We start from the raw sequence: 57671 nt of genomic DNA, 5'->3' as shown, positions 1-57671 counted from the left end.
CCGCAGCACCGCGATGCCGCTGACATCGATATCGGTCACCGCCTCGGCATTGAACAGCACCACCTCGGGCTGGCTCTCGCGCTGCACGGTGTCGAGCAGGCGCATCTTGAAGTAGTCGGCGTTGAAGAACAGGATCGCGTCGTCGAAGCGATACACCACCAGGCCGGGCACGGTGTGGGCTTGCGGGTACTGGCGGATGTCCACCTGGCCTTCGATGCCCGGCATCCAGCCCAGCACCGCGTCGGTGGGTTGGTAGATGCTGTACAGCAGGCGCAGGATGGCCAGGGTCACGGCGAAGATGATGCCCGGCAGCACGCCCAGGCCCAGCACGCTGACGGTGGTCAGCAGGCACAGCCAGAACTCGAAGCGGCTCAGGCGGTAGATTTGCTTCAGGGACTTGACGTCGAGCAAGCCCCAGCCCGCCATCAACAGCACCGCGCCCAGGGCCGGCTGCGGAATCCACGCCATGGGCGCGGTGAAAAACAGCAGAATCAGCGCAATCGCCAGGGCGGCGATGATGCCCACCAACTGGCTCTTGCCTCCGGCCATGTCATTGACCGCGGTACGCGAATCCGCGCCGCTGATGGCAAAGCCCTGGGAGGCTCCGGCCGCCAGGTTGCTCAGGCCCAGGGCGATGAATTCATGGTTGGCGTTGATCGCGTAGCCATGGCGCGCGGCGAAGCTGCGGGCAGTGAGCATGGCGCTGCAAAAACTCACGGTGGCGATGCCCAGCGCGTCGCGCAGCAGGCTCTTGCTTTCCTCCAGGCTGGTCTTGGGCCAGGACAACTCGGGAATCCCGGCCGGCACAGGGCCGAGGATCGCCACCCCGAGGCGGTCGAAGCCCAATAGCCCGGCCAGCAAGGTGAACAGCGCCACCGTCAGCAGCGCTGCCGGCAGCCGCGGGTAGCGTCGCGGCAGCCAGATCAAAAGGCCCAGGCTGGCCAGGCCAACGGCCAAGGTCAGGCCATGGATCTCCCCCAGCCGCTGGAGAAAGTCCGCCAATCCCAGAATGAAGCCGTCGCCTTCGATCTTGAAGCCCACCACCTTGCCCATTTGCCCGGCGATCAGGCTCAAACCGATGCCGTTGAGGTAGCCGATGAGGATCGGCCGCGAGAAGAAGCTGGCGATAAAACCCGCTCGGGCGATCCCGGCGGCGATCAGCATCAGGCCCACCAGCACGGTGACGATCATCGACAATTCGACGGTACGCTGCAGGTCGCCCATGGCCAAAGGCGCCACGGCCCCGCCGAGCATGGCGCAAGTGGCGGCATCGGGGCCGACCATCAGTTGCCGCGAGCTGCCGATCAAGGCATAGACAATCATCGGCAGCACACAGGCGTAGAGCCCGTACTGTGGCGGCAGGCCGACAATCTGCGCATAGGCGATGGCGATCGGGATCTGGATAGCCGCCACGGACAACCCGGCCCGCAGGTCGGCGCGAAACCATTCGCGGCGGTAGTGCAACAAGTTGGACAGGCCAGATAGACAGCGCGATAACGACATGCCGAGTCCTTTCGAAGTATTGCGTTCTTGTGTTTGGTTGCGCTCCGGCGGCCCTCTTGTTTGGCCAGGCGATGCGGGCGCGTATTCAAGCGAATCGGGCCACTGGGCGCCATGAGCTGGAGCAGCTTTTGCGTCGTTCGAAAGGGTTATGCACTTTCACAAGTAATTTCAGCAACCCCTAGGTATGCTCCGCTTTTTATTGCTGATCACTGATACCGGGATGCCAGCCCAAGCCTCTGCTGCGCAGGCGCAGCTCATGGAGCCGTATCCTCAAGGATGTTTGAACGATGAGTACCCCCGCGCTGGATATCGCCAGCCTCACGCCACTGCCTTACCACCAGCAGGTGGTCGACTACCTGAAAACCAGTGAACCTGCGGTGTGGGCTTGGGCCTCGTCGCTGGGCGTTCAGCAGGAACACGCCCAGGATGTGCGCGCCCAATTGCTGCGAGACACCTATCGCCTGAGCCCGGAAACTCACTCGCAGGCCTATCAGGCCTGTGAGACGGCGTTGCAACGCCTGCAGATCGAGGCCCCCGCGACCCTCTACCAGGCCGGCGATGGCACCATGAATGCCAGCCTGTATTACCTGGCCGGTGAGGTGCATGTGGTGTTCTACGGGCCGATCCTTGAACGGCTCGATGCTCAGGAGCTGCTGGCGTTGCTGGGGCATGAACTGGCGCATTACCGCTTGTGGTCGGAGCACGAGGGCGACTACCTCACCGCCGAGCGGATTCTCAATCACGCGATGGCCGATGTGTATACGCCTGCGAGCCTGGAACAGACCGCACGTTTATATAGCCTGCACACCGAAATCTACGCCGACCGCGGGGCGGCGCTGGCGGCTGGCTGTGCGCAAGCCTCCATCACCTCGCTGGTCAAGGTCCACACCGGGATTCTCAGCGTCGATGCCGCCAGCTATCTGCAGCAGGCCCGTGAACTGGATGGCAAGGATGCGCCGTTGTCCCAGGGCGTTTCCCATCCGGAGACTTTTCTGCGCTCCCAAGCGGTGGAAAGCTGGTGGCGACAGCTCCCGGATACCGACGCCTGGCTGCACCGCCGATTGCGCGGGCCCTTGTCGCTCAACCGTCTGGACGTGACCGACCAGGTCGAGTTGACCGCCCTCACCCGCGGCTTCATCGCCCGCTTCATCGGCAACACGGTGTTGCAGTCCGAGGCGGTGCTCAATCAGGTGCGCGGCTTCTTTCCCGACTGGAAGGCGCCTGAAACACCGCTGGACCTCGGCACGCTGAATGCCGAGCGCATCGACGCGAGCATTCACGAATACCTGCACTACATCATGCTCGACCTGTGCCTGGTCGACCGTGACCTGCGGGATGAAGCCTTGCTGCATGCCGCGCGCACGGCGAAAAAACTCGGCAGCGCCGACGACTTCATCAACGTGCTCAAGCGCGATATCAAATTCCCCAAACGTGAGCTCGACCCGATTGTTCGTGCGCTCAAGGCGGAGGTCGACACATGGACCCAATAACTCAACCGCTGAACTTCGCTCAATTGCTGCAGAGCCACGATGGCGCCGCCGTGCCCATCGACGATGTGCTGTTCCTGGCGCTGCCGCTGCTGCGCCAGGTGGCGCAATTGCATGAGCGGGGGCATGTCGCCCAGCTCAGTTACCTGGATGTGGTGCTAGGCCCGGAACGCACCCTGCAACTGCGCCACCCCGACGGCCAGTCGCCGCGCCTGGCGCTGGAGGCGATCAGGCAGGTGCAGCCCAATCCAGAGTCGGCGCTGAATATCGTCGGCAAGGTCCGCCTGACCCGGGATTCGGAAACCGGCGTGGCCATTACCGACCTGCAAGTCCAGGAAGACCCGCAGCAGCCCATCAACCATCCGGTGTTCCTCACGGACTTGCACAGTTGGGAACATCGGCTCGGGCATCACGACGAAATCACCGATATTTTCCAGCTCGGTCAGTTGCTCGCGTGCCTGGCCTGCGGCTTGGATTTTGCCGACATCAACGACCTCAAGTCGTTTGCCGCGCACCGGCGCAACCTGTTCCAGCTCAATGGCCGGCTCAACCCGGTGCTGGCCAACTTGATCGTCGAGATGACCGAGCTCAACCGCCATGAGCGCGCCACTGATGTGGGCTCGCTGGCACGCCGCTTGGAGTCCTGGCGCGAACAGCCGGCCAGCCTGGATGTCGAGCGTGTGTTGGCCCAGGCCGAAGGCCCGGCTTCGCGACGCACTGTGGTGCTGGAACACCTGCGCAACCGCTTGTTTGACCTTTCGCGTCGCAATCGCCTGCTGTATTTCCGGCCGACCCAGACCAGCGTCAACTTGACCGTGGCCAGCGTTCCGTTGGTGATGCGCATTGAAAGTATCCGGCCCGAAGCGCTGTGTACCTGGCAACCCACCTTCGGCGGATTCTGCGAACAAGTGCTGGGCGGCAAACCTGTCGGCCTGCAGCAATGGCTACGGTTCGAAGACCAGACCTGGCTGCAGGCGTCGCTGGAGCGCATCATCCAGGAAACCCGTCGCGACCGCGCCGAATTCGGCTTCAGCAACCTTCGCCTGGTGGTGGCGTTCATGCGCTGGCACAACCTCAAGGACACGCCGGAAGAACGCATCGTCACCCCGCTGCTGTGGTTGCCGGTAGAGTTGAGTCGCAAAAAAGGGGTGCGTGACCAGTTCGTGTTGCAGTGCGACGAAACCGAGGCCGAATTCAACCCGGTACTGCGTCATCAATTGCGTCAGCTCTACGACATCCAGTTGCCGGAAACCGTCGACCTGCAAAAGACTTCGGTGGAAGACATCCACGCCGATATTGCGCGCCAGATCAAACTGACCGAACCCGGCGTCGAGTTACACCTGCAAAGCAAACCGCAAATCGAACTGATCCACCAAAAAGCCGTGCAGCATCTGCACCACTTCCAGCGCCGTCGTGCCCGCCAGCGCATGTCGACGCCTTTGGTGAAGCCGGATTTCAGCTACGACCGCGAAGATTTCCGTCCGCTGGGTCTGCAGTTGTTCCAGCAAAAGGTGCTGCCCAGCGAGTTGCCGCTGCGCCTGGCCATAGGCGCCAAGCCCGTTCTGCGCAACCAACACCCTCAGATGGTTGCCAGCAGCGCCGAAAACAGCACCTTCGCCATGCCCGAGAACCAGGGGCATCGCTACGCCTGGGACATAGACCTGACCCAGGTGACCCTGGCCAACTTCAATTATCGAAAGATGTCGCTGGTGCGTGACTATGCGCAGTTGATCGACGAACCGGCGCAGAACGAAGCCTTTGACCGGATGTTCTCCATCGAGCCTCGGGACGTCGAGGTCCAATCCCCCGAGCCGACCCCGTTGTCCGAGCAGTGGAACGTGGTGGCGGGCGACGCCACGCAGAATGCTGCCGTCAGCCTGGCCCGTACCGGGCGTAACTTCATCATCCAGGGACCGCCAGGCACCGGCAAATCCCAGACCATCACCAACCTGATCGCGGACTACGCCGCTCGTGGCCTGCGCGTGCTGTTTGTCTGTGAAAAGCGTGCAGCGCTGGACGTTGTGTTCCATCGCCTGCAACAAAGTCAACTGGGTGAGTTGTGCTGCCTGATCCACGATTCCCAGACCGACAAGAAGGCCTTCGTGAGCAACCTGCGCGAGTGCTATGAGCGCTGGATCGCCGGTGATGCGCAGTCGTCGCAGTTGCAAGCCCGGCGCGACGCCTTGCTGGCTGGCCTGAGTCAACAGCTGGGGTTGATCGAGCGTTTTGAACAGGCAATGCGTGGGGCGCCGGAGTCCTTGGCATGTTCGGTACGCGAGCTGGTACGGCATCTGATCGAACTGCCGCCCGTTGCTGCCAAGCTGCCCCCCGAAGCCTTGGAACGTTTACCCGAATGGCGTCAGTGGCAGGCACAAAGCGAGCTGACGGGGCGCGTGTATCAGGCGATCAAAGAACGTTTCGGCCTCGACAGCTTCGCACGTCATCCTTTCAGCCATTTGGCCTCAAGCCTGATTACCCACGAACATGCCTACGGCCAACTCAAGGCGTTCCTGGATGAAGCCAGTGGGCTGATGGACAGCGTCGAGCAGTTTCTGGAGTCATCGTCGAGCCTGTTGTCCGGGGACACCCGCCTGGCGGATGCGTGCGTGCTGACCCAGGCCGCCGAACAATTGACCAGCGCCAACCTGGCAGCGCACCTCGACCTGCTGGAACCGGGCTCATCCGGCGCCCAAGCGCTGCACGCCGAGCAGGCCGCGCTGCACGCACTGGCCGTACAGCAACACAACGCCCGTGAATCCACCCACCACTGGCGTGAAAAACTCGCGCCCCAGGACACCCAGGCTGCCATCGATCTGGTACAGCGGCTGGAAGGCTCGCTGCTGCGTTGGCTGCAACCCGCCTGGTGGCGGCTGCGCGGTGAATTGCAACGACGCTACGACTTCAGTCAGCACGCGATTCGACCCAGTTTCGGGAGCGTGCTAGACAACCTGGCCCGCGAGCATCGCGTCACTGCCGAGCTGCACGCCGAGCAGCAACGCTTGCAAGGGCGTTACGGCATCCCGGATGTCGACCTGTTCCTGCACAACCTGCAAGCCTTGCTCCAGCAACTGAGCGCATCACCGCTGTTGCGCCAATGGGTTGAGGGCCTGCGGGGTGATCCCGACGCTCTGTCCGGTGTACGCCAGGAAGCCAGCCTGCGCCAGCCGGTGGCGCGCTTGGCCGAGCTGGTCGCGCAACATTGTGTGTTCGACCCGGCGCTGAGCCTGGTCGAGTTGGCCGAGTACCTGCGCGATCTGCGTGAAGAACTCGACGAGCTGCCCGACACCCTGCCCCTGCTCAATGAGCTGCACCAAGCCGATCCTGTCTGCCTGGCGGTCGTGCAACAGTACGCCTTGGCGCAACGCGCACTGGACGGTTTGATTGCCCAGGAAAACCTGACCCGCCTGTACCGCGCCAATCCGCAGCTGGCGCGCTTCGATGGCCCGGCCTTGAGTCTGGCCGCGCGCGAGGTCAGCCAGGCTGAATGCAACCTGCTCAAAAGCAACGCACAGGTGCTTAGCGCCACGTTGCACCAGCGTTTTCTGGAGCATGTGAAGCAATCGGCGATGTCGGTGACTCAACTCGACGCCCAGGCCCGGGAGTTCAAGAAAGCCTACGCCAAAGGCCGACGTGAACTGGAACATGAACTGGGCAAGACCATGCGCTATCGCTCCATTCGCGAAATGGCGAGTGGCGACAGTGGCCGCGTGATCAACGACCTCAAGCCCATCTGGTTGATGAGCCCGCTGTCGGTGTCCGACACCCTGCCTTTGACCCCGGACCTGTTTGACGTGGTGATTTTCGACGAAGCCAGTCAGATCCCCAGCGAAGAAGCCGTGCCGGCACTGAGCCGTGCGCAGCAGGTGATTGTGGTCGGTGACGAGATGCAATTGCCACCGACCAACTTCTTCTCCAGTGCCGGCGACCAGGACGACAACGAACTGATTGCCATGGAGGATGGTGAGCAGATCGCAATCAACCTTGATGCCGACAGCCTGCTGAGCCAAGCCGCGCGAAACTTGCCGGCAACCCTCCTGGCCTGGCACTACCGCAGCCGCCACGAAGCCTTGATCAGCTTTTCTAACGCGGCGTTCTACGAAGGCCGGCTGATCACCATTCCCGACCGTCGTATCGAGCGCCCTGCCCCGGCCCAAACCGCACTGGACTCCACGGACGCCCAGGCCGTCATCCGCGGCGCCGACGCGTTGCTCGACAGCCCGATCAGCTTCTTGAAGATGACCGATGGTGTCTACCTCAGCCGCAGCAACCTGGCCGAAGCGCGGTACATCGCCAACCTGGTACGGGAGCTGCTGCAACGGGAAACGGGTCTGAGCCTGGGTATCGTGGCCTTTTCCGAGGCCCAGCAAGGCGCCATCGAGCAGGCCCTGGAAGACTTGGCCAGCGGCGACTCGGCCTTTGCCACACGGCTTGAGCGCGAGTACGTGCGTGAAGATGCCGGGCAATTCAATGGCCTGTTCGTCAAGAACCTGGAAAACGTCCAGGGGGATGAGCGTGATGTGATCATCCTGAGCATCTGTTACGCGCCAGGACCGAACGGCAAGATGCTGATGAACTTCGGCCCGATCAACCAGCGTGGTGGGGAAAAACGCCTCAATGTGATCTTCAGTCGCGCCCGCAAGCGCATGGCGATTGTCTCCAGCATTGAGTCCGAAGCCATCACCAACACCCACAACGATGGTGCCGCCGCACTGCGCGCGTTCCTGCAGTTCGCCCAGGCCAGCGCCAGCGGGGATGCGCCGCGCTCCCAGGGTATCCTCGCCAACCTCAATCCAGGCGCCAAGCAGTCCTTTGCCGTCAGCCTGCCCAAGGATCACCTGCGCGGTGCCCTCGCTGCCGCGTTGCGAAAGCGCGGGCATTCGGTTCAGGAATATGTCGGACGTTCGCAGTTCCGTTGCGACCTCGCGATCAGTGACGCCAGTGGTGAACACTTCAGCCTCGGCGTACTGCTGGACAGTGATACCGCGGCCGCCCCTGACGTACGTGAGCGCTACATTTTCCGCCCGACGGTGCTGCGCAGCTTTGGTTGGAAGATCATCGACGTGCTCAGTAATGACTGGCTGCGCGACCAAGAAGAGGTGCTCAATCGCATCGAAGCGTTACTCAGGGGCGAGGAAGCCGTTGCACTTCCAGAACCGCAACAGCCAGAGGAAACCATCGAGACCCAAGCCCATCCGCCAGTCACCGCTGAAGCGACACCCTTGATGCGCGAGTTCACCTTTGGTGAGGGCAATTCCAACAAGTTCTGGCGTATCGGCGTCGCCGAGGCTGAGGTGACGGTGAATTTCGGCCGTATCGGCACCAAGGGCCAGACCCTGATCAAGTCCCTCGACAGTCCCGAACGCGCTTTGCGTGAAGCAGAAAAGCTGATCGCGGAGAAACTGCGCAAAGGCTATCAAGAGCAGGCAGGTTCCATCACCCAGGGGGGAGCTGCGTCGGTCTAGCACGAATGAGACAAGCGCATTCAATCTGCACGCGCTGCAGCGGCCCGAAAAAAGCGCCCCGAAAAGGGGCGGCCCCATAGGGAGCTGAATGCTCATGAACATCAATTCATGAGCATTCAGCTCCACAGTTTGAGCAAGGCGCCGGACGCTGCGCTATTTCATCACCCCCAGGGCGCAAATCAAAAGTGCTTGCCCGCCTTATTCAATGGATCAGACATGCTTAGAGTGATTGGTGAAGAGCAAGATATCCGTTCAGCGATCAACAGCTTCAATTCCTCCTACCATGAGGACTTCTTTCGGGTTAGGGAGGTCTCCAAGGCCTACCTGGCGACACTTACACCGCATAACGCCGAATTATTAGCCGACGAGCTTCGAAATGCTTTGTTGAACTGGGGCGCAGGCTCGCGCAAAGCCCCAATACTGCATCTGCCGGCTGAAGCCGCAGCCGGGCTTTGCAATCCTAACCTGCACGCCAAGCTTGTCCGTTTTGACACTCACCCACTGGGGGCATTCGCGCTGTCATCCGAAGATCGACGGATCTTCACCACCGAGGGGATGTATCCGTCAGCGGTTCACTTTGATGTAGAGCTGCTCGGGGTCTTGAGGATGTTGGCAGACGCGCTGTTCGCTAATAACACCAACGTCACCTACCCCATGAAAGCATTACTCCTCATAACGGGATTCATGCCAGCACTGGATAGCCAGGTCAGGAATGGATTGAAGCACGCGGGCTTTCGAGGATTCAGTAGCACTCAGTACCTGCTCCCCAGCGACACCCTCAAAGCTGCCGGTCAAAAGCTCTGCAGACTGCCCTTCTCGCTTGGCCACTGTTGGGGGCAAAACAAGGAGTTATTGATCAAGGCCGTTCAGAAGAGCGATCACCCTGCCCTTCAAGTCGAACCGGGTCGGGTTTTCGACATCCTGCTCTTCATGCAGCAAGACCCGAGCAGGAAGCTAATCGCCCTCTGAAGTGTAAAGGCGTACTTCAGCCGCACGCCTTGGATTCGACACTGCCATCAGCACCACCGCACCTGCCGCAGTATAGTGCGGATGACTGCGGTGTCGCCCCGAAGGGCGAACTCGGCGGGCTTAGCCCTTGGCTATGCAGCATGAGTTGACGAACGTTGCGGTGTGCTGCAGGGACTGACGTATATCCGGCTTGGTGATTCCATGGCTGTTGGCAAACTGCTCGACCGCCGCCGTATCAAAACGAGTGGTCTGGATAAAGTCCAAGGCTTCGGGTTTTGTATTCATAAACCGGGCAACGGGAGGAATGCTCAGTAGCCACTTCAGCAGTCGGAGCGAAACGTGATGCTTGGGAGACTTCAAGCCCAAAGGTTGTGCCACCTGCACCAACATTTCTCGCAAGTTGGGCGTTTGCGCATCCAGCGCCAGCAGTTCCTGGCCCGCCATGGCCGGATCAAAAGCACTCGCCGTCATCAGCTCCACCAGGTAGTCCACGGTGACCAGTGGCAGCCAGTGCCTGGCGGTACCGGGCACGGCCGTGAGCTTTCCCTGCACCAGGTTGCGTATCAGCGCCACCAGCGGCTGGCCGTCGAGAATATGCCCCGTGCGGCTGTGGCCACACACTGTCGCGGGGTGGACAACGGTCAGCTCTCCGCCCTTGGCGGAGATGAGCTCCAGGGTCGCAAAATGCGCCTCCAGCTTGCTCGCCTCGTAACCGCCGACACGCCGGTAGACGGCAGGCCAATGGGTCTGCTGCGCAGAACGAGGATCAATTCCGATGCGTTGCAGATGTTCATGGTTTTTCAGCATGTAGCCGCCGATCATCACTAACCGGCTGTTTTGCTCCACCGCCAACAGCGCCACCCGCTTTGCCCCTTCTACGTTCACCGCACGAGACTGCTCCAAGGACAGCCCCCAGGCGAAGTGGGCGCCCAGGTGAAATACCACCCTGGCCTGCCTTAGCTGTTCTCGGTCAGCAGGACTCAGACCGAGGTTGTCCCGCTCCAGATCGCCAGCTACGGCAAATACCCGGGCTGCACTCCCTCCCAATTTGACCACTTGCTCGCGCAATTCGGTCAGTCGCTCTGGGCGCCGCATCAACACCCGAACGGTGTGACCTTTTGCACTCAGATGAGCCACCAGATGCTGGCCGATAAAGCCGGTACCCCCCGTGACAAAGCACTCCACGCTCATTTCCCCGTTCCTTGTTTAAGGTAAGAAATCAAGCGTAAACTATCGACCCAACTCTACAGTCAAGGGATGTTTTATGAAGATCGGTGAAATCGAGGCCCGCAGTGGCGCCAGTCGCCATACGCTGCGTTACTACGAGCAAATCGGCCTGATCTCATCGCAGCGGCGAACGAACAACTATCGCGTTTACACAGCGCAAACCCTGCAAGATCTGGACTTTATCCAGCGCGCGCAAAGCATGGGGTTTTCCCTGGGGGAAATAGGCGAGATTCTGGATGCGCAACGCAACAAGCAGATCGACTGTGCTGAGGGCGCTAAGTTAATTGAAAAGAAGATGGCAGAAATCACACAGAAGATCGCCAACCTCCAGAGCATTTATCAGTATCTGGATGAAGAGCGTGCCAACCTCGAAGCCAGTGCCGCCAGGCAACTTGAGCTTCAGCGATTGAGCAACGCTTGCAACTGAACGCTAGGTATTGAGCAAACCTTCCACATCAGCTAGCGAAGGAGCATGGGCTCCGGCATGGCGGCAGGATATGGATGCGCAAGCCGCTGAAAATCGCAGGCGCTCTCTCAAGCCGGCGATCCCCAACAACTCTGCAGCCAGCCAACCGGCCATACAAGCGTCCCCTGCTCCAACCGTGTCTTGCACGTTCACGGCAATAGCCGGCTGATCGAGTTGACTGTCCGGGGTGTGGAGGGTCATCCCGTGTTCCCCACGGGTCAACAATATCTGCGCCTGAGGATTAAGCGCGCGAAGCTCATGCATTGCCTGCTGTTCGCTCAGCCCTGGATAAATGTGCCGCAGGTCTTCGTCGGACAGCTTGATCATGTCAGCAAGGCTGGTCATGGTCGGGAAGGTCTGCTCCCGATAATGACTACCCATTAAATTGCGCCAGTTCGGATCATAGCTAACCCGTTTACCGGCTGCTTTGGCCTGCTGAGCAATGTTAACCAGCGTATCTGCAAGTGGCTGCCGAGCTAAACTGATGCAGCTGAAATGACACAGCTCTGCTTGCTCGAGCCATCCTTCGGGCATCAGATCCGGATCAAAAAACAGATCGGCCTCTCCAGCAAAAAAGTACCTTGGAGGACGGCTCGATGGAACGATGGCAACCAGAGGATCTCGATCGACTCGTTGGATAAAGCGCCTATCCAATCCTGCCGCTTCCGACTGCAAAACGATCTCGTCACCCAATGAATCCAAGCTCACCGACCCAGCAAAAGCGCTGCTGACACCCAAGCGACTTAAGGCTCGTGCAACGTTCCAGGGGGCACCACCAGGGTAACCCTTCCACTGTCCAGGCGTGCCTTGGACAAGGTCGATCAGGGCTTCGCCAAATATGACCGCGCGAGGCAATACCATCTCATTTCCTCAATGTTTTGGTACCGGGATAACTGCTGGCTGATCAGTTCCGACCGGTAGTTTCTTACTCAGTGCAACAACAGCCGGCAGATGCACTGAAGGCATGTTTGCCGGCGCGTTCAACTATTAAAACCAGGTTTCCATTTGTACGCCGTATTGCCATACGCCGCCGGCGTTGAAGTCCGTCTTGCCGAAGGCGTCTGAGGTACTGTACTTGTCCAGATCTGACGACCAATTCATGTAGCTTGCGAACACGCGCATTTCCGGACGTGTGAGAAGGTCTCCAACGTCAAGTTTGAATGTCGGGGCGACGGTGAATTTCCAGAAGTTACCGTCGACCGCATTACGTTGTAGATAGCCCTTGGGGTCGAGGTCCATGGTTTGCCAGCTCAGTTCGTAGGCCATCTCGAAGTTGCTGTTGATGGTGTTGGCCAAGCGCATGTTCAGGGTCAGCCAGCGGTAGTCGTCACCCTTGACGTATCTATCCTTGCTCTGCTCGGCCAGCAAGCTGGGGCCGATGCGCCAGTCAGGCGCAATCGGGGTCTCGCCGTAAAGAGCAAGACGCAGAGCCCGGGCCTCGTCAATCAGTTCACCATCCGAACCAAGGTTCTTGACCTCTGCCCCCAGACCTTGCCCATAGAGCAGTGCCGTTTTGAAGAAGCCTTCTCTGCCGAAAAAGTTTTTCTGGTGATTGGCCAGCATGCTGTGCAAGCCGGAATCTGCGGGCGTCAAACCCGCTTTATTGGTGCGGGTGCCGAAATCGTTTTTCTTTGCGCCGATGCCATTGAACATCCACTGCCACTGGCCCTCCTCGAAGAACTGGTTGGAGGTCAGGATGTAACTCGCCACATCGGCATTGAGCCCCCCTTGACTGAAATCCCCGTAGCTACGCCCGATCAAGGAGTAATTCGAGCGCCAATCCTTGTTCATCTGCACGTCGTAGATTCCACCGCCGGTACCGGCCAGGTAGACGACGTCCGAGTCCATCCAGTGGATATCGAAGTTATCCCGGTCAAATCGCTTGCCTGCCCACAGGGTGGCGTTCTCGAATACGGGATTGCCCTTGAACGCAGCAATATGGTCGAGCGTTGTGAACACCTGGCGCACGTTCAGTTTGCTTTCGTCGGCGGTCCAGTCATTGGAGCTTTCCACTCCGTCGGCGATGGAGACCGTGAATTTGGAGCGGGTGCCATTCTGCGCATAGATTTCTTTCGACAGGTCTATGCGCATGTAGGTGTCGTCTTCGTTACCGAGCCGCCCGACCGCACCGCCCACTGAGCCCGCCGGAGTTGTATAAGGGCCGCCGCGGCCACCACCAAGCCCCTCGTCGATCAGCAATCCGGAACGGGCATAGCCGTTGAAGCTGAATCCATCAGCCAGGTTTGAAGTGCTGGCCTGCTTTTCCATGCTTTCCTGGCGGGCTTCGAGTTTTGCCAGTCGGGTGTCCACAACGGGATTCGTGGCCTGGGATGCAGTGGATGCTGCGGGCTGCAAAGCGGAGGTGGCGAGCTTGATCTGTTGCAATTCTCTGGCGAGTGCCTGGGTTTGCTGTTCGGCTGCGGCTGCGCGCTTTTCCGCTGCACTGGCGCGGGCCTCGAACGCGGCCATGCGCTCTTCCAGAGTTGCGGCCTGAGAGGTCGCCGCCGAGCTGCTGAGCACGCCTGCAAGTAGCCATCTTGATGCTTTCTGCATGTGGATTTCCCTGTTTTATTTTTATTGTTTTGTTCCAGCGACAGAGCGCTTTTTCGCGAGTGGTGAGGGTCCAAATCGACAAAAAAGATGCCTTATCGAAAATGTGCTGTTACATTTGCCGTGTTAACGTTAACTTCTCTAAAAACAAAAATAAAGAGGCCTTCATGAAACAGCTGAAATCTCTCCTTCCAGCAGTGCTGCTCACCCTCAGTGCCGGACTTGTGTCTGTCTCCAACGCAGCTGATTTGACGATCTCGTGCGGTGCGGTAGGTGCAGAGTTGCAACTCTGCAAGGAGGCAGTCGAAGCGTGGTCGAAGCAGACCGGCAACCACGTCGAGGTGGTTTCCACGCCCAACTCGGCGACCGAGAGGTTGTCGTTCTACCAACAGATCCTCAGTGCGCAGTCCACCGACATCGACATCATTCAAATCGATATGGTGTGGCCGGGGATGCTGGCCAAACATCTGATGGATCTGCGCGAGGGGCTCCCAGCCGACGCGACCCAAGGCTACTTCCAGGCCCAGATTGATAACGCCACGGTCAACGGACGGCTGGTGACCATGCCGTGGTTCACCGACTCGGGCCTGCTGTATTACCGCAAGGACTTGCTCGAGAAGTACAACAAGCAGGTTCCCCAGACGTGGGAGGAAATGACCGCTACCGCCAGAGAGGTGCAACAGGCCGAGCGCAATGCCGGTAACCCCAATGTGTGGGGCTACATATTTCAGGGGCGCGCCTACGAAGGGCTGACGTGCAATGCGCTGGAGTGGATCAGCAGCCAACCGGGAGGCGGACTGGTCAATCCACGAGGAGACATCATCGTTAACACCCAGGCCTCAAAAGCTGCCTTGAGCCTGGCCAAAAGCTGGGTAGGAGACATCTCCCCGCGTGGCGTGCTCAATTACACCGAGGAAGAAGGACGTGGCGTATTCCAGTCGGGAAATGCGCTGTTCATGCGTAACTGGCCTTATGTCTGGGCCCTGGTGCAAAGCCAGGACAGTGCCGTAAAAGACAAGGTTGGGGTCGCTCCCCTGCCCCGAGGCGGCGAGACCGGCAACCATGCATCCACCCTCGGCGGGTGGGGCCTGGCGGTATCGCGCTACAGCGCCCAGCCCAAACTGGCCGCAGAGCTGGTGAGCTACCTGACCAGCGCCCAACAGCAAAAACACCGTGCCCTGATAGGCGCCTATAACCCGGTGATCGAGTCGCTGTATCAGGATCCCGAACTGCTCGCGGCCATGCCTTACTACGCTCAGCTGCACAGCATCCTCAACGATGGGGTCATGCGCCCCGCCGCCATAACCGCCGATCGCTATCCACGGGTCTCCAATACGTTCTTCGATCGCGTGCATGGCGTGCTGGCGGGCGAATTGCCTGTCGACCAGGCACTGGCCGAACTGGAAAGCGAACTCACACGCATCAAACGTCGGAACTGGTAAGCCACAGGGAAGGAAATCACCATGTCTGTCTCTACTATCCACCTCTCCAGTGACGCGCTCCTGCTCACCCGGGAGACGCCCCTACAGCGTCGCCGAGTACGCGCCGCATGGCTGTTTCTGACACCAATGCTGCTGTGTCTGGCCCTGGTGGCGGCCTGGCCGCTGTTGCGCACATTCTGGTTCAGCCTGACCGACGCCAACCTGGCGGACACCGCTGGCGGCACCTTTGTCGGCTTGAGCAATTATCTGTTCCACGATGGTTCCAACTGGTCGGGCATCCTGGTCGATCCACAGTGGTGGAATGCTGTGCGCAACACGTTGTATTTCACCCTGGTGTCGGTGGGACTGGAAGTCGTCCTGGGGCTGCTGGTGGCGTTGCTGCTGAACATCCAGTTCACAGGCCGTTCCCTGGTGCGTGCGCTGATCCTGATTCCATGGGCGATTCCTACCATTGTCTCAGCCAAGATCTGGTCATGGATGCTCAATGACCAGTTCGGCATCATCAATCACCTGATGCTCAGCCTCGGACTGATAGACGCGCCTCTGGCCTGGACCGCAGATGCGGATCTGTCGATGTGGGCAGTGATCATCGTCGACGTCTGGAAGACCTTGCCTTTTGTCACGCTGCTGATGCTGGCGGCCTTGCAGATGTTGCCGAGCGATTGCTACGAAGCCGCCAGGGTCGATGGGATTCATCCGCTGAAAGTGTTCTGGCGCGTCACGCTGCCACTGTTGATGCCGGCACTGTTGGTGGCCGCGATTTTCCGCCTCCTCGACTCCCTGCGGGTATTCGATGTCATCTATGTACTGACCTCGAATTCGTCCAGCACCATGAGCATGTCGGTCTATGCCCGCCAACACCTGGTGGAGTTCCAGGATGTTGGCTATGGCAGCGCGGCCTCGACTCTGCTGTTTCTGGTCGTTGCGCTCATCGCCACGCTTTACCTGTACCTCGGACGCCGTCAGATGGAGGTTCGAGCATGAGCCCGCGCCTCCTCAAAAAAGCGCTGTTGCGCTGCGGATTCTGGTGCCTGATCGGGGTGCTGTTGCTGTATGCGGTGTTCCCTTTCTATTACGCCATCCTGACCTCACTCAAGCCATCCAGTGCCTTGTTCGCAGTCAGCTACTGGATCGACAGCCCCGACTTCTCCCACTACGCTGCGGTACTTCACCAAGCCTCATTCCTGCGGGCGATCGGCAACTCGCTGATGGTCGCACTGTGCGTGGTGACCCTGGCGCTGTTCCTCAGTGTGACGGCCGCCTATGCCTTGGGAAGGGTGAAGTTCCGTGGCCGCGGCACGGTATTGATGATGGTGCTCGGCGTGTCGATGTTTCCCCAGGTTGCTGTACTGTCGGGGCTGTTCGAAGTGATCCGCGCCCTGGGTCTGTACAACACCTCTTGGGCGTTGATCCTGAGCTACACCATCTTCACCCTGCCCTTCACGGTCTGGGTGCTGACCACGTTCATGGGGCAGCTCCCTCACGAACTGGAAGAAGCGGCAATCATGGATGGCGCTTCGCCCTGGGTCGCGCTGACTCGTGTGCTGCTGCCGCTGCTCTGGCCGGCACTGGTCACCACGGGCTTATTGGCCTTTATCGCCGCGTGGAACGAGTTCCTGTTTGCCCTGACCTTCACCCTCACCGACACCCAGCGCACGGTGCCGGTCGCCATCGCCCTGATTTCCGGTGGGAGTCCCCACGAGCTGCCTTGGGGACTGTTGATGGCCGCATCCGTGCTGGTCACCGTGCCCCTGGTGATTCTGGTGCTGATCTTCCAGCGCCGAATCGTTTCCGGTCTCACGGCCGGCGCGTTAAAGGGTTGATGCCCAACAACTACAAGGAACAGCATCGTGATCAAACTGAAGCTAGACAACGTGAACAAACAATTGGGCGGCGTGCGGATTCTTCGTGATGTCAGCCTGGAGATCGCTGCGGGTGAATTCGTGGTCTTCGTTGGCCCTTCGGGCTGTGGAAAGTCGACCCTGCTGCGACTGGTCGCAGGACTGGATTCGATCTGCGCCGGCGACCTGCTGATCGATGGGCGACGGGTCAACGACCTGGAGCCGCGCGAGCGTGGCGTCGGCATGGTGTTTCAGTCCTATGCGCTATACCCGCACATGAGCGTCTACGACAACATCAGTTTTGGTCTCAAACTGGCCAAGACTGAAAAGAGCAGCTTGCGCGAGCGGGTGCTGAAAACGGCGCACATCCTGCAATTGGACAAACTGCTGCAACGCAAGCCCAAAGAACTGTCTGGAGGGCAACGTCAGCGTGTGGCCATGGGCAGAGCCATGGCGCGGGAACCGGACATCCTGTTGTTCGATGAGCCGCTTTCCAACCTGGATGCGTCCTTGCGGGTGCAGATGCGCAACGAGATCGCCCGCCTGCATGCTCGACTGGGCTCGACCATCATCTACGTCACCCACGATCAGGTGGAAGCCATGACCCTGGCCGACAAAATTGTCGTGCTCAACGGCGGTCGCGTAGAGCAGGTCGGTTCACCGCGCGAACTCTATGAACGTCCGGCCAGTCGCTTCGTCGCCGGCTTTCTCGGCTCGCCCAGAATGAACTTTCTGGCGGCGCACCTGCATACACCTGGTCAAACCAGCCTGGTCGACACCCCCGTTTGGGGCATGAGCGCCCTGCCCTTCGACAGTTCGAACCTGGCGGCAGACACGCCGCTGAGCCTGGGGATTCGCCCGGAGCACATTTCGCTCAAAGCGGCTGAGGGAGCCGCCGGCATCGTCGTGACCGGGGTCGAATACCTGGGCAGCGAAACCTATGTGCACCTCGAAACAGGTCAGGACGAGCCCCTGGTCTGTCGTTGTGAGGTGAGCGCCGGATGGCAGGCGGGTGATCGGGTCGAACTGCAGCTGGAAGTCGACAACCTGCATCTGTTCGACGCCGACGGCACGGCCTTGAAGCGCCACCCACAAGCTGTTGAAAACCTGCCGAATGACGTCTCTCTGCGCTCTGTCCGCACCGGCGTCCTATTTTGAATAGCGTGAACGCCCCGTCGCTCCTCCGTCGAGGTGTTTGACGAAAACGGGGGCTGCAGTACATGACCGCTGCGACGGTTCGCCGCAGTACCGGCTCCCCGTACCAGAGGCCAGAGCGGCCGCCGCCGCAACTGGGGGTTGTAGGAAACGTCTGCGCAAGCAGGAAACAACCTGCGTCAGCCTGTCGCATGTAAGTCCTGCAGCCCCCGGCAAGACTTTCGATCCTGGCCCGCGGACAATAAGCCCCCATCACCGCCCCCATCTCCTTTCCCCAGCCGGCGTAGCGGTTCGGCCGGCGATTTGTGCCCCAGGGAAAACCTGGCTGTCTGGAAGTTGCTTATGCTCATGCCTGTTCGTGTTGCTTTGCCTCGGGCAAAGACTGTGTCCGTCTCCCCTGCCCTCTGGCCGCTGCTGAGCTGCGGTCTGCTGGCCCTGAGCCCGCTGTCTGCCGCCCTGGCTGAAACGCCCAAGGTCGAGAACTCGGCCCTGACCTTGGGCACCGTCACCGTCCAGGGCGGCGATGCCGAAAGCAGCGGCCCCTTGAGTACCCGCAGCGTGCTCAGTTCGGTGGACATCCTGGGCAGCGACATCCTGGAAAAAATGCCGGTCAACTACAGTTGGGAACTGTTCAGCCGCGCGCCGGGGGTGATGCTCACCGAGTTCAACCAGGGCACCACCTCCGGCAAGATCTCCTTTCGCGGGTTCAACGGCGAGGGCGAGGTCAACGCGGTCAAGCTGCTGATCGACGGCATCCCGAGCAACAGCAACGACGGCAACATGCCGTTCATGGACATGATCTTCCCCATGGAGCTGGACAGCATCGAAGTGGTGCGCGGCACCAGCGATGCCCGTTACGGCCTGAACAACATCGCCGGCAACGTCAACATGCTCACTCGCAGCAGCGGCGACTACACCAAGGCCCGCCTGCGCTACGGCAGTTTCAATACCCAGGAAACCCAACTGGCCAAGGGCATCGAGGGCAGCAACTGGACCCAGAACTACTTCTTCGCCTACCAGAAGGCCGATGGCTATCGCGACCATGCCCAAGCGGACAAATTCTCCCTGTCCGGCAAATGGTTCTACACACCGGACGACGGCAGCTACCGCCTCGGCCTGATTGCCCGGCACTACGAAACCGAGGCTCAGGAGCCGGGTTACCTGAGCCAGAGCGATGCTCGCCAGCACCCGACCATGAGCAACAGCTACAACGCCACGGACAAAGGCACGCGGCGCATGAATCAGCTCAGTCTGCATCTGGACACAGACCTGGCCGAGACCCTGGCCTGGTCGGCCAAGACCTACGTCAACACCTTTGATGACCGGCGCTGGACCCAGTACTGGCGCACCAGCTCGCAGCAGGAGCGCGACACCTACGAAACCCAGTACGGCGCCCTCACCTCCCTGACCTGGCGCCCGCAAGTCAGCTGGCTCTACGCTTTTGCGCTGGAAGGCGGCGCGGATGTGCAACAGCAGCAAAACCGCAGCGAGCGTTACCGCACCCAGAACCGCGCACGCCTGGCCCAGACCCGGGATCAGCAGTTCGACTTCGACACCTACGGCGCTTACCTGCAGGCCGAGATCAAGCCGTTCGAGTCGCTGAAGATCGTGCCGGCCTACCGGGTGGACAAGATCCAGGGCGACTTCACCAACCAAATGACCGGCCTGGACTACGACATCAACGACTACGGGCTGATCAAGCAACCCAAACTCAGCGTGGTGTATTCGCCCTGGACCATGGCCAGTCTGTACGCCAACTGGGGCCGCACCTTTCAGGTCGGCACCGGCGCGGCGGCTTACAAGATCCCGCCCCGCGACACCGACCTGGCGCCGTCGATCAACGAAGGCTGGGAAACCGGGGTCAAGTTCACCCCAACCGATTGGGTTGACGGCCGAGTGGCTTACTGGCGGCAGGATGCCAGTGGCGAAGTCAGCCGCCGGCTCAACGACCCCAGTGGCGAGTCGGACAACGTCGGCGAAACCCGGCGCTGGGGTTACGACCTGCAACTCAACCTGCGCCCCGACGAACGCACCGACCTGTGGCTGGCCTATTCCTGGCAGTACTCGAAAATCCTCAAGCCCAGTGCCACCTTGCCCAACAGCCAGGGCCAGGAAATCGATCACATTCCCCATCACCTTTACAACGCGGGGGTCAGCTACCACCTGACCCCTGCCCTGCAACTGACCGCCTGGATGAACGGCCAGACCCACTACTACCTGGAGCGGGAAAACACCCAGGGCACCTATGGCGGTTACGTGCTGATGAACCTCGGCGCCACCTACAAGGTCACTGAGTCAGTGAGTGTCGACCTGCAGTTGAAGAACCTCACCAACCGCTACTACGAATACGTCTGGTACGACCCGGACGGCGCCAAGGCCTCGCTGCACTCGCCGGGCGACGGCCGCGCACTCTATACCGGTATCACCCTGGACTTCTGATGAACCACCCTGCCCGGGCGCAGGTCGCTCGGGTCAAGTCGCGCATTTGTACCCACCCCTTGATGAGAGGCACCGCCCATGACCGCCTACGGTTCGAAAAAAATCCTCACCACCCTGGCCCTGCTGGCCGCCCTGACCAGCGCCGGCTCGGCGCTCGCCCATGCCCATCTGAAGGATGAAACCCCGGCCGCCGACGCCACCGTCATTGCGCCCAAGGAGTTGCGCCTGGTGTTTTCCGAAGGTGTCGAAGCGCAGTTCACCCAGGTCAAAATCAGCACCGCGGGCACGGACGTGGCGATCAAGAGCATTGCCAACGCCGCGGGCGATCATAAAACCCTGATCGTCACCCCACAACAGCCACTGGCGCCCGGCGAGTACAAGGTTGAATGGCATGCGGTGTCGGTTGACACCCACAAGAGTGATGGCGCCTACGGTTTCACCGTCGGTCATTGAACCCTGTCACCGCGCATGGCTTCACAGAGCCCGCCGGGGGGCGGGCTCGTTGCACAAATGCATTGAATGCGCCTGGCCAGCCAAAGCAGGGCCAGCGCTTCCGGCACCAGCACATAACCATAGGCAACGACGGGTATGTCCAGGCGCAACCCGAGCACCAGTAGCGGCAGGCCAACCGCCCATCCCAGCAGCGCATCCACCTTGGCAATGGCGACAAACTCACCCAGGCTCTGCAAAGCCGCGCGCAACGCATTGGTGGCCAAACGGACCGGCAGCGACACCCCCAGCATCAGCACAAAGCTGCCCCACCACCTGCCCTGCTGGGCATACACCCATTGCCCCAACCAGGGGCCGAGCAGAATCAGTAGTCCACCCAGCAATGCCATGCCCGGCACCCCCAGGCGCAACAGCTGCTTGAGCAGTCGCGACACCTCGTGCGGGGCCAGGCCGGCAAAGCGCATGGCCAGAAAGCGGATCAGCGCCACCAACGGCGCAAACACCAACAGCGCCAGAAAGCTTGCGGCCGCGAAGGCATCCAGACGCTGGGTATCGACCGGGGCAATCTGCGGCGCCGCGAACAGCACCAGGGTCATCAGACCCAGCAGTTGCATGGACAGTAGTCGCAGCCCTTCCCAGGCACTCTGGCGCAGCACCGCTCTGGCCCAGTCCGCTGCGGGCAGCCAGCGCCCCCGCCCCATCAGCGGCTGCAAGCGCCGTAGCACCCAGGCGCAGGAACCCAGGTGCATCAGCAGCGATGCCATGAAGCAACCGGCGAAGCCAAACCCCAGACACTCGATGAACAACAGGTTGAGCACCACCTTGGCCAGCAGCTCCCAGAGTTTCCAGCGCACCACCAACGGCCCCTGTTGCGAGGCGTGCAGGATGAACGCCGCGCAGCCATTGAGCAGGCGCAACGGCGCCGTCGCCGCGAACCAGGGAATGGCGCTGAGCAGCAGTGCTCGCAGTGCGGCATCGTCAGCGCTGAGGCTGGCCGCCAGCGGCGGATAGGCCAGCAAGCCGACAAAGCTCAGTAGCCCCCCGAGGATTGCCGCCAGCGTCAATGCACCACGTATCACCGGCCCCGCTCGCCCCTCGCGGAGCGCTCGGGCGACCCGGACCGAAACCACCGATCCCAGCGCCATGCTGGCCAGCAGATCGAGCAGCGCCAGACGCGCCAGCATCACGTAGGCCGCCGGCATGCCCGGGGCCTGGTGCGCCAGCATGCCGAGGTCGATCTGGGCCAGCATCTGCGCTACCGCGAAGGCCAGCAGCAGGGCCGCAAAACCGGCCCAGAACGCCCTGCTGCGCACCGTCAGCGCTGGCCTGTCCCACTGTTCAACGCGGGACATCGGTCCAACCGGGAAAGCCATCTTGCAGATGCCAGCTGTGCACCGTGAAATAGCCAAAGGCGGCCTCTGGTGCCGGCAGTGGTTCGGCCAGCTCTATCTGCTCGATGTCCCTGGCGCCTTCCAGGGTCTGGGTTTTCCAGCCACAGACCAGATCCGGCAGGTCCGCGGCGGCGAGGAAGATGCCGTTGGCCTCGCCGCGGTCACCGGTGGCCCAGCGCGCCGCCGAGGCGCCCATCAGCTGGTAGCGCAAGGCCGGAGTCACTTGCCGGGCAAAGGCCGAATGCTGCAACCAGACATCCAGCCACAGGTAATAGGTCCAGTTCAGCGACAGCCGCTGTTGCTCCGCCCAGCTCATGAACGGGCGAAAGATCGCCAGCCCGTCGGGCCCGGACAGCTCCAGCAAGCCCGGGCAGATATCGAACAGGGTGTGCCAGTAGACCCGCAGGCTGCTGTCGATGCGCACGAAGGCTCGGGAGTCACGGGGGTAATCGCCCTGGCGTTGCGGCACGCTCAAGGCATGCAGCAGTTGGCTGTCGGTCCTGGGCAATGGGTGCTCGGTCTTCATGTCCGCGGCTCCACAGGCGACGAGGGAAAAATGCCCCGCAGCCGTTGCAGGTCGCCGATGATTTCGGCCTCGTCGAAACGGCCGTCGCGTTCGTAGGTCAGGGTTGCCTCGGGACCGTCGAACAGCCCGCGATAGCGTTGCAAAAACCCCAGGGTTGCCTCGGAAAGCACCTGGTCGTGGGTGTCGAGAATCAAATGCGGCTGCAGGATCGACAGGTTGTAGCCGGCGGTATGAAAGTGCGATGAGTGTTCAATCACGCCCTCCCAGGCCTCCAGGGGCACGCCGCAGTTGAGGTGGGCACAGACTGCGTTGGAGGCGTCGAACAACACCCCGGCGCCGGTATCGCGATAGAGCCGCTCATGAAAGGCCGGTGCGTCGTGGCCACCGTCCATGATCGACGGGTAGTTCTCCAGCAGCAGCTGACAACCCAATTGCTGCTGCCACCAGTCGACGCGCTCGCGCACCTGCGGGTAATCGCCCACATAGTCGATTTCCGCCAGGTGATACAGCTGACGCCCGTCATGACTGAACCGCGCCACGTGATCGGACACATACAGCGGCCGCAAGCGCTCGATCAGCTCGCGCAAACGCCGGGCCAGGCTTTCAAGGGCCGGCGTGTCGTTTTCAATGAACTTGGAAAACATGATGTGAAAGCCCACCGGCGCGGCAAAGCCAGCCTCCAGTTCGTCGATGGGCACGGCCAGAAAGTTGTCGATCAGCAGCTCGACATAGTCGATGTGACCGGCCTCCAGCAGCTTTCGCACCAGGGGCGCGGTGTCTCCCAGGGTGTAATTGAAGCCGATACGCATGGTCTTGCACCTCCTTGCTCAAGACCCGCCACGCACGCCGGGCGCCCGTGGCGGGAAGGCTTTTAGTTAACGCCTACCGGGGCACAGCACGAGGCGCAGCAGGCCCCGGCGCGACCGGCGATGTGCAGGGTGTGTTTCTTAGCGATCTTGATGCTCATGGGTATTGCTCCTTGCTTGATTGAATGGGCGCAGGCGCCCGGGGTTTGGCGAATTCGCCGTTGAGGTAACGCGGTGCAGCGGGTGGTTTTCTTAAGAGCAGCCTCCTTGCTCCCGGCGGGAACACGCGTGGTGATGGGGATCGGATCAAGGCCGGCGCTTCCACGGGTCTTGCCAGCGCGGGTCGTGGAGCAGCGAGTCGTCGGTCAGGGCCTTGAGAAAGGCCAGCAGGTCGCGCTTCTCTTGCGCGGTGAAATCGATGCGCGCAATCAGTCCGCTCTTGTGCGGGTTCAGGCGCCCATCGCCCTGCTGCGGGCCGCGGGCGATCAAGCGGCCGCCCTCGGAGTAGAAGTCGATCACCGCTTCCAGCGTGGCCAGGCTGCCGTCGTGCATATAGGGCCCGGTGACCTCGACGTTGCGCAGGCTCGGGGCACGAAAGGCGCCCATGTCCTCGGGCTTGCCGGTGCTTTCATAGAGCCCGCGATTGGGGAAGGGAAAGCCGCCGGCGCCGTCGATGTTGTACAGCCCGGTGTTGTGAAACGGGGTGTCGACCACCCGGCTGCGGGCATGCACCACCTGATCGTTGAAATTGAAGCTGCCGTGACAGTGATGGCATTCGGCGCGCTCGCCAAAGAACAGCGCCATGCCCCGCTGCTCGCTCTCGCTCAGTTGCTCGCGGCCCTGCAGGTAGCGGTCATAACGGCTGTCCACCGAGACGATGGAACGCTCGAAGGCCGAGATCGCCAGGATCACCGAGGCCATGCTCAACGGCTGCGGCTGATCGGCGAAGGCCTGGCGGAACAGCGGCGGGTACAGCGGATCGGCCGCCAGCCGCGCGAGGATCTGCTGGCGATTGCCGTCATTGACCCCCATCTCGATCGGGTCGTCGCTAAACAGCGGGACTTCCATCTGCCGCTCCAGGCTGACGATGGCCGGCGCCGCCCAGTTATAGGTGGCGTTCCAGGCACTGTTGGCCAGCCCAGGGGCATTGCGGTGAGTCAGTTCCCCGGTGCCGCCCACCGACAGCGCGCGACCGTCGCTAAAGGCCCGCTCCTGCAGGTGGCAAGCGCTGCAGGAGCGGTTGCCCGTGGCCGACAGTCGCCGGTCATAGAACAGCCGCCGACCTAGCTCAACCTTGACCGCCGACATCGGGTTATCCGCTGGCACCCGCGGTTCGGGCACATGGGACGGCAGTTGCCAGTGCCAGTCCTGCGCAGCCACCGGCGAGGCCACAAGCACGCTCAGCAGCAGCCCTGCGAGCCGGTATCCGCCCCTGCCCTTCATGGCTTGGCGCGCGCGACGAACGCCGGCGAATGCCCGGGTTGCACAGGCTGGCCACTGTTCAAATCCAGGCCCAGGCGCGGGAACAGGGTCACGCACTCCGGATCGCTCGGGCCGCTCATGCAGCCCACTGCCGCGCCCCGGTCTTCGCCTAGCGTGCTGTCCTGGAACAACGCCGCCAGGTCCAGAGCCACCTGCTGCCTGGCCGGGTCGAAGTCCGGCAGCGTCAGGGGAATGCGGTTGGCCCGCTGGCACGCCACCGTCTCACCGGTCACCGGGTTGCCGTTGCAGCCAGTGGCGCCCAGGTGCAGGTACCAGGTGCTGGCCCTGGCGCCGTCGACCTTGGTCACGCCGCCGACAGGATCGACCTCGACCTTGATGAACTTGCGCCCGGCCTGCCAGCTCCAGCCCATGGCGGCCAGGTCCAGGGGCGCGCCCTGCAGTTCGGTGCTGGTGTGGTTCAACGCCTCCGGCACGCCCAGGGTCAGGCTCAGACCCCGGTAGTGCCCGGGTGGTACGTGGCCGGATACCTGGGTGTGGGTGCCTGGCGTGCCACCTGCGCAATGCCCACTGCCGTCTTCGAAGTCGAGCAAGGCCACCTGGGCGTCCTGCCAGTCATTGATATCCAGGCGCAGGGGCACCCGCTGGCCCGCCGCGTCGATCAGCGCCACCTCCTGTACATAGAAGCGCGCATCGTGCAGCGACAGCCTCTTGCGGTCGCGGCCCAGTTGGCCAAAGGGTTGGCCGCAGTTCACCGGCTGAGCGCCGGCCACCAGGGCGAAATCCACAGTGACCGCCTGCTCGGCAGGGGGCACTGGTTCCTTAGCGGTGCACCCGGCCAGGCCGGACAGGGCGATCAGGGCAAGGCGTGAAGTTAAATAACCCATCGTGAAGCTCCCGAGGTCAGAAGCGCGCGCTCAGCGTGAGGTTCACGCTGCGGCCTTCTTCATAGGTGAAGGTGTTGGCCAAGGACTGCTGATACGTGCTGTAGGCCTTGTCGAACAGGTTGCTGACCCTCAGGTCGGCGCGGTACTGGCGGTACTCGAAAGCACCTCCGATGTCATGGATCACGTAGCCCTGGCGCCGCCGCAGCAGGGTGTCGTCGTAGTCCTGGGCCCAGACGTACTGGCCCTGGTAGTTCAGCGACCAGTGCTCATCCAGGCGGTACTGGCCACCGAGCACGAACTTGTCCGGCGGTGCATACAGCTGGGCGCCGGTGTCGGCATTGCGCGAACGCAACCGCGAATAGCCGGCGCCCAGGGACAGGCGCTGCCATTGGTAGCTCAGTTGCGCCTCGCCGCCATGGCGCTCGGCCTGAGCCACGTTGACCCGCTGGAAGATCATCCCGGTGCCGGCAAACGGCGCCTGGCGCGCATAACGGCCGACCACCTGCTGATCGATCAGGTCGTCGACGTCTTCGCGAAAGTAGGTGAGCTTGGCCTGTAGGCTGTCGCCCCCGGCCAGCAGGTCATCGAACGCCAGCGTGGCACCGACCTCCCGGGTCTTGCTGGTTTCCGGCTTGAGGCCGGGATTGGGGCGAAAATTGAACAGCGCCCGGCGAGTGTTCAGGTTGCCGAACATCTCGGTCATGGTGGGCGCGCGGAACGCCTCGCCGTAGCTGACGAACACCCCGAGGAATTCCCAGGGCTGATACTTGAGCGCCACCTTGGGCGAAAGCCGGCTGTTGCTGGAGTCGTCCTGGCCGGGGGATGTCAGGCGATAGTCGTCATGGCGCAGGGCGGCAATCAGGGTCCAGTCGTCGAGAAAGGCCATCTCATCCTGAACAAAACCACCCAGGGCGCGCATCTGGCCATTGGGCAACACGCTGTTGGACTGACCGTCGGAGGCGTTTTCGTTGGTGTCGCGGTAACCGTCCACGCCGTAGGTCACACGATGGTGCGAACCACTCCCCACTTCAATGCGGCTGGTGTTCTGCAGGCTGGCGCCCAGGGTCTTGGTCTGGGTCGCCGTGGTGGGTTGGCGTGGCACCGAACGGCTGTCGCCGTCGAGGGTGAAGCGCGTCTGGTAAACCGCCAGCTTGCCGTCCAGCAAACGCTGCTCGGCATCCTCGAAGGCCCAGCTGGCGTTGTACTGCTCCTGTTCACGCTGGAGTTTCTGCGAGAACGGAAACAGCAGGTTGCCGCCAGGGTTGGTCGGGCCGACCGTCTCGTCGGCAAAGCGCTGGTAACCCAGCTCGAAATGGTTCAGTTCGTTGGGCGAGAAACGGGTCTTGAGCAGGCCACTCTTGAGCTGGCCGTCATTGGGGTACTGAGCGTCGGCGCCGCTGGCCCCGGTATGAATGGTGCCGTAGTCACGGTAGGTGCCGCTGGCCAGAACATCCGCCCGATCCCCGCGCGCGGCCAGGGTCAGGTTGCTCGACGACTCGCGGTTGGCGCTGCGATAACCGGCCTTGATCCGGCCACCACCGCTTTGGCCCGGGTCAAGAATATCGTCGGCATTGAGCGTCTCGATGGCCATCACCCCGCCCAGCCCGCCGCTGCCATAAGCGGCGGACATTGGCCCACGGACCACGTCGATCTGCCGAATCAGGTCCGGATCGATCAGCAGCGGTGTGTTGACCCCGCCGTCATTGTTGCGCCGTGCGCCATCCACCGTGAGGATGATCCGCGGTCCCTGCAGGCCACGGATCGCCGGACTTTGCGCGGCGGCCCGGGGGCCACCGCCGTAGTTCACGTTGGGCAGGGTGCGCAGGGCCGTCGCCAGGGTATTGACCTGGGCGTCATCGAGTTGCTGGCGATCGACAATCGACACCGACGCCGGCAGCGCAAACCCACTGTTGGCGGTGCGGGTTGCGGTGATGGTGGTGGTGTCCAGGGCGAAAGGCGACGTGGCCTCGTCCGAGGCCGAGGCTTGCCCATAAGCGCTGTTGATGGCCAGCGCGCAGGAAATCGTCAGCAGCGACAATGGCCAGCGGCGCCGGCCCGGCACGCCATGGGCAGCGCCAGTGTGATGAAAAGAATGCACGGCAAAAGGTTCGGCAACGCGCAAGGCGGCCGCTACCGGGGTCATAGCAGACATGACAGGACGTCCAAAGGTGATCACGAAAGTGCGCCAGGCCTACAACTTCAGGGCTGGCGTGATGACAGGCGATCAGCCGATGGCCGGCGGCGCCCTGGCCTGGGACGTGTCGTAGCTATTGCTGACGGGAGGACGGGTATCTGCAGGCGCGCTTGGGACCCCATGGTCGCCGCCATCTGCCGACAGCAAAGGCCAGGCCGGCTGCAGCGCCACACCGCCGACAAAGGGGCACAGGGCACAGCCTTGGGCAGCCCCCTGCCCCTGGTTGTCGTCCTGATCCTGATCCTGGCCGGCGCGGGCCTGGAACTCGGCAAGGGACACGCGCTGCATGCCTTGGGCGGTGCACACCAGCAGCCACTCATCGCTGGCGCTGGAGCCCGCGACGGGCATCGGCATGCTGGCCCAGGTCACCGCCTGCAAGACCATGGCCAACAGGCAGACCAGCAGGTCGAGCGTGGGCCTAGCGTGTCGCCGGTGCCGGTTGAAGATCATGCAAGTGTCCCTGCCGTTTGGGTGTATCAGCGATGCCCGGTGAAGGGGCATGTTCCGTGCTTGAGTGCCTGATCGTTGGCGTCGATGCCTGCCAGGCCCGACCCGTGAAATCTGCAAAAAAGTGCCGTGCTCCTCGCGAAACACCGGCACTCAGTGACGTGATGTAACCCTGCCTAGAGAAAGCATCCCGTCGGCCGGCAATGTAGCACGCAGGCTTTGCCGGCCTGACGTGCGACAACCTGCCACAGGCCGACTGCCCTCTTCAGGCGGATCGCTCAACTGAGCGCTGGCTACCAGCACCTGCGGCAGGCTGTCGCAGTGGGTGCGTAAGAATCCCCTCCCTACACTGCCTCCATCGCGCACCTGCACGACAACCTGATGATAAGAACACGATGAGGACCGTCATGAAGACCCTATTGGCCGCCGCCTGTTTACTCGCATTCACCAGTGCTCACGCCGCCCAGGACCCACAGGCAGTGTTCAACCGCGCCTGCACCGCCTGCCACAGCGGGCAGTTGCCCATGGCGCCGAAAAAAGGCGATCAGCAAGCCTGGAAGCCGCGCCTGGCTCAAGGCACTGAGGTATTGGTCAAGCACGTGACCGAAGGCTTCAATGCCATGCCGCCCCGTGGCTTGTGCATGGATTGCAGCGCCGAGGATTACCAAGCGGTGATCAGCTGGATGTCGAAGTAAGGCGCCGCGCGCCCTGCCCTGTTCTGCGCTTGCTGCGCAGCCCGGGATGGCGCTTCCGAGTCGCTTGACCGAGCGCTGGCCGCAAAAATCGGCCAGCGCTGCATCCGTTTGCCGATGCGCACCGTACATTCAGCACCCTCATCAGGAGGGCCGAATAATCGAGGAGCTGCATCATGCAAACCTTTAGCAAACGCCTGGCCGCTGTCTGCTTCGCCGTATTCTCCGTCGCTGCCCCCCTCAGCGCTTTCGCCGCCGATACGGTGATGGTCGGTGGCGCTGCGATGTACCCCAGCAAAACCATCGTGGAGAACGCGGTCAACTCCAAGGACCACACCACCCTGGTCACGGCGGTCAAGGCCGCGGGGCTGGTGGACACCCTCAACAGCAAAGGCCCGTTCACCGTGTTTGCGCCCACCAACGAGGCGTTCGCCAAGCTGCCGGCCGGCACGGTTGAGACTCTGATCAAGCCTGAGCACAAGGCCGACCTGACGAAGATCCTGACCTACCATGTGGTGCCCGGAACCCAAACCGCCGGGCAACTGATGGCCGAGGCCAAGCAAAATGGCGGACAGGTCACGCTCAAGACCGTCCAGGGCGAAGCGCTGACCGTCAAACCCTATGAAGGCAAGCTCTGGGTCATCGATGCCAAAGGCGCCAAGGCCGCGATCAGCATCGCCGATGTCATGCAGTCCAATGGGGTGATTCATGTGGTGGACAGCGTGCTGCTGCCGCAGTAATGCAAGGACCCCGGCAGACCTTGCGTCTGCCGGGAGTCAGCGCTTGCGCCAAGGCCGCTCAGCAAGCACCGCAAGGCGTTGGACCGATGCCGGGCTCAGGGAATCGGCAACCAGCGCCGGAAACCCGAGCCTCCCTTGGCGCTTAACGGGCACCAGGCAAAGTCCCAAGGCACCGGCGGATATTCTTCCGGCTCGCCATTGCCCGCCGGCACCGAACGCGATGCCACCTTCCAGTCAAACACCCAGTCCGGTGACTCGCGCCAGGCCAGCACCAGGCCGCGTGCCTGACTGTCGTCGGTGTTGATCCAGCGCGCAGCCGCTGCGCTCATGAACGCCTCTATGTGCTCCTCGTTGATCCGCGCTTGGTAGCGTGAACCCAGCAGCCAGCGGCACACGCTCAGGTAATAGGTCCAGTTCAGCGGCGGATGATTGCGATAGGCCCAGGTCATGAACCCGCGGAAGATATTCAAGCCATCCGGAGGATCAAGCTTGAGCAGCCCCGGACAGACATCGAACAGGGTGTGCCAGTACGGCAACAGGCGCGCATCCAGGTGCACGAAGCTGCGAGCGTTGCTCGGGTAATCGGGAAACGGCAGCAGAAAGTCGCCGTGGTTATTTACCCGTGTGCTTTTACTCACCAGACGGGAGGCGCCAGAAGGGATTGCTAGTGCGCGCATGTCAGCCTCCAGCGGCGCTTGCCCGCTTTGCGGGCTACAGGCAGCAGGCGCTGTTGCCAACCTTGAATGATTCGAGGCATCTCGTGCTCCTTTCCATCTCAGCCATAACCATGCACAGGTCCTCGGCCCATTGACCGGGGGACGTGCGATTAACAAAGGTCATGCGCAAGCGTGGGGAGAAGCCCTGGGGTTGGCCGAAGGCCAGGAATAGCGCGGGGGCGCCTTGCAGCGCGGTTCGAGTGTACGGCGCCGGAGCTGGCCGATACGCAGCAGCCAGCTCAGGCAAAACAGCAGGACCAGACTGAGCGCGGCTCCCGAACAGACCGGGCAGGAAAAACTGCCGGCCCAGGTACTGGCGCTCTGGTCGCTGAAGTCGGATGTCTGCACCGGGGCCTTGCTGCCCAGGGAGGAGCAGAACTGCCCGCCCACGCCGTTGAGGGCAAAGCCCATCATCTGGCCGTGCCCCAAACCGCAGGCGAACACATTGAACAGGACACAAAAATACAGAGTCCAGGCAATGAGCGAACGGTCGGGTCGGGACAATTTCATGGCGGCGACTTTAACATCGAACAACACAACGGATGAAGCAGGGCTTCAATGGCGTAAGCGCCCTCGCGGCAAAAATTTACTGAAACTTTATAGCGCTCCAGGCACAGATATCCGATGCTGCGCGGTTATCACTCAGCAGGCTGGTTTTTATGTCCATCGCGGCAATGCGACTTATCGGTTTTATCTTGGGTATTTTTCTGATCACCCTGGCCATCAGCATGGCTATTCCGATGATCACGTTACTGATCCATGACCGCAACGAGGAGCTGTCCGCGTTCCTCTGGTCCAGCATGATTACCTTTGTCACGGGCCTGTTGCTGGTTATGCAGCGCAGCCGCGAAGGCACTCAACTGCGGCCCCGCGACATGTACCTGCTGACCACAGGCAGTTGGCTGGTTGTGTGTATCTTTGCCGCATTGCCCATGGTGTTCATTCACCACATCAGCTACACCGATGCCTTCTTCGAAACGATGTCTGGTATCACGACCACAGGCTCGACCGTCCTTACCGGGCTGGACTCGGCCTCGCCTGGTCTGCTGATCTGGCGCTCCATGCTGCACTGGCTGGGCGGTATCGGTTTCATCGGCATGGCAGTGGCGGTGCTGCCATTGTTACGGGTCGGGGGCATGCGCTTGTTCCAGACCGAATCCTCGGACTGGTCGGAAAAGGTTGCGCCTCGCTCCCACGTCGCAGCCAAGTCGATCCTGCTGGTCTATCTGGGGCTCACCGGCTTGGCCACCCTGGCGCTGTGGATTGCCGGGATGACGCCTTTCGAAGCGGTCAATCACGCCATGTCACTGATCTCAACTGGAGGTTTTTCGACTTCCGATGCTTCGCTCGGACATTGGACTCAACCGGCCATACACTGGATCGCGGTGGTCATCATGATCCTCGGCAGCCTGCCCTTCACGCTCTATGTGGCGACGTTGCGAGGCAATCGGCGTGCACTGTTCAAGGATCATCAGGTCCGTGGCTTCCTGGGTTTCCTCATCGTCATCTCCCTGGCGGTGGGAACCTGGCTGTCCTGGCACAGCGATTACGGATGGTGGGACGCACTGCGGATTGTGGCGATCAATGTGACGTCAGTGGTCACCACCACCGGCATCGCCGTGGGTGACTACACCACGTGGGGTAGTTTTGCAGTGTTGCTGTTCTTTTACCTGACCTTTGTCGGCGGCTGCTCGGGCTCCACGGCTGGTGGTTTGAAGATTTTCCGTTTCCAGGTCGCTGCAAGTCTGCTGATCAGCAGTCTGAAGCAGTTGATTCACCCACGGGCGGTGATTCAGAAAAAGTACAACGGCCATCCCATCGACGAGGATATTGTGCGCTCGCTGCTGACGTTCTCGTTCTTCTTCACCATCACCATTGCACTACTGGCCCTGGGGCTTGGCCTGATCGGCCTGGACTGGATGACGGCATTGAGCGGCGCTGCCACCGCAGTGTGCAACGTCGGCCCCGGGGTGGGCAGCATCATCGGGCCTGCCGGCAACTTCTCATCGCTGCCTGATGCGGCGAAATGGCTGCTGACCATCGGCATGCTTCTGGGGCGCCTGGAGATCCTGACGGTGCTGGTACTGATTACCCCGGTTTTCTGGCGCTATTGAATGCTGCGGTTCCTGGCGTCCTGGCGAAGTTCAATGACAGTCCCCAGCCGCCGCGGCAACGAGCCAGCGAAAAACACACCTCAGCGAAATTCGACAGCTCATCAACAACAGCGTCGTTTGTGGCAGCTTGGCGCCGATTGAATTCGGCACTTGCGCAAATCGGTCAAACGCTCTCAGTAGAACAAATAACCTTTTTTCTGCGAATCCAAGATTCAATCCTTATCGCCTTGTTGTGTTTAATCAGCTACCCAGCGAGTTGGGTAGCTGATTCAACTTTACTGATGACAACTGGTTGTTAGAGCGGCCCCCACTCACCAACGCAAGATGGCGTCGCCACCGTCGCTGAGCGGATACTCGCTCTTGGAGTTGATGGTCACCCATACCGTCAGCCCAGTCTCACCAGATTTCATACTGGGATGCAGCCGGGCTCGCAACGAGAAGTTTTCCAGGCGACGTTCACTCTGCCCCTCCACCGAGCCTATGGCTACTGTATTACTGTATGGAACAGGGTCGGTCCATGAGAACTTTCCATTAACGCGTTGCGCCAGCGTAAAGTGAATGCGGTCCGCAACGATGGAACCGTCTGTTCGGTTTTCGACTTTCAACTCTTTGAAGTCCAAGATCACCATATTGTGATCGAACCGCGCGGTTCCGCGAGCATAGATCTTGATGGGCATCAACTCCGTTCCCGTTTCCGTCAGTTTGTCAGCCCCGTTGGAGAGTGAGAACTCACGTGGTAGTTGATCCGCCATCCGCACTATGTTCTTGTCCGGAGTTCGCGTCTCGGTACTGATAGATAAGGTAATCCATTCCATCGCTCCGATCCCTGCAACCAAGGCCGAAAAAAACAGGAACGCTGACAGTCGGCCAGTTCGCACGACCGCCGCCATACTGCGAACAAAGCCCCATGCAATGTAGAGCAGATGGAATATCAGACTAAGATTAAAAATGATCAATACAAGCACTATATGACCTGGCAACTCATTGAGTGCCTCCATGTTGTTCGGTGGTACTAAGCCCCCCTCTTCCCAAACATTCTTCAGCTGTTTTAAGACGTTTTCTGGGGCAAAAATTGCCCACAAAGAGAAGTAAAGCACCCAGCAACTGATGATCGCAGCACAGAACCTCAGTGAGTATGCAAACCGCCCACGCGCGTGAGTCCGAGCAGGTCCCAGACGTATGACCAACGAAGCCAGTCCGTAGATAAGGCCGACAAATATGAAGATCACTCCGAGGATTTTACCCAAAGACTCCAGTGCATCGAGGTCCTTAAATAGCACCATACCCAGCATAAATAGCGCGGCCGTGGAGAGACAGACACCAAGCAATGCCGATGTGATACCTGAAGCCGTACCACGTAACGCAATCCCACCTGCACTCACCGGGTACAGAAGGCTGTAGAAAAGATCGGTAAACATGGCGCCTATCAACGTCCCGCCTTGGGCAGTATCAGATGAGATATTACTGCTGATGGCGCGCTCGAGCGCTTTGATTCGCCCCAGGTCAGGACCTGTACAGTCCACAGCATGTAGCTTGCCAAGCCAGGCGATGTCGGCGGGCAGCTTGCTCAGGTCTGGCTTTCCTTCGCCATTGCCGACGATGACAGGAATGACCGGTTTGCCGAGACTGCGGGCAACTTTGAGCTCTTCATGCAAGTAATCCGGACCGCTCTTGGGTAATGATGGCTCGCACCAGCTATTCCCAACTGCGCAAATAACAACGCTACTTTGAATGACCGCAGACCTCATCTCCGCTCGCCAGTCCGTGCCACCGAGAAATCCGTCTTGATCAAGCATAATCGACCTTTGCCCGAAGCAACTTCGCAAATGCTGCTCAAGTGCGCTAACTCCAGTCGCATAATCTTTCCGTCGATAGCTGATGAAAATCGATGCCATCTGAGCCTCCCTTGCTCGGTGTATTGGGATACGCTTGTCTGGCGACTGCTGGAAACGCAGTGCATGGCATACGCACTTTAGCCATAGCAGAGTACCCAGCTTACTCAGCCGCCAATTCGTACTTCAGGATTTAGCTTTCGGGGTACTCATCTCTGCTCAGATAGGTGTTCTTGCTCCGTATTTACTTTAGTTCAGAAAAGCGAGGGCGCGGAAAGGAGTTAACGTTACGGAATCGAGCAAGCTACATAGCTTCGAACTAGACTTCGCCCACCAAAAACCTTCATTGCCAAGTACTGAGGTTCTGCGAGTGAGACACTTTGCGCATTACATTAAGCGTACTGTAGTAACCACAGGAGTGAGGAGCCAAGCCAGTGACCTCCTTTATGTAGAGCCTCAACCTGAAAGCCAAGGCTTCAGCTTGCCGAACTATCATTCCGTACCTTTGAACTCGGGCGTCGCTTTACGGGTAGGGGTTGGCGATACGATCTGGTTGTTTTCCCAGCTCAGTAGCCCTTGGGGCTCCTTACCTCCTTCGCTGGATGGCAAGATCGAGGTGGGGGAAGTATCCAAGAGCCAGGGAAAGGCCGATCGGTATAGATTCGGTGCTAGTGGCAATTCGGAGTGGTACCCGCTATTCAATGCAACCGAGCTCGTGCGCGAACTGAAGGCCATGGATGCGCAGGGCAATGTACGTCATTTGCTGAACACACCTCGCACCGCGATTGGCCAAGCATTGCAGTTTCTTCGCGAAATCGCTGATCCTGCTCTTTTGTTGAAGCATGCTGCGCGCCTGGAAGAAATGGCACCCGATTTCATCAGCTACAGGATGATGGATGGAACACGAGCAGCATTTGAACTTGCCACGCGCCTCCTGGATCATCAGCGCCCCGTTTTCTGGGATCGTTGGTCATTACCGCGTCGTCTCACCGAGCGCGATGAACACGTCGCGGCCGTTGCGCTAGACAAGCGTATCGTGGAGGCGATTGAACACGCTCGAATCGTTTGGGGCGTGCATTCCGAGCATTACGCCAAGGCGGGGTCATACTCGAAACTCGAGAAAGAGTGGGCCTCAAGGCTGGTCAAGTTCCGGCCCTACCCTCCTTGGGTCGAGGACTAAGCCTTTCCCACGTCCATCCCATTCAGATACCCTTCCAGTGCTGACGAATCGATTGCAGGGTGATGCCTTCATTTGCTTCATAGCAGCCAGTACCAGACAACCGCCGGCACGTCTGCGAGCCCGCGTGGTGCAGAGCGACGACCTCCCACTCCCTGTTGAACACCGGGCTGCCGGAGCTGCCAGGATCGGTGGGCGTTCGGTAGTGCATCAGTCGTTCGTTTTCGCAGACATCGAGGAGGACGCTGTCCTGGAGCGAGAACTGCAATTCCCCGGCGCGCGGATGACCGACAACAAATGCCTTGGTCCGCGGCGAGGGCCAGGGAATGGTTGCCGCCACGGGAAGGCCATCTGCGCTGACCGGTGTTCGGTTCAAACGGCAGACGGTCACGTCCAGCTTGCCTGGCGCCTCGGCTACGTTGCCGAGTTGCCCCGGTTCCGAACTGAACAGAATCTCTTGCACTAGGCAAGGCAGCATGCCGCTGTCTGCCTCGGTCTCGAAGGTAACGCGCGCGTCTGCGCTGTTTATCGCTTTGGGCAAGTTATCGCTGATGACGTGTGCATTGGTGACGAACAGCAGGCCCTCATGGCCAAACGTTGACCCCTGTACCAGGAAACCGGTGCCCATACGCACACCTTTGTCGTTCATCACGCAGCCGATGTTTGGCGCGAGAGCTAGCATCCTGCGGATATCCCCCACAGTGAACGACTTCTCTCCGCAGAAGTTTTTCTCCAGCTCCTCGGGGTTTTGCTGAAGCCACTGCATTTGACGGGCATCCACAGACCAGCGTCGCTGGGTGCGCAACACATGACCTTCAAAGATTCTGGCTAGGCGGCCTGCGCACGTAGAGTCATCCAGTGGTGTTCCATTCCAGATTTCGCGCACCTGGCGGAAATAGCTCTCCATCTCAAACGGCCCACACTTAGGGTGCGCCAGGAACCGATAGAGCCACAGCTCGGCCCAGTCGCACCAGTTCTCGTCCGGTAGAAAGCGGTTTAACGCAAGACATGCCTCGGAAGCAGTCGCAAGCGCCCAGGGATCGGCAGGCTTGGTTCGGATCGCCACGGATGCCTGTTTCAGGACATCGTGAGCCAGGTCAATCAACGCCTCGACCTGCTGCGCTATCCGTTCGTGCAGGCAGACGCGCAGCGCCAGCACGTTGACATCGAGAAAGAAGTTCGGCTCTGCATGCTGCTTCTTCTGGTAGTAGGCGATTGATTCGTCGAGCACATTCACGTTGTCGGTCAGCACAAACCGTTGCTTGCGGATACGTCCGCGCAAAGCGTTGTAGTCCTTGTCCTGGGCTTTGTATTCGAGATCCTTTGGGTGCTTGCTTGCCATTTGGTCGACTTCGTCGAGCAATTCGTCGGCCCCCTCCAGAGCCCCGAGTTCCACTTTGGCCTGGGCAAGTAGGCGCTGGATGACAGCGTCGCAGCCATGTGTGTCGTGCCAGGCGACACCGATCTCATGCACGTGTTCGAAATGGCGGTGCCTGCGCAGCAGGTCCATGGCGTCACGGATGCTCTTCGGAGAGGTCCGCTGGCTGCCAAGCACCTCGTCCGTGAGGAAATGCACAGCTTGCGTCAGTAACTGCAACGGAGGGTTTGGATACTCGCCGCGTTTCAGTGCGTTCGCGAGCTCGCTGACTGACAGGAGCGGCATCAACGCGGTACCTCGAGGGCCTGCGCCAGCAACGTGCGGAACTGTCTGCCAGCGAAGTAGTGAGTGATGGTGTGGCGCCAACTGCCCCAATTGCTCTCACACACGTCCTCCACCTTGCGCCCCGCCGTGGGATGGTAGTCGTTCATTTTCGGGTCCATACCACAGACAGGGTCGAGAGGGTCATAGACGTTGATCCAGCGACCGAGTGCTGGCGGAAAGTCGATGGGCGGCATGCGTTCGGCTCGTAGTTGTTCCTGTACCTCGGTGATGCCCAATGGCGAACCCAAGGTAAACAGTACCTCCACCGGTGGGCAATCCTTACAGTTGCGTAGTACGTCATACGCGATCATCGTGCCCATGCTGTGGGTCACCAGAACCAGGTTATGCGCCCGCTTCGCGGCTTCTTTCAGGTCATCGATCAGGCGCTTGCGCAGCTCCGCCCGCACCTTGAAGGTCACGCCATCGACCGGCCGGACATACTCCTTGTCGAACAGGAAATAATAGGCCTCCATCGCCGCCTTTTTGATGACCGCCTCTTTCACAGGCTTCGGCAGCCAGGACACTATCTCGAGTTGTGCAGCTTGCTGTGCAACGGACAGAGTCATGAGGTCAGGCGGTTCGCCAGGGCACGGTACTTCGCGCATTTTGCGCTCCACCTCTGCGAGGAATCTCGCCTCTTTTTCGTTGACCGGTGTTGGGATGGCAAGCTCACCGGCCACCTGCTCCACATTCTCCTGATCGGCGATGGCATCGTTCTCCGATTCGTAGAACGCGTCGAGATCCGTTTCGTAGTCGGTGCCGTAGAAAACGTCGGCGTAGTAGTTGAAGAGACTCGGCACTCCCAGGATATCGAGATCGATCCCTGGGTTGCCCCCGTCAAAAGGTGCAGGCGTGTCCCCTCGCTCCAGCCCCCAACGCCAGATCTGCGCGAGTTTTTCTGGTGAAGGTTTCTTTGCCAGCCCGTGCACAAAGACGACAGCATATTTCCTCATGCCTCTTACTCCCTGCTAGCGTCCTGGAAAAGCGTCTGGGCGTCGCCGCAGAACGAACAAGGAACTGGCCTGCCGTCTTTGATGGCATTGGCCTTGGCGCGGGCATGATTCATATCGGCCTTGTAGAAGCGTACAAGCTTGCCGTTACTGCGCCCTTCCTCTAGTTCATCGCGGGCTATTGCACCGCCGCCGATGGCGATCATCACGTCGCTGGCGTTCACTATGGCTTGTGAGGTGGAGGATAGATGCTCGTTGGCCTGCTTTCCGCCCCAAGTATCGTCGTCCACCACGAACACGCACTCGCAATCCCTGGAAAAGTGCACTCCCTCGGCCCGTGCCCGCGACGATACGATGCCCACGGTGCGGAACCCCTCGCGTAGCGCCAGCGGATAAACCATGCCGATGCCTTCTGTGGTGGCGCCGGAGCAGACGATAGTGTGCCTCGGATCGAGGGTCTTGAGTTCCGCCAAGAGCACCTCCCGGGCTTGAGACTCATCCTCGTAACCCGCGTCTGAAAAGCCCAGAAAGGTCACCACATACCTCCCCCCGAGAGCGCGGATACCGTCGACAGCTGCTTGTGCGTCCATGGAATGGATCTCGTGGCAGGGAAACCAGGGCCCGTCGATGATCGCGCCTGACAGGTCGCCAAGTGCACCGGGGACCGATAGATCAAATGACGTAAGCACCAAACCCAGGGTTCTGCAACTTAACTAGCATGTCCTATCTGAGGTTCGAAACAGCAAAGCTGGGGCGTTTACCTAGCGTTTGAAGTCTTCTTCATAGTAGGCGAACTCGAATTCAACGGCTGACAGCGCTGAGTGGCCGTGTGACGACTGCCCCAGTTGACCTCGAATTGCTACGCAGCGAAAGTTCTCAACCCCACCGTGCTTGAAATGTTTGGGAGTGCGGTCCGGCTTAAATTTATACATGTCGATTTCTACACTCAGGGACCTGCGAGAAACATAACGGTCACCCACCAGTACCCAATCCACATTGGGGTCAAGGTCCTGGGGTTGGATTGTCCTGGCCTTGAGCTCGCTGGAGCCAGAATGTGAGCCAGCGGGATGATAGGTTACAAGCTCGTCAAGCCAACTATCTTCAGGATTGTGAGGGGCGTAAGTAGGCTTCTGACCAAGAAGTGTTAATCCGTTAAGCACCCCGATTCCCCAATGGCTGGTAATGCCTGTTAGTTCCCAGCCGTCCATATTCGCCGCTTGTGGCGCCTGACCACTGATCTTCTTGCCAATAACCGTATTGCTCACTCCCGAACTTGTGGAGTTTGTAACGGTAATCTGGCTCAAAAGATCTGATGTCCATGCTTCTACACGGTCGATTCTGTCGATTGGCGACGACGTCAGGTTTAGAAAGTTCAGCTTCTCATCCACCCAATAGGGACCGTGGACATAGGTGCGCATCGAAGCGTCCACACAAGGAAGGTCCAGTTCATGGCCGGGCCGAAAGTTGTCCAGGAGAAATGTGGGCAAGTAGATCTTCAAGAACTCCTGATACCAGTGGTTGAACAGGCGGCGCTTGGCGGCTTCGGCCATTTGCGGGTAGATGTTGTCCACTGTACTGCGTGTACTGACAAATACGATCGAATCGCCTGAGACCTCGTCCCTGATCGTGCGTGTTTGATCGCGAACGATGCCGCCAGAGCCATGCTGATGATCGGAAATTTTTGATCGGCGCCAAGTTTTGACGGCAGACATGGCTCTAACAAAGAATGCCTTATATTCATTTATTGTCTCGTCAAGTTCCTCAGCCCGTTGCGGGTCCGTTTCGCCATACAGATCGCGGCCATAGAGCACGCGCTCACGCAGGATTGTCAGGTGGGCGTATGAGAATGTGATGGTTACCGGCAATAGATGGATCATGTTGGATGAACGTGTCAGGCACTGGTGCAATCGAGTGGCCGACTCCAGGCAGGCGGCCAAGTGTGCCGCTTTTTCGGCTAGAGCTCTTTCGGATGCATAGCGATTGAGCGAGATTCTTAGGGCATCGACTTCGTGTTGATAGGTCTCGAATTCCTTGCGCAAGACCGCGCTATCAACCAGCTCGATAACTTTTTGCTTGATCTCGTCCCAGATGTCCGTACTTGAGGGGCGCCAGAAAATATCGACCAGACTTTTGACGAAGAACCCAACGCCAGGCGTCTTTGCCACCAAGTTTAAAGAGATAGTGCGCATTGCGTTATTCCAGTCCAAGGGAGCTGCACCTAGCAACGAGGTGGACTGAACTTGAGAGGTCAAATTGTCGTTCATGGGTAATAAGTCCCTAGGGATGAAGATCCTTGAAAGACGGCTGTTAGCCATCTTTTTTCAGTAAAGCACACCTTGGAGTTGCTCGTGCAAACGGTAAATCAGAAAATACTAGTAGGTGCTTATTCCCATGTTCAAACTATTAAGCCTAAACACTTTCAACAAGCACAACTGTTTCTGGCGCCTCGGCGCCGCTTGCATTCAGCACTTGCGCAAACCTGTAAAATGCTCTGAAAAGACCAAATAAAGAATCTTGTTTCTACCTCCTTATTCATCTAACCGGCATCCGCGAGCAACGGACTTATGATCATCCATCACAGTCCATCCATGCCCCACTTTCCCTCTTCCACCGCCAACCGCTCCAACAATCGACAATACTCCCCAAAGATCGCCTCCCCCTGCGCCGCCGCCAGGCGATCAGTCGCCAGATCCCAATGGATCAACAAGGCCCCTGGCGTCTCGATGCTCAGATTGTCCAGCGCCACGCCGTGGGTGCGGCTTGCACTGTCAACCAGGGTCACGCCTTCGGGCAGGTCCAGTGGTCCTTGTGGGTTGAGTCGGGTAAACACCACCGGGAAATCCAGGGTGCGTGGGTGCTGCTTGTCCGTTGCAACCTTGCGCAGTGCCTGCAAGCCGCTGATGGCGCTGTGTTGTTGATCCTCGGTGAAGATCCGATCGCAACGGCGGGCTTGTTCGATGAACGTCAGGGCTTGGCTGTTGAAGTCGATCCAGCTCAAGGTGGTGAAGTCGCCGACCAGTGCGTCGATCTGTGGGTGGACGGGGGGGCGTTTCCAGCCTGGGGCCACCAGGGTGAAGGCTGGCAGTGCGCAGTGTTTTGCCAGGCAAAAGGCATAGACGCTGATCAGTAAGGCATCGGCGCTGATGCCCGCATGTTCGATGCGTTTGCGCAGCAGTGGCCAGCAGTCGAGGCGATGCTCGTATTTCAGGTACAGGCCGTTGACGTCGCGGTTGGCCTCGAGTTGCGGTCCCTGAGGCAGGCGGCGGAATTTTTCCTGCCAGTAAAGCGCGGCGTCTTGCGCCGCTGGGCTGCGTTTGTGCTGTCCGAGTGCTGCGATGTAATCCGCGAAGTGGATGGTCAGCGCGGGCAGTGTTGCGCCCTGGTAGAGCTTGAGCAGTTGCCGGATCAACAGGTCTCGGCTGGGCAGGTCGACAAGCAGCAGGTCAACGGCCAGATGCACCAGGCTCTGACCTGCGTCGGCGCTGCTGACCTTGAGCACGGCATAGGGCCAGTCACCCAGTGCAGTCACCCGGCCGAGCAGCTCTTCGGCGACTTGGGCGGGGCTGACACCCTGCCCCAGCGTTTCCAGTTGCCCTCCTGGCGGGCTTTGCATGATCTGTTGGGTGCCGTTGGCCAGAACCCGCGTGCGCAGCAGCGGATGGTGAGCCTGCAATTGCTGCCAGGCCCGGGCCAGTCGAGCAACATCCAGGGCTGGGATGCTCAAGGCCAGGTAGAGCTGTGAACCGCCCTGTCCTGGGTGCAGCGAGCGGCTGAAGGCGTATGCCTGCTGTTGATCCGTCAGTGCAAAGGGCTGGGTTGGCTCCGCGCTGGAGGCCAGCTGAACAGGCGCCACAGGGAGCAGATCGGCGGAGTTCAATGCCTGCCAGTGATCGTCAGCGTCCGCCAACCGGCACAGCAGCTGGCAATAGTCGGTAAACAGCTGCTCGATCAGACCGTCGGGATAGCAGTCGATGGCCACGTCCCAGCTCAGGCTCAGTGCGCCGCCACGCTCGCGCAGTTGGTGATCAAGGTTGATCTGTGGGGTTTGGGTCACACAGTAGTGCTGGGCATCGCCGAAGCTCGGGGCAGCATCGAGCACCGGGTTGTTGAGCATCGAGGTGAAGACCACCTCGCCGCCTTTGAAAGATTGCGATGGCTCGCCACGTCGACGGATTTCCCGCAGCGCCGCGACGCCGCCGACGCTGGCATGGTCAAGGTCCTCCAGCAACTGGCGCTGCACCCCTTGAACCCATTCCCCCAGGCTTTGTTCCCGGGCTGCGGCAAAGGCAAAGAACTGGGTCGAGATCAGGGGGCCAACCAGACGCTCAATGTCCGGGTGCAGGGGCAACCGGCCATAGCTGGTGGTGATCAAGGAGAACGCCTGGCCGGCATTGGCCCGTTGCAGGATCAGGCCAAACAGGCTGAGCAGCAGTGCCGTGCCTGAAACCTGCAGGGCCGTCCCCCGCTCTTTCAGGCGCTGCCAGCGGCTCGGCTCCAGGGTCGAGGTCAGCCGTTGGCGCTGGCGGCCGGCCGGGCGCGGTGCCTTGGGCAAGTACAGGCCCGGCGGCGCCGCCGCCAGTTTGTCGAGCCAGTACTGCAGGTCGCGCCGGTAGCGCGGTGAGTCTTTGCAAGACTCCAGCGCCCGTTGATAGTCACGCAACGACACCCCCTGATCCGCCAGCGTGGCATCAGGCTCCCGGTACCACATCAACCACTGCTGCAGCAGCACCTCCAGGGACGTGGCATCGACAATCCACTCGTCGATGCTCAAGTGCACCCGGCTGTGTTGTCGATCCAGCAGCGACACGGCGACTTCAAAGAGCCTGTCGTCGCCGGCCAGATACACCTTGTGCGACATCGATCCGCGCAGCGCCGCCAGGGAACGTTCGCGGTCCAGGGGATCGCAGCGGCGCAGGTCACGGATGTTGAAGCCATAAGGCTTGGCTTCGCCGACCTGTTGCCGGCCGTCATCCAGCACCCGGAGCCGCAGCGCATCGTGCTGCAGCAACAGCCGATTCCACGCCTGATTGAGCCGGTAGACATCCAGTTCCGGCCAGTCGAATTCCAGGTAGATATGGCAACCGACCCGTTCAGACTCAGCCAGCAGCGTGCGTCCCGAGAGGAACGATTGCTGGATGTCGTTGAGCGCAAAAGGTTGATGGGCAGCGTCGGGGGCCGGCTGCAATACCGGTCCGGCTTGAGCATCCGCATGAGGTTCGCGGGCCGCCAGAGTGGCTTCGACCTCGGCGAGACTCAAGTACGGGCTCAGTTGTGCCAGGCAGAGCGACACCTGCAGTTGCTGTTCCAGCCTGGCCTTGAGGCCCACCGCGCCCAGGGAGTTGAGGCCCAGGCTGGCCAGGCTCCGTGACTCGCAACCTGCCAGGCTCTGCGGATCACACCCCAGCACTTGGGCCAGGACCTGGCGCAAGCTGTTCGCTGGCGGCGCGGTGCCGGGGTCAGCCGGCTGATGGGGGGCAATCCGTCGCGGCGCCAACCAATGGCGCTGTCGGGCAAAGGGATAGCCCGGAAGGCCAATGCGCCGGGGCTGCCCCTGGCGCGCCAGACTGTGCCAATCCAGCGTCCCCCCCTGTCGCCAGTATTCGGCCAATGCCGGCCAGTCCGGTTGCGTCAGTGCCTGGGCCAGTGCGCCGTCAACAGCGCTCGCCGGTTCGTCAACCTGCACCAGGTCGTCGCGCAAACCTTGGGCCAGCTCAGAAAGCTGCTGTTGCAGAGCTGCGACGCTGTCCACCAGGCAGGTCCAGCGGCAAGCCATTGCTGTGCGCCCCACTTGCAAGGTGTAGGCGATGTCGGCCAGGCACACTGGCGCCAGCTGATCGATAGCCTGACTCAAGCGCCCCGCCTGCTCCCGCAGCCGTTGTGCATCTTGTGCCGACAACAGGATCAGTTGCAGCCCAGTCACCGCAGGCGTCTGTCGGGGCTGGGCGATAAACTCTTCCACCACCAGATGGGCGCTGACGCCGCCAAAGCCATAGCTGTTGATGCTGGCCCGGCGTGGCAATGCCTGCCCCTGCCCGTCCTTGAGGGCCGGCCATGGCCGGTTCTCGGGAGCAAGGGACAGTTGCTGCGGGTCGAGCCTGATGGCCGGGCCCAGTTGCTGCAACCCCGGGATTCCCGGCAGATAGCGCTGTTGCACGGCATCGATCACCTTGAACAAGGCCGCCATGCCAGAGGCCAGCTCGCAATGCCCGATCAGCGGTTTCAAGGTACTGATGTTCCAGGGCGTGCCGGCTTGCTCGCCAGCACTTAGTTGACGGCGTGCCGCCTGGATCGCGTCGACCTCGATGGCATCGCCCATCGCCGAGCCGGTGCCATGGGCCTCCACATAGCTGACGCTGTCGGGCGTCACCCCGGCGCTGCGGTAAGCGGCAACCATTGCCGCTTGCAGGCCGTCGTGATCGGGGGCGGTCAGCGAAAGCCCGCGCCCACCATGGCCGACTCCGCTGCCCTTGATCTGCAGATGAATCCGGTCACCGTCACGCAGGGCATCGGCCAGTGGCTTGAGCAACAACACGCCCACGCCCTCGGACCGCACATAACCATCGGCCCCGGCCTGGAATGAGCGGGTTTGCGCCTGTTCGCTGAGAAATCCCATCTGCCGGTAGCCGGCCGTTTCATCAGGCGACAGCAGCAGGTTGACCGCGCCCACCAGCGCCTGTCGGCACTCGCCGGCCCGGATCGCCTGCATGGCCCGATGCAGCGCCACCAGCACCGACGAGCAGGCAGTGTTGCAATATTCGCTGGGCCCGCGCAGGTCGAGAAACCAGGAAATCCGGTTGGCATACATGCACGGCGAAGACGACGTCAGCAGAAACGGGCTGGTGCCGGGCAGCTCGACGACCTCGCGGTACTCGCTCGGCGCTGCTGCGACAAATACCCCCGTGGGGTGGCGGGCAAAGTCAGGCGCCGCGATGGCGGCATCCTCCAGCGCCAGCCAGGCATGCTGCAACAGCAAGCGCTGCTGCGGGTCCATCAGCGCCGCTTCTGCCGCCGAGACGGCGAAAAAACCATGATCGAAACACTCGATCCCATCGATGTAGCCCGCCACCGGTCCGGCCATGGCGCGCTCGCCGGGCACCGGGCGGATCTGCCCGAGGCTATTGCGAATCGCCCCCCAGAACCCCTGCAGCTCTCCACCGGGGAATACCCCGCTGATGCCGATCACCGCAAAGTCAGGGTCCAGGCCGGCGGGCGTTGGCGGCGCGGTTTCGCCTGGGGCTGCTTGAGTGTCGATGGGCGACGGCCCCTGGGGGGCGCGGCGTTCTTGCAGCGCGGCGATGATTGTTTCCACGTTGTTGTGGCGAAAGAAGAAGCTGGGCTCCAGGGGCAGTCCCAAGGTCATGCCCAACTGTTCACTGAGCCCTAGCAGGTCGGCTGAGTCCAGCCCCAGTTCCATCAGGCTGTGGCGCGGCGACACCCGGCTGTCCCGGGCGTGCCCCAGGCAATGATTGATGCTCTGGCGCACGGCGTCGTCGATGGCGATGGTTGGCTGAGCGACCATGGCGGTGAGCGCTGCAGCCTTCTGGGGCTGACGGCGCGCCAGGTCGTAGCGCACCAGAACCCCATGCCCGCCATTGTCGGCATCGGCGGGACGATACCCGGCCACCAGGCGCTCGATACCGGCACCGTGCAACTCGTGGAAACGCAGCACCGGGTCCAGCAGCTCGCCGCGCGCGTCACGGCTGTGGATGTAGTCCGCCAGGGCCAGATGGCGGTACTTGGGATAGTCCTTGCAGCGAGTCACGCCGACCACGGTGTCGACGCCATGGCGCAGGGTGCAATATTGCAGCATGAACTCCAGCAACTGATCGCCATAGCCGCTGTACTGATGCGCCGGGAGAATGTTCAGGCTCTGGATCTGGACGGTGCTGCCCTTGCCGTGAAACAGCTGGTCGACGCTGGCGAAATCCACCGTGAACAAGCCGTCGCTATGGGCGATGCGCTGGGAATAGATCACCCCCACCAACTCGCCCCTGAACTCCAATGCCAGTTGCCCGGCGGGGTCCTGGCTCAAGCGGCGCCGGAGGATGGCTTCATCGACCCGGCCGCCTTCGGGCCAGCAGGCGTGTTCGAGGGTCAGCAGCGCGGGCATGTCCGCGAGCGTCACGTGGCGCACCTGATAATCACGCGCCCTGTAGCAGCCACTGCTGGCCACGCAATCGACGCCGCCCTGGAGCTGCGTGTGCAGCATGCCCGGATCGGCAAACAACCCGGCCCCTGCCAGGGCCATCAGGTACTGCGCCGCCTCAACCGGGTAGTAACAGGCAAAGTGATCCGCCACTGGCCCGTCCGGGCGCCAGTGACGTTCGCTGAGCACCAGCGGTTGATCGCCGATCAACGCGGCCAGTGCTTTGGCCGAATGCTGCAGGCTGCCCAGCACCGCGGCGCCCGGCACCGCCGAGCCGTCGAAACCCAGGTAGAAGCGCTGCGCAGGCACTGGCAGCTGTGGCGTCGAGAGCGCTTCCAGCGGTTGCAGATTCTGCTGGCCGATAGCCAGCCACATCACCCGATCAGTGGCCGCGACACCCGCGTCGCGCAGACGCTGGCGCAGGGACTGCGGGTCGCCCGCCAACCCGTCCTCCAGCACCAGCCAGCGCAGCGGCTGGCTGTCCAGCACCTGGCCCCGGGCGCTGTGTTGTCGCAACCATTGCCACAGCTCACTCAAACAAACCCCGGGATGGCGGCCGAAGCCGATTATCCAGTCCGGCTGCGAGGACAAAGGCTGCGCATCGAAGATCTCGCCCAGCAGCCGCTCAAGCGCCGGCCGATCCCCCGGCCAGAGCTGCAGCTCCCCTGCCCCCTTGAGCCATTGCAACACCTCTGCCCATGGCTGGCCCTGACTGAACAGCAAGTCTTCGAGGATCGCCGGCAGGCTGGCGTAGTAAGCCAGGAAAGGCTCGCTCAGCCGCTCTGCCAGGCAGGCTTGATGCTGCGGGTTCAGCACCAGGTGCCGCTCCTGGCGGCGAATCCACTGTTGGCGGCGCAGAAAGTCACTCAACAGGCGAATACCATCGGGGTCGACCGGCTCATGGTCGATGCGCCGCAGATCAACCCGTCCGCTGTCGAGGTCAATCGCCCCGTGCAGTTGCAAGCGGCGTAACAGCACCAGCGACAGCAACTGGTTCAGCCCATGAACAAACCCGGGACAGTGCAGATTCCAGTCCAGCGCCGACAGCGCCAGCCAACGCCGCAGGCACGGCAGGTCATCCCCATGTGGCAATCGCTGCGGCGCCAACCAGGAAAACAGTTCGATCACCTGCGCGGGCAGCGCGCCGATAGCCGAGGCCCGGCCATTGAAGAAATACTGCTCGGCACTGGGCTGGCTCAACCAGCCAAACGCTTTCAGGCCATCAAAGGTCACCCGCAGCGGCCCGGGATTGACCGCAGCCGCGGCGACAAAAGGCGCAAAGTCGAACGGCTGGTTGATGGCCTGGCGCGAGATCAACTGCCGGCTTTCCAGGCTCAGCACACTGGCGATGACAAACAACTGATCGGTGAAACTGGCGTTCATAGTCCTTTCCATGACAAGGCGTCCATTGGCGAGTGCTGTCACGAAAAGGCGGCGGTGTTTTGCACGCTCTTGACCAGTTTGGTCAACACCTCGCCCGGCCCGAGCTCCTCGCATTCGAAGGTCCCTTGGCGCATCAGGTACTGCACGGTGTCGAGCCAGCGCACCGAGCCGCAGATTTGCCGGGTCAGGTTGGCCACCAGGTCCTGGTCCCGATACGGCGCGGCGTTGATGTTGGCGATCACCGGGGTGTGCAGCGGCGAATAGTCGAACGTCGCGAGGTAATCGCCAAAGGCGCCCATTGCGCTGTGCATGTAGCGGGAGTGGAACGGCGCGCTGACCGGCAGTACCACAAAGGTAATATCCAGCGCCTGGAAGATTTCCCGCGCATGGCTGAGTGCCTCGACGGGCCCGGCCAGTACCACCTGGGACGCCGAGTTGTAGTTGGCGACGTCCAGAGCGCCGAGGCCGTGCTGCACCAGCAGCGAATTGACCTCCTCAGGGCTGCAGCCAATCACCGCCGCCATGCCGCCGCCGCTGGCAAGTGCCATCAGTTCGCCGCGTTTTTTCACCAGCTTCAACCCGGTTTCGAAAGAGAAAGCCCCCGCGGCAAACAGCGCGCAGTATTCCCCCAGGCTGTGACCGGCGAGAAAGTCGGCTTTGCGCGGGTCGGCCTGCTGTTTGGCCAGGAACGCCAGGGCACTGACGGTGTAGAGCGCCGGTTGCGTGAAGCGGGTGTTGGACAGTTGTTGCTCGGGGTCTTCCAGGCACAGGGTTTTCAGCGAATAGCCCAGAATGCGGTCCGCTTGCGCCACCTGTTCGGGGAACTGCTCGAACAGCTCGGCGCCCATGCCCAGCCGCTGGGAGCCCTGCCCAGGAAACACATAGACCCGCTTGGGCCCGGACGCCAATGGCGCCGAGGGACGCTGTACCAGGCGGCTCGGCTGCTGCACCTCCAAGACCGCCTGCGCGGCTGCCTGTAGCGGCGCCGCAACCGGACTCGGCTGGGGGGCCACCACTGGCGGCACTGGCACGGCTATCGCCTCGGCCTTGGCCGGCAGCGGCTGCAAGGCCCGGCCCAGGCTCAGCACCTCGTCGAATTTTTCCAGATCGCGCCCGAACGGGCTCAGCACCGCGTGGATCGTCGGCAAGGCGCGGTCACGAATATTCTGCTTGATCAGGTTGGCCAGTGTGCCGCTGGGGCCGAGGTCAAGGTAGATCATCGATTGGCCACGCTCGGCGGCCTCAGCCTCGATCCGTTGCAGTGTCTGGGAAAAGCGGATCGGCTGGCGGATGCTCTGCCAGTAGTGGTCGCGGTCCAACACCTGCAAGGTCTGGGTGTTCAGGCAGGAAATCACCGGGATCTGTGCCGGCTGCAGGCGAATCTGGCTCAACAGCGCCTCGACTGGCGGCTTGAGCACATCGATATGACGCGAATGAAAGGCCTGATTCACCGGCAGACGCTGGAACACGATGTCCTGCGCATTGAGCTGGCGCTCGGCTTCGGCGACGCGGCTGGACGGGCCGGCCACGACAATCAGCGACGGCGCATTGTAAGCCGCGATGTCACAGTGTTCGTGCAGCACCGGCATCTGCTGGTACAGCGCCTGCGAGGCCAGGATCGCCAGCATCGCGCCCTCTCCGCTCGGCGCCTGGTGTTGATGAAACAGTTGCCCCTGGCGCACCACCAGGCGAATCGCCTCAGGCAGCGTCATCACCCCGGCCAGCGCCGCGGCGGCCAGTTCGCCAAGGCTGGCGCCCAGCAGGTAATCGGGGGTGATCCCATGTTCGATCAGGGTCTTGCCCAGGGCGTACTCGATCATGAAGATCGCCGGGTGACTCAGGCGAATGTCATTGAACACCTGCGAGCGCGGGTTGTTGTCGTGGTAGATCCCGGCGATCACCGACTGGCCCAGTTCGGTGCGAATCAGCGTATCGAGCTCGTTCATCCAGCGTTGGAACACGGCATTGTTCTGATAGAGCTCGCGGCCCATCTGATAGAACTGGCAACCCTGGCCAGGAAACATGAACACCACGCAAGACGTCTGTCCCTGAAAAAGATACGGCATAAATTTCGTCCTGAAATGGATGGCTGAGGTGACGGCTCGCAGTATAGGAGCCGATCTGAAAGGGCCTGCGACATCGACAAAAAAATCTTCCGGGGCCAGGCCTTGCGCCCGCTATGCTCCTCGAGCATCCCCATTTGGGTTTTCTTACACGGAGGTAGACATGACGACACCAGCACCCGAAACCGTATCGCCGATCAGTCAGTGGTACGACATGATGACCCGGATGTTCCCCGACCAACGCCTGACCTTCCTCAACTACGGCTACCTGGCCCAAGACAGCGACTTCGACTGGATCAACGACGCAGACCTTGAGCAAAAATGTTCGGTCAACCTGATTCGCACGCTGTTGGGCGATAGCGACCTGCGCGGCAAGAAGGTCCTTGAAATCGGCTCGGGCCGGGGCGGCAATTGCTCCTACCTTGCCCGCTACACCGGCGCGGCGTCGGTAACCGGCCTGGACTTCTGCCCGGCCCATATCGAGCTGTGCAACCGGGTGCACGCTTTGCCCGGGCTGAGCTTCGTCGGTGGCGACGCGATGGCCCTGCCGTTTGCCGATAACGAATTCGACGTCGTGATCAACATCGAGTCGTCCCATTGCTACCCCGACCTCAACACCTTTGGTGCAGAGGTGCAGCGGGTGTTGAAGCAGGACGGGCGCTTTTTTTATGCCGACACCATGAAAGGCGACAACACCAGCGCCCTGTCCGAGCCTGACAGCATCGGCGTCGACTTCTTCAGCAACGTGCTGGCCCAGCACCAGGCCATGATTGAGCACGCCCGTTTCAAGGTGGAAGAACACCGTGACATTTCCGACGGCGTGATCAGGGCCTTCGAAAGCCAGGACGGCCACCTCAAGCACCTGCTCAGAAGCCTGGTAGAGGAGAAAAAGCAGCAGCGTGAGCCGCTGCCGCCCGAGGTCTGGCACGCGTTCGATACCCTGTTCCACTTCTTCGACGACAGCGGCATCAAGGCTTATAAAAACGGCCATCTGGCGTACAAGTACTGGCGTTTGCAAAAGGCCGCCTGAACCCTTGCGCCAGCCCGTGGAGAAGCCGTTCGGGAGACTAGCCAACGGCATTCTCCACACGCCTTTGGCCATACAGGGCCGCGCAAAATTGCGCGATCACCCTGAACACCTCCGGCTGGGTCAGTAACGTCATGTGGTTGGCCGAAGCCACCTCGATCATCTCGAAGTTCGGCAATTGCCGCTGCCACTCCTGCCAGTAGTCGGCATGGTTGAAGGCGGCAAACTCCTGACTGTCGGTGGAGAAAAACGGCTCCAGGTCCCCCATCCACAAACCGCTGGCGTTGCGAAAGTAATAGCAGGCCACCTCTGCGGCCCTGGGCAGGGGCTGAATCCGATAATGCTCGACCTGATACGCCTGCTGGATCTGCGTCACTTGCGCCAGCAACTGCTGCAAGCGCTGGTCACTGGTCTTCAGGCCGCGCTGTCGGGCCAGGTCGGTCAACTGCTGCAGATAGTCCGCTGGCGACAGTGCCAGATCGATCTCGTCGCGGTGGATCAGCACCTCGGCGAAGCGCTCCGGCGTCGGCCCGAGGGTCATCTGCAAGGACATGTTGACGGTCTGCAACAGGCGGGTCTTGTCGGCCAGGCGTGCGCAACGTTCACCGGTCACGTCCGGTGAGTCGAGCATCACCAGGCTGCTGACGGTCTCCCCCAGTTCCTGCAACTGTCGGGTCACTTCGTAGGCCAGCATGCCGCCCAGGGAATAGCCGCCCAGGTCATAGGGCCCCTGTGGCTGCACCGACTGGATGACCTGGACGTAGTAGGCCGCCATGGCCTGAATCCCCTGCAACGGCGCCCGATCGGTCATCCAGCCTCTGGCCTGCAGCCCGAAAAATGGCCGCTGAATATGCTGGGCCAGGCCCTGATAGATCTCACTGCCCCCCAGGGCGCCATGGAACCAGAACACCGGCCGCCCCTGTTGCACCGGGTTGAGCCGTTGCAACTCCGGGAAGCGCGTCGTCGAGCCGCTGAGCAAACCGAGGATGTGCGCGGGCAGTACCGACTCCGCCACGCTGGCCGGCGTGGCGTCCCGGCTCAGCCGTTGCAGGACATCCCCCAGGGTCTGGCACTGCTGGATGTCAGCCAGGGCCAAGCCGGGATCAATCTGCGCCTGGACCTGCATGGCCCACTGCAACATCACGATGGAATCGGCGCCGTAAGCGCTCAGGGGTTTGCTCGGCGACAAGTCCTGGGGCTGCATTCCCAGCAAGTCGGCCAGCAGCTGGCGCCCCTGCTCGGCAGCCGTCGGCGGTTTTTGGCCAACCACATGGGGCGTACTGGCGGCCGCCGTGAGCGGCTCGTGCAGCGCCTTGACCGCCGAGGGCTGCTCCAGCCAGTAACGCTGCTTGTCGAAGGCATAGGTGGGCAGCGGGATCAGCACCGCGCCGGTGTTGTGCCCCAGTGCGTGCCAGGGGATCTCGCCGCCCTGGGTCCAGAGCAGCGCCAGTTGCTGCAGGTCAGCGGCGGCAATCAGGCCTGCACTGAGGGCCGCGGCACCTGGGCCGGACAGCAGGCTGGCCAGCGCTGCCGGCACCTCGTCGACATTGCCCAGGGCCAGCGGCAAATCCGCGCTGTCCAGGCTGGCCAGGGCCTGGCCCTGCTGCAGCCGCTGCAGGATCTCGGCCAACAGCCCGCGCAATTGCGCCGTGCTGCTCACCCGCAACGCCAGCCGCAGCGGCATCGCTTCACGACCGTTCTGCAGGGTATGGGCCAGGTCCTGGAGTCGAACCTGCGGATGCCGATCCAGGTGCCGCGCCAACCGCTCCAGCCCCTGCTGCAAGGCAGCGCTGCTGTGGGCCGACAGCGGCACGATCTGCAGCAGGTCCGGCTCTGACGCTGCCAGGTCCGGAGTCGCTGCGCTCGGGTACTCCTCAATGATCAGGTGGGCGTTGGAGCCCCCGGCACCAAAGGCACTGAGGCATGCCCGACGCGGCACCGGCTGCTCCACGCCGTCGATTTCCAGCACCGGCTGCGGCCACTCGGCCAGTGTGCGTTGCAGCACGAACGGCGAGTGAGCAAAGTCCAGCTTCGGATTCAGCTCACCCAGCAGCAGCGACGGCGCTAACTGCCGGTGTTGCAACTGCAGCACCAGCTTGCTCAGCGCCGACATGCCCGAAGCTGCCTCGGCATGCCCGATGTTGGATTTCACCGAGCCGATGGCGCAGGACTGAGGGGCGACTCCCGCTGCGCTGAACACACGGCTCAAGGCACTCAGCTCGATGGCATCGCCCATCGCCGAACCATTGGCCGCCGACTCGACGTAGCTCAGGGTGCGCGGGTCGATCCCGGCGCGCTTGAAGTTGCTGTCGATCAGCGCCGCCTGCAGTTTTGCACTCGGCACCGAGAAGCCATGGGTGTGGCCGCCATGGTTGACCGCGGTGGACTTGATCACCGCCAGAATCGGATCGCCGTCGCGTTCGGCGTCGGCCAGGGTCTTGAGCAATACCGCGCCGACGCCTTCAGCCGGCAGATAACCATCGCCATCGGCAAAGCTGCGGCTGCCGGCGTGGCTGCCCAACACCTGACCGACGCTCAGGCCGATGTACTTTTTCGGGTGCAGGGTCAGGTTGACGCCGCCGGCAATCGCCAGCCGACAGTCGCCATTGCGCAGCGCCTCGCCCGCGGCATGAATCGCCGAGATCGACGACGAGCACATGGTGTCGATCGCCAGGCTCGGCCCTTGAAAATCGAAGAAATACGACACCCGGTTGGCAATGGCACTGTAGGACGTCACTGACACCAGCGACTCCCGGACCAGATCCGACTCGAACGCCTGGTATTGCTGGTACATCACCCCGACAAACACACCCACTTGCTGCTGATAGCGTTGCTGGATCTGTTGCCGGGTGAGCCCGGCACTTTCCAGCAGGTTCCAGCAGGTTTCCAGGAACAGCCGGTCATTGGGGTTGATGATGTGGGCCTCCCGGGGCGAGAGGTTGAAAAACAACGGATCGAAGTCCTCGACCCCGTCAAGAAAGCCCCCCCATTTGCAGTAGGTCTTGTCGAAGCGGTCACGGGCCGGGTCAAAGTACGCCTGGTGATCCCAGCGCGCGCTCGGCACTTCGCTGATCAGGTCTTCCCCACCCGCCAGTTTGTGCCAGAACGTTTCCAGGTCTGCGGCGCCGGGGTAGCGACCGCTGATACCGATGATCGCCAGATCGCGACTGTTGCCGGCCACGGCGGGCGTCTCGCAGTGTTGCCGGTTACGCGCACGCTGGCGGACCGGGGCCTGGGCAATCAGGCTGGTTTCTTCGCGGGGTGCGCTGGCCTTGGTCCCCTCGGGCCTCAGCCACTGGTCCAGCCTCTGGGCATGCTGGCCGATGAAGTAGGCGCTCAGCTCGCGCACCGTCTGGTACTCGTACAACAAGGTGTTGGGCAGCGAGCCAAACAGGCGCTCCAGCTGCCGGGTCAGCTCGGCGAGCATGATCGAGTCGGCCCCGTAGCGCTCGAACGACGCATCGCTGTCGATCTTCTCCAGCGGCCGCTTGAGGGTGGCCGACAGCAGTTGCTTGAAGTGGCGGATCGCCAGCGCCTGCAGATCGCCCTCCGCGCTCGCGGCCAAAGGTGTCGATGGCGCCAGGGCTGTCGCTGCAGGCATCTCCTGCGACGCTGGTGGCGCCTCGAACCGGTCCGGCTGCCACTGCCCGGCGATAAACCGCTTGATCTTCGCAATGTCGCCTTCCAGCACCATCCAGCGTTCGGCGTCGCTGGCCTGGGCCAGCGCCTGCTGCAGAAACCCCAGGCCGCCGCTGTCACTCAAGGGTTCAATCCCGGTCAGCTCGATCATCTGCTGCTGGCGTTGCCCATCGATCTGCAGACCACCGTTGCGCCACAGCGGCCAGTTGATCGCCAGCGTGCGGCCCTGACGGCGGCCGGCCCGCACCTGGGCCCCACGCCAGCCGGCCCACTCGTCCAGGTACGCATTGGCCAGGGCGTAGTCGCCCTGGCCCGGATTGCCGATCACCGCACTCACCGACGAATACAGCACAAAGCAGTCCAGGGGCAGATGGGCGCTGGCCCGATCCAGGTTCAGCACCCCCGCCACCTTGGGCGCCAGGACGGCCGCCAGATCGGTCGCGCTCTTGTGCTGCAGCAGGCTGTCGCGGGTGATGCCGGCGCAGTGGAAAATCCCGTTGAGGGTGCCCCATTCTTGCTCGCATTGGGCAATCAAGACCTCGACCGCGCCGCGGTCGCCGATGTCCAGCGCGTGCAGTTGCACTTGGGCCCCCAAGGCCCTGATCGCGGTGACCCGCTGACTGGCCTCGGGTGAGAGTTGCCCGGCCGAACGGCTGGCCAGGATCAACCTGACGCCCTGCGCTTGTCGGGCCAGCTGTTCGGCCAGCAACAAGCCCAGGCCGCCGCTGCCACCGCTCAGCAGGTAAACCCCGTCTTCGCGCCACGGTAGCGCGGTGCCCTGGGCCAGCTGGGTTTCCTGCCAGGACGCCACCTGACGCTGACCGTCGCGGTACCGAACCCGCTCGTCGTCCTGCAAGGCATTGTCCACCAGCCACTGCGGCTGCAGGCTGCCCTGCAGCTCGATGCACTGCGCGGCGTCGATCAGGCCTTCGTTTTTTGCCGTCTTCAACAGGGCCAGCAACGAGGCGAAGACCGGGCCGGCGTGCTCGAGGTCGGCCAGCACCAGTTGCACCAGGCTGTTTGCCGGGCTTTTCTGCACAAGCTCGATCACAAACCCGGCCAAGGCCGGCAGCGCAATGGCCGGGTCCTGCGTCACCACCGGCAAAGGCACAATGTGGATCTGCCGACGGTTGCCCACCAGGGCCTGACAGCGCTGGGTCAACAGGTCCAGGTCCTGGGATTGAGCGCCGGCCAGCACAATCAGTTGCCGGGCAAGGCTGCGCTGCGGCGGGTCGATCAGGGCTTTGTCGCGCCAGACCGGGGTCATCGCCAGCATGGACGGGGGCGCCGCCGCTAGTTTTCGCGACGAGAAACCTTGCAGGCGCAGAGCGATGCGGCCCTGCTCGTCGCAGATGTCCAGGTCCAGCTTGTTGAGGCGTCCCGGCTGATGATCGGCGCTGTAGCGTACCCAGGCCTGGCAGGGCTGCTTGAGCAGATCCAGCTCGCCCAACACCACCCGGTCCAGGGCGAAGGGCACCAAAGGCTGGTGCTCCCGCTGCGCCTGGAGCGGCTCCAGCAACGCCAGCCCCAGCGCCGCCTGCAAGGCAGAATCAAGCAGGCCCGGCGGCAGTTCGCAGCCCGGGGCTCGCTCGCCAGGCAGCAAGCTGGCCAGTACCTGGCCGTTGCCCGCCTGCAGGGTGTTGATCCGGCGAAAGGACTCGCCATAGGCCAGTCCCATCTCGCCGAAAACCTGGTAGCACTGCTCTGGGGTCAGTCGCTGCTGGTTGGTCACGCCCGCGATGGTGCCCAGGTCCAGCGGCACCAGGCGTTCGGCGCTGCCAACCAGGGCGACGCCGGTGCAATAGCTCGGGCCATCGGCCGCGCTGCCACGAATCTCGAAGCGGATCTGGCCCTCGCCCTGCTCCACCAGCTCGATGTCGATGTCCAGGTCGCCGCCGTCGTGGACCATGGGTTGGCGCCAGGCGACATGCTTCAGGGCCACCACAGCGTCGGCATCGACCATTGAGCGCTCCACGGCCGCCCTGGCCATTTCCAGGTAAGCCACACCGGGCAGGACCTTGCGGCCGTTGACCCGGTGCCCGCTGAAAAACCATTCATTGCCGTCAAACCGGCTGCTGAAACGCTGTCCTGCCAGGTCCGAAGTATTGCGCTGCACCAGAGGATGCAACGAGGCGGCGCCCGTGGGTAAGGCGGCGGGAGCTTCGCTGATCCAGTAGCGCTCGCGGCTGAAGGGATAGGTCGGCAGCGAGATTCGCCGTGGCCGTGGTTGTTCATAGAGCTGCCGCCAGTCCAGGGTCGCGCCCTGCTGCCACAGGCTGAGCAAGGTGCCCAGATCCCGCTCTTGCAGGGCCCGTTGCAATGGCTCCGGCGCGATCTTGCCGGCAGGCGGGGCCCCCTCCCCGGCGCCGCTGTCGCGCAGCTGGCTCAAGAGGCTGTCGCGGCTGTGGGCGACGAACCCGCACCGGTACTCCATCGCCTCTCGGCCCAGTTGCAGGCTGACGGCCAGCTCCGCCAACTGCAGTTGCGGCTGGCGCTGCACAAAGTCGATCAACTGATCGATCCGCGACTGCAGCGCTTCAGGGGTCTTGGCCGACAGCACAAAGACCGACGCCGCCCCCTGCGCCTCGTTCCCCGGGATCACCGGCTCAACCGCTTCGAGCACCACATGGGCATTGGCGCCGCCAAAGCCGAAGGAGCTGACCCCGGCCCGGCGTGGCAGCGCTTGCCCCTGGCGGTCGGACACTTGCGGCCATTCCCGCCCGGCCTGTAACACCGCGAACGGACTGCCGGCCAGGTCGATGTAGGGATTGAGCTGTTCGCTGTGCAGGCTCTTGGGCAGATAGCCCT

At 61.6% G+C, this 57671-nt stretch carries 37 protein-coding genes (2 of these 37 only partly in view); 15 read left to right on the top strand and 22 right to left on the bottom strand.

Going from position 1 to position 57671, the window contains the following annotated elements; genetic code table 11:
* Positions 1-1503: the 5' portion of a SulP family inorganic anion transporter gene (locus tag Q8O96_RS23065; RefSeq protein ID WP_102865022.1), read on the bottom strand. Its footprint begins 189 nt before the window's first position; 1503 of the gene's 1692 nt are visible here — the first part of the coding sequence; its start codon is at positions 1501-1503; its stop codon lies off the left edge, out of view.
* A 287-nt stretch (positions 1504-1790) separates the two neighbouring features.
* On the opposite strand from Q8O96_RS23065, the gene Q8O96_RS23060 reads away from it, so the two are divergent.
* The 3 genes from Q8O96_RS23060 (at position 1791) to Q8O96_RS23050 (ending at position 9421) form a co-directional block, all read left to right on the top strand.
* Positions 1791-2993, top strand: a complete 1203-nt coding sequence (locus Q8O96_RS23060; protein WP_102865023.1) for a M48 family metalloprotease — start codon at positions 1791-1793, stop codon at positions 2991-2993.
* Positions 2981-8452, top strand: coding sequence for a WGR domain-containing protein (locus tag Q8O96_RS23055; RefSeq protein ID WP_305949470.1), 5472 nt, complete (start codon positions 2981-2983; stop codon positions 8450-8452). The genes Q8O96_RS23060 and Q8O96_RS23055 overlap by 13 nt, the downstream gene beginning before the upstream one ends.
* A gap of 108 nt (positions 8453-8560) precedes the next feature.
* A complete protein-coding gene (locus tag Q8O96_RS23050; protein ID WP_102865025.1) occupies positions 8561-9421 on the top strand; it encodes a hypothetical protein in 861 nt (286 codons plus the stop codon).
* A 120-nt stretch (positions 9422-9541) separates the two neighbouring features.
* Here the strand turns inward: Q8O96_RS23050 and Q8O96_RS23045 are convergent, their stop codons facing one another.
* Positions 9542-10612: an SDR family oxidoreductase gene (locus Q8O96_RS23045; protein ID WP_305949469.1), complete on the bottom strand. Its 1071-nt coding sequence runs from the start codon at positions 10610-10612 to the stop codon at positions 9542-9544.
* Between the two features lie 73 nt (positions 10613-10685).
* On the opposite strand from Q8O96_RS23045, the gene Q8O96_RS23040 reads away from it, so the two are divergent.
* Positions 10686-11075: a MerR family transcriptional regulator gene (locus Q8O96_RS23040; protein WP_115580041.1), complete on the top strand. Its 390-nt coding sequence runs from the start codon at positions 10686-10688 to the stop codon at positions 11073-11075.
* A gap of 3 nt (positions 11076-11078) precedes the next feature.
* Here the strand turns inward: Q8O96_RS23040 and Q8O96_RS23035 are convergent, their stop codons facing one another.
* Both Q8O96_RS23035 and Q8O96_RS23030 read right to left on the bottom strand, forming a co-directional pair.
* Positions 11079-11975, bottom strand: a complete 897-nt coding sequence (locus Q8O96_RS23035) for a carbohydrate kinase (RefSeq protein ID WP_305949468.1) — start codon at positions 11973-11975, stop codon at positions 11079-11081.
* Positions 11976-12101: 126 nt separating this feature from the next.
* Positions 12102-13667, bottom strand: a complete 1566-nt coding sequence (locus Q8O96_RS23030) for a carbohydrate porin (RefSeq protein WP_115580039.1) — start codon at positions 13665-13667, stop codon at positions 12102-12104.
* Positions 13668-13831: 164 nt separating this feature from the next.
* Here Q8O96_RS23030 and Q8O96_RS23025 point away from each other — a divergent pair, with 164 nt between their 5' ends.
* From Q8O96_RS23025 to copC, 6 genes are all read left to right on the top strand, one after another.
* Complete coding sequence (locus Q8O96_RS23025; protein ID WP_305949467.1) at positions 13832-15106, top strand: ABC transporter substrate-binding protein; 1275 nt, start codon at positions 13832-13834, stop codon at positions 15104-15106.
* Positions 15107-15127: 21 nt separating this feature from the next.
* A complete protein-coding gene (locus Q8O96_RS23020) occupies positions 15128-16090 on the top strand; it encodes a carbohydrate ABC transporter permease (RefSeq protein ID WP_305949466.1) in 963 nt (320 codons plus the stop codon).
* Positions 16087-16929 (top strand): carbohydrate ABC transporter permease, encoded by an 843-nt coding sequence (locus Q8O96_RS23015; RefSeq protein ID WP_102865031.1) that lies wholly within the window; start codon positions 16087-16089, stop codon positions 16927-16929. Before Q8O96_RS23020 ends, Q8O96_RS23015 begins: the two co-directional genes overlap by 4 nt.
* A 27-nt stretch (positions 16930-16956) precedes the next feature.
* Positions 16957-18105 carry an ABC transporter ATP-binding protein gene (locus Q8O96_RS23010; RefSeq protein WP_115580037.1) on the top strand — a complete coding sequence of 383 codons (1149 nt, stop codon included), beginning with the start codon at positions 16957-16959 and terminating at the stop codon, positions 18103-18105.
* A gap of 345 nt (positions 18106-18450) precedes the next feature.
* Entirely contained in the window at positions 18451-20541 is a 2091-nt protein-coding gene (locus Q8O96_RS23005) for a TonB-dependent receptor (RefSeq protein WP_115582396.1), read from the top strand.
* A 78-nt stretch (positions 20542-20619) separates the two neighbouring features.
* Positions 20620-20994: a copper homeostasis periplasmic binding protein CopC gene (gene copC / locus Q8O96_RS23000; RefSeq protein ID WP_115580036.1), complete on the top strand. Its 375-nt coding sequence runs from the start codon at positions 20620-20622 to the stop codon at positions 20992-20994.
* Here the strand turns inward: copC and mbnM are convergent.
* The 8 genes from mbnM to Q8O96_RS22960 form a co-directional block, all read right to left on the bottom strand.
* Positions 20988-22343 (bottom strand): hypothetical protein, encoded by a 1356-nt coding sequence (mbnM, locus tag Q8O96_RS22995; RefSeq protein ID WP_305949465.1) that lies wholly within the window; start codon positions 22341-22343, stop codon positions 20988-20990. The genes copC and mbnM overlap by 7 nt on opposite strands.
* Positions 22330-22908, bottom strand: coding sequence for a methanobactin biosynthesis protein MbnC (gene mbnC / locus Q8O96_RS22990; RefSeq protein ID WP_305949464.1), 579 nt, complete (start codon positions 22906-22908; stop codon positions 22330-22332). Before mbnC ends, mbnM begins: the two co-directional genes overlap by 14 nt.
* Complete coding sequence (gene mbnB / locus Q8O96_RS22985; protein ID WP_115580033.1) at positions 22905-23717, bottom strand: methanobactin biosynthesis protein MbnB; 813 nt, start codon at positions 23715-23717, stop codon at positions 22905-22907. Before mbnB ends, mbnC begins: the two co-directional genes overlap by 4 nt.
* A gap of 62 nt (positions 23718-23779) precedes the next feature.
* Positions 23780-23875 carry a methanobactin gene (gene mbnA / locus Q8O96_RS22980; protein ID WP_016963189.1) on the bottom strand — a complete coding sequence of 32 codons (96 nt, stop codon included), beginning with the start codon at positions 23873-23875 and terminating at the stop codon, positions 23780-23782.
* A 145-nt stretch (positions 23876-24020) separates the two neighbouring features.
* A complete protein-coding gene (locus tag Q8O96_RS22975; protein WP_305949463.1) occupies positions 24021-25106 on the bottom strand; it encodes a methanobactin export MATE transporter MbnM in 1086 nt (361 codons plus the stop codon).
* Between the two features lie 47 nt (positions 25107-25153).
* Positions 25154-26041: an MbnP family copper-binding protein gene (locus tag Q8O96_RS22970; protein WP_305949462.1), complete on the bottom strand. Its 888-nt coding sequence runs from the start codon at positions 26039-26041 to the stop codon at positions 25154-25156.
* A 16-nt stretch (positions 26042-26057) separates the two neighbouring features.
* Complete coding sequence (locus Q8O96_RS22965; protein ID WP_305949461.1) at positions 26058-28193, bottom strand: TonB-dependent hemoglobin/transferrin/lactoferrin family receptor; 2136 nt, start codon at positions 28191-28193, stop codon at positions 26058-26060.
* Positions 28194-28265: 72 nt separating this feature from the next.
* Positions 28266-28685 (bottom strand): DUF2946 family protein, encoded by a 420-nt coding sequence (locus tag Q8O96_RS22960; protein ID WP_305949460.1) that lies wholly within the window; start codon positions 28683-28685, stop codon positions 28266-28268.
* A gap of 404 nt (positions 28686-29089) precedes the next feature.
* Between Q8O96_RS22960 and Q8O96_RS22955 the strand changes: the two genes are divergently transcribed.
* Complete coding sequence (locus Q8O96_RS22955; RefSeq protein ID WP_115580028.1) at positions 29090-29377, top strand: cytochrome c5 family protein; 288 nt, start codon at positions 29090-29092, stop codon at positions 29375-29377.
* Between the two features lie 173 nt (positions 29378-29550).
* Entirely contained in the window at positions 29551-30114 is a 564-nt protein-coding gene (locus tag Q8O96_RS22950) for a fasciclin domain-containing protein (protein ID WP_250330269.1), read from the top strand.
* Positions 30115-30209: 95 nt separating this feature from the next.
* Here the strand turns inward: Q8O96_RS22950 and Q8O96_RS22945 are convergent, their stop codons facing one another.
* Positions 30210-30791, bottom strand: coding sequence for a putative natural product biosynthesis protein (locus Q8O96_RS22945; RefSeq protein WP_115580027.1), 582 nt, complete (start codon positions 30789-30791; stop codon positions 30210-30212).
* A gap of 159 nt (positions 30792-30950) precedes the next feature.
* Positions 30951-31340, bottom strand: a complete 390-nt coding sequence (locus tag Q8O96_RS22940) for a DUF2946 domain-containing protein (protein ID WP_115582395.1) — start codon at positions 31338-31340, stop codon at positions 30951-30953.
* Between the two features lie 149 nt (positions 31341-31489).
* Here Q8O96_RS22940 and Q8O96_RS22935 point away from each other — a divergent pair, with 149 nt between their 5' ends.
* The gene (locus tag Q8O96_RS22935) at positions 31490-32944 is read left to right on the top strand and encodes a TrkH family potassium uptake protein (RefSeq protein WP_207167935.1); all 1455 of its coding nucleotides are present in this window, start codon (positions 31490-31492) and stop codon (positions 32942-32944) included.
* Positions 32945-33255: 311 nt separating this feature from the next.
* Here Q8O96_RS22935 and Q8O96_RS22930 read toward each other — a convergent pair whose 3' ends face one another.
* Positions 33256-34839, bottom strand: coding sequence for a toll/interleukin-1 receptor domain-containing protein (locus Q8O96_RS22930; RefSeq protein ID WP_305949459.1), 1584 nt, complete (start codon positions 34837-34839; stop codon positions 33256-33258).
* A 652-nt stretch (positions 34840-35491) separates the two neighbouring features.
* Here Q8O96_RS22930 and Q8O96_RS22925 point away from each other — a divergent pair.
* Positions 35492-35956, top strand: coding sequence for a hypothetical protein (locus Q8O96_RS22925; RefSeq protein WP_146036439.1), 465 nt, complete (start codon positions 35492-35494; stop codon positions 35954-35956).
* A 22-nt stretch (positions 35957-35978) separates the two neighbouring features.
* Here Q8O96_RS22925 and Q8O96_RS22920 read toward each other — a convergent pair whose 3' ends face one another.
* The 6 genes from Q8O96_RS22920 to fabD all read right to left on the bottom strand — a co-directional run bounded on the left by Q8O96_RS22920 (position 35979) and on the right by fabD (position 50200).
* Positions 35979-37616, bottom strand: coding sequence for a serine protease (locus tag Q8O96_RS22920; RefSeq protein ID WP_305949458.1), 1638 nt, complete (start codon positions 37614-37616; stop codon positions 35979-35981).
* Positions 37616-38608, bottom strand: a complete 993-nt coding sequence (locus Q8O96_RS22915) for a hypothetical protein (protein ID WP_102865039.1) — start codon at positions 38606-38608, stop codon at positions 37616-37618. Before Q8O96_RS22915 ends, Q8O96_RS22920 begins: the two co-directional genes overlap by 1 nt.
* Positions 38609-38613: 5 nt before the next feature.
* A complete protein-coding gene (locus Q8O96_RS22910) occupies positions 38614-39195 on the bottom strand; it encodes a hypothetical protein (RefSeq protein ID WP_102865040.1) in 582 nt (193 codons plus the stop codon).
* Positions 39196-39366: 171 nt separating this feature from the next.
* Entirely contained in the window at positions 39367-40869 is a 1503-nt protein-coding gene (locus Q8O96_RS22905) for a hypothetical protein (protein WP_305949457.1), read from the bottom strand.
* Between the two features lie 311 nt (positions 40870-41180).
* The gene (locus Q8O96_RS22900; protein WP_305949456.1) at positions 41181-48146 is read right to left on the bottom strand and encodes a beta-ketoacyl synthase N-terminal-like domain-containing protein; all 6966 of its coding nucleotides are present in this window, start codon (positions 48144-48146) and stop codon (positions 41181-41183) included.
* Positions 48147-48172: 26 nt separating this feature from the next.
* On the bottom strand, positions 48173-50200 hold the full coding sequence (gene fabD, locus Q8O96_RS22895; RefSeq protein ID WP_102865043.1) for an ACP S-malonyltransferase: 2028 nt from the start codon (positions 50198-50200) through the stop codon (positions 48173-48175).
* Between the two features lie 160 nt (positions 50201-50360).
* On the opposite strand from fabD, the gene Q8O96_RS22890 reads away from it, so the two are divergent.
* Positions 50361-51227 carry a class I SAM-dependent methyltransferase gene (locus Q8O96_RS22890; protein ID WP_102865044.1) on the top strand — a complete coding sequence of 289 codons (867 nt, stop codon included), beginning with the start codon at positions 50361-50363 and terminating at the stop codon, positions 51225-51227.
* A 37-nt stretch (positions 51228-51264) separates the two neighbouring features.
* Here Q8O96_RS22890 and Q8O96_RS22885 read toward each other — a convergent pair whose 3' ends face one another.
* Positions 51265-57671, bottom strand: the 3' portion of a protein-coding gene (locus Q8O96_RS22885) for an SDR family NAD(P)-dependent oxidoreductase (protein WP_305949455.1). The gene runs 1204 nt beyond the window's last position; 6407 of the gene's 7611 nt are visible here — the last part of the coding sequence; its start codon lies off the right edge, out of view; its stop codon occupies positions 51265-51267.

The organism is Pseudomonas sp. LPH60, from assembly GCF_030718165.1.
Lineage (GTDB): Bacteria > Pseudomonadota > Gammaproteobacteria > Pseudomonadales > Pseudomonadaceae > Aquipseudomonas > Aquipseudomonas danubii.
Note: the sequence above shows the minus strand (reverse complement) of the source record. Positions and strands in the feature narration are given on the sequence as shown.

What these genes read in the sequence shown, in the direction of transcription:
- Q8O96_RS23060 (WP_102865023.1), top strand. Translation starts at nt 1,791, where the DNA reads ATGAGTACCCCCGCGCTGGATATCGCCAGCCTCACGCCACTGCCTTAC.
- Q8O96_RS23055 (WP_305949470.1), top strand. Translation starts at nt 2,981, where the DNA reads ATGGACCCAATAACTCAACCGCTGAACTTCGCTCAATTGCTGCAGAGC.
- Q8O96_RS23050 (WP_102865025.1), top strand. Translation starts at nt 8,561, where the DNA reads ATGAGCATTCAGCTCCACAGTTTGAGCAAGGCGCCGGACGCTGCGCTA.
- Q8O96_RS23045 (WP_305949469.1), bottom strand. Translation starts at nt 10,612, where the DNA reads ATGAGCGTGGAGTGCTTTGTCACGGGGGGTACCGGCTTTATCGGCCAG.
- Q8O96_RS23040 (WP_115580041.1), top strand. Translation starts at nt 10,686, where the DNA reads ATGAAGATCGGTGAAATCGAGGCCCGCAGTGGCGCCAGTCGCCATACG.
- Q8O96_RS23035 (WP_305949468.1), bottom strand. Translation starts at nt 11,975, where the DNA reads ATGGTATTGCCTCGCGCGGTCATATTTGGCGAAGCCCTGATCGACCTT.
- Q8O96_RS23030 (WP_115580039.1), bottom strand. Translation starts at nt 13,667, where the DNA reads ATGCAGAAAGCATCAAGATGGCTACTTGCAGGCGTGCTCAGCAGCTCG.
- Q8O96_RS23025 (WP_305949467.1), top strand. Translation starts at nt 13,832, where the DNA reads ATGAAACAGCTGAAATCTCTCCTTCCAGCAGTGCTGCTCACCCTCAGT.
- Q8O96_RS23020 (WP_305949466.1), top strand. Translation starts at nt 15,128, where the DNA reads ATGTCTGTCTCTACTATCCACCTCTCCAGTGACGCGCTCCTGCTCACC.
- Q8O96_RS23015 (WP_102865031.1), top strand. Translation starts at nt 16,087, where the DNA reads ATGAGCCCGCGCCTCCTCAAAAAAGCGCTGTTGCGCTGCGGATTCTGG.
- Q8O96_RS23005 (WP_115582396.1), top strand. Translation starts at nt 18,451, where the DNA reads ATGCCTGTTCGTGTTGCTTTGCCTCGGGCAAAGACTGTGTCCGTCTCC.
- copC (WP_115580036.1), top strand. Translation starts at nt 20,620, where the DNA reads ATGACCGCCTACGGTTCGAAAAAAATCCTCACCACCCTGGCCCTGCTG.
- mbnM (WP_305949465.1), bottom strand. Translation starts at nt 22,343, where the DNA reads ATGTCCCGCGTTGAACAGTGGGACAGGCCAGCGCTGACGGTGCGCAGC.
- mbnC (WP_305949464.1), bottom strand. Translation starts at nt 22,908, where the DNA reads ATGAAGACCGAGCACCCATTGCCCAGGACCGACAGCCAACTGCTGCAT.
- mbnB (WP_115580033.1), bottom strand. Translation starts at nt 23,717, where the DNA reads ATGCGTATCGGCTTCAATTACACCCTGGGAGACACCGCGCCCCTGGTG.
- mbnA (WP_016963189.1), bottom strand. Translation starts at nt 23,875, where the DNA reads ATGAGCATCAAGATCGCTAAGAAACACACCCTGCACATCGCCGGTCGC.
- Q8O96_RS22970 (WP_305949462.1), bottom strand. Translation starts at nt 26,041, where the DNA reads ATGGGTTATTTAACTTCACGCCTTGCCCTGATCGCCCTGTCCGGCCTG.
- Q8O96_RS22965 (WP_305949461.1), bottom strand. Translation starts at nt 28,193, where the DNA reads ATGTCTGCTATGACCCCGGTAGCGGCCGCCTTGCGCGTTGCCGAACCT.
- Q8O96_RS22960 (WP_305949460.1), bottom strand. Translation starts at nt 28,685, where the DNA reads ATGATCTTCAACCGGCACCGGCGACACGCTAGGCCCACGCTCGACCTG.
- Q8O96_RS22955 (WP_115580028.1), top strand. Translation starts at nt 29,090, where the DNA reads ATGAAGACCCTATTGGCCGCCGCCTGTTTACTCGCATTCACCAGTGCT.
- Q8O96_RS22950 (WP_250330269.1), top strand. Translation starts at nt 29,551, where the DNA reads ATGCAAACCTTTAGCAAACGCCTGGCCGCTGTCTGCTTCGCCGTATTC.
- Q8O96_RS22945 (WP_115580027.1), bottom strand. Translation starts at nt 30,791, where the DNA reads ATGCGCGCACTAGCAATCCCTTCTGGCGCCTCCCGTCTGGTGAGTAAA.
- Q8O96_RS22940 (WP_115582395.1), bottom strand. Translation starts at nt 31,340, where the DNA reads ATGAAATTGTCCCGACCCGACCGTTCGCTCATTGCCTGGACTCTGTAT.
- Q8O96_RS22935 (WP_207167935.1), top strand. Translation starts at nt 31,490, where the DNA reads ATGTCCATCGCGGCAATGCGACTTATCGGTTTTATCTTGGGTATTTTT.
- Q8O96_RS22930 (WP_305949459.1), bottom strand. Translation starts at nt 34,839, where the DNA reads ATGGCATCGATTTTCATCAGCTATCGACGGAAAGATTATGCGACTGGA.
- Q8O96_RS22920 (WP_305949458.1), bottom strand. Translation starts at nt 37,616, where the DNA reads ATGCCGCTCCTGTCAGTCAGCGAGCTCGCGAACGCACTGAAACGCGGC.
- Q8O96_RS22915 (WP_102865039.1), bottom strand. Translation starts at nt 38,608, where the DNA reads ATGAGGAAATATGCTGTCGTCTTTGTGCACGGGCTGGCAAAGAAACCT.
- Q8O96_RS22910 (WP_102865040.1), bottom strand. Translation starts at nt 39,195, where the DNA reads ATGGACGCACAAGCAGCTGTCGACGGTATCCGCGCTCTCGGGGGGAGG.
- Q8O96_RS22905 (WP_305949457.1), bottom strand. Translation starts at nt 40,869, where the DNA reads ATGAACGACAATTTGACCTCTCAAGTTCAGTCCACCTCGTTGCTAGGT.
- Q8O96_RS22900 (WP_305949456.1), bottom strand. Translation starts at nt 48,146, where the DNA reads ATGGAAAGGACTATGAACGCCAGTTTCACCGATCAGTTGTTTGTCATC.
- fabD (WP_102865043.1), bottom strand. Translation starts at nt 50,200, where the DNA reads ATGCCGTATCTTTTTCAGGGACAGACGTCTTGCGTGGTGTTCATGTTT.
- Q8O96_RS22890 (WP_102865044.1), top strand. Translation starts at nt 50,361, where the DNA reads ATGACGACACCAGCACCCGAAACCGTATCGCCGATCAGTCAGTGGTAC.